We start from the raw sequence: 57,671 nt of genomic DNA, 5'->3' as shown, positions 1-57,671 counted from the left end.
CGAGTTGGCGTTTTCCATACCCGCTACGTTACGCGCGAACTCAATCAGCGCAACCTGCATACCCAGGCAAATGCCCAGATAAGGAATATTGTTTTCACGCGCATAGCGCGCGGTGGCGATCTTGCCTTCAACGCCGCGGTAGCCGAAGCCGCCCGGGATCAGGATAGCGTCTAAATCCTTGAGGATTTCGACGCCGCGCGTTTCCACATCCTGCGAATCGATCAGCTTGATGTTGACGGTAACGCGATTTTTCAGACCGCCGTGTTTCAGCGCTTCAATCACCGACTTGTAGGCATCCGGCAGTTCAATGTACTTACCGACCATACCGATGGTGACTTCGCCTGCCGGATTAGCTTCTTCATAGATTACCTGTTCCCATTCGGCCAGGTTTGCTTCCGGACAAGTTAAGCTGAATCGTTTACAAATATAATCGTCCAGCCCCTGAGATTTCAACAGGCCCGGAATTTTATAAATGGAATCGACGTCTTTCAGAGAAATCACAGCCTTTTCCGGAACGTTACAGAACAAAGCAATTTTGGCTCGTTCGTTGGCCGGAACCGCGCGATCGGAGCGGCAGATCAGAATATCAGGCTGAATACCGATGGAGAGCAGCTCTTTCACGGAGTGCTGGGTCGGCTTGGTTTTGACTTCGCCCGCGGCGGCCATGTACGGCACCAGAGTCAGGTGCATGAACAGGGTATGCTCGCGGCCGATCTCTACCGCCATCTGACGAATCGCTTCGAGGAACGGCAGGGATTCGATATCGCCTACGGTACCGCCGATTTCCACCAGCACGACGTCATGGCCTTCGCCGCCCGCCAGTACGCGCTCTTTGATAGCGTTGGTGATGTGTGGGATAACCTGAACGGTCGCGCCCAGGTAGTCGCCACGGCGCTCTTTGCGCAGCACGTCGGAGTAGATACGGCCGGTGGTGAAGTTATTGCGGCGCGTCATCTTGGTGCGGATAAAACGCTCATAGTGGCCCAGGTCCAGATCGGTTTCTGCGCCGTCTTCAGTAACGAACACTTCCCCATGCTGGATTGGGCTCATGGTGCCCGGATCGACGTTGATATACGGATCCAGTTTCATGATGGTCACGTTGAGACCACGGGCTTCAAGAATGGCTGCCAGGGAGGCTGCGGCAATGCCTTTACCCAGAGAGGATACGACCCCGCCGGTCACAAAAATATAGTTCGTTGTCATGCTGAACCTGAGAAGTTAGGGTAAAACGATGGAATAACCAGGACGGGAAAGTAGTATACCCGAACATGCGTGACGCCACAAACTTTCATTCTTCCCCTCCCCTTCGTTCTTCAAGTTGCACCTGTGTTGCGACTCGAACAACTCGAAGAGGCAGGCTACATGGTGTTTCAACGACATAACGGAAAGAGAAAATAGACGCTTTTGGCGAAATGTTTTTGACGTAAATCAAGCGCTTGTTATTTATAAAATCACACAAATCGCGCTTGATCACGAAAATCCGTTAGAGATCAGTTTCCTGGCGTTTTACTTCCTGCCACACTTCTTCCATGGTATCGAGGTCGACGCCGGTCATTTCCAGGCCTCGGGCGGCGACAATACGCTCGACCTCGCGGAAACGACGCTCAAACTTGAGGTTTGCTTTCTGCAGCGCCACCTCGGCTTTGACGCCCAAATGACGGGATAAATTCACCGTGGCAAACAGCAGATCGCCCACTTCCTCTTCCAGTTTTGCTTCATCCACCACCGCCTGCTGCGCTTCATGCATCACTTCATCAATTTCTTCATGCACTTTGTCGAGCACCGGGCCCAGCGAGGTCCAGTCGAAACCCACTGCCGAGCAGCGGCGCTGGATTTTATGCGCGCGCATCAGCGCCGGCAGGCTATGGGGAATATCGTCCAGTGCCGAATGCTGGGCTTTTTCCGCCCGCTCCGCGCTTTTGATTTGCTCCCAGCGGGCCAGGACTTCCGTGCTATTGCCCGCCGATGCCTCGCCGAAGATATGCGGGTGGCGACGCTCCAGCTTGTCGCTGATGGCGGCGCAGATATCGTCAAAGTTAAAGCGTCCCTCTTCCTGCGCCATTTGCGCATAGAACACCACCTGGAACAGCAGATCGCCCAGCTCACCGCGCAGATCGTCAAAATCTTCCCGCTGGATAGCATCGAGGACCTCGTAGGTCTCCTCAAGGGTGTAAGGGGCGATAGTGGCAAAGGTCTGCTCTTTATCCCATGGGCAGCCGTTTTCCGGGTCGCGCAGGCGGCGCATGATGCCGAGCAAGCGGTCAATTTGAGTCATGTGACAATCCTGGAAATTTAAAAAATAGTCGGCCGGATAAGGCGTTTAGACCTTATCCGACGTTGCGAAATTGCCGGATGGCGGCTTCGCCTTATCCGGCCTACAGACGAATTAACCGCCGTGCAGACGGCGCGCGTCGATCACATCCGGCACCTGGTTGAGCTTACCGAGCACCCGGCCCAGCACCTGCAGGTTGTAAATCTCGATGGTCATATCGATGGTTGCCAGCTGCTGACGGGTATCGCTGCGGCTGGCGACGCCCAGCACGTTCACCTTCTCATTGGCGAGGATGGTAGTGATATCGCGCAGTAAACCGCTGCGATCGTTCGCCTCCACCCTGACCACCAGCGAGTAGCCCGCCGAGTAGCTTTCGCCCCATACCGCATCGACGATGCGCTCCGGGGCATGCGACTGCAGTTCTGCCAGCTGATCGCAGTCCGCGCGATGCACGGAGATCCCGCGCCCCTGGGTGATAAAGCCGACGATCTCGTCGCCCGGGATTGGCTGGCAGCAGCGGGCAATATGGTGCATCAGGTTGCCTACCCCTTCCACCACTACCCGGCCATTGTCCTTGGTGCGATTTTGCGGCGTGTAGGTTTTCTGCTGCAGTTGCTTCAGCGCGGCCGCATCCTGCTCGGCGGCGCTAGGTTTATTGAACTGCGCCTGCAGGAAGTTGACCATCTGGTTGAGACGGATATCGCCACCGCCGATGGCGGCCAGCAGTTCATCGAGCTCGTTGAAGTTATAGCGCGGCAGCAGGTGCTTTTCCGCATCCTTCAGGCTGATGCCCAAATGCTCCAGCTCGTCGTCGAGGATCTGCCGACCGGCGAGAATGTTCTTGTCGCGATCCTGCTTACGGAACCAGGCGTGGATCTTCGAGCGTCCGCGGCTGGTGGTCACATAGCCGAGGTTAGGGTTCAGCCAGTCACGGCTCGGGTTCGGCTGCTTCTGGGTAATAATTTCGATCTGATCGCCCATCTGCAGCTGGTAGGTGAATGGCACGATGCGGCCGCCAATTTTGGCGCCGATGCAGCGATGGCCGACATCGCTGTGAATATGATAGGCAAAGTCGAGCGGCGTCGACCCCGCAGGCAGGTCCACCACGTCGCCTTTCGGCGTAAAGACATACACCCGGTCGTCGAAGACCTGGCTGCGCACTTCATCGAGCATCTCGCCGGAGTCGGCCATCTCTTCCTGCCAGGCAATCAGCTTACGCAGCCAGGCGATACGGTCTTCATAGCCGCGGCCGCCGCTGGTGCCGGCTCCCGCGCCCTCTTTGTACTTCCAGTGCGCGGCCACGCCCAGCTCGGCGTCTTCATGCATCTGCCGGGTGCGGATCTGAATTTCCACCGTCTTGCCGCTCGGCCCCAGCACCACGGTATGGATAGACTGGTAACCGTTGGGTTTCGGGTTGGCCACGTAGTCGTCGAATTCATCCGGCAGATGGCGGTAGTGAGTATGGACGATCCCCAGCGCGGCATAGCAATCCTGCAAACGCTCAGCCACAATACGCACCGCGCGAACGTCAAACAGCTCGTCGAAAGCGAGGTGTTTTTTCTGCATTTTGCGCCAGATACTGTAGATATGCTTCGGCCGGCCATAGACTTCCGCCTTGACGCCTTCGGCTTTCATCTCTGAGCGCAGGTGGCCGACAAACTCTTCGATGTAATGCTCGCGGTCGATACGGCGCTCGTGGAGCAGTTTGGCAATGCGCTTGTATTCCGCCGGGTGCAGATAGCGGAAGCAGTAATCTTCCAGCTCCCACTTCAGCTGGCCGATACCTAAGCGGTTCGCCAGGGGAGCATAGATATTGGTGCACTCTTTCGCCGCAAGAACGCGCTCATCTTCCGGCGCGTCCTTGACCTCGCGCAGATGCGCGATACGCTCAGCAAGTTTGATGACCACGCAGCGGAAATCGTCAACCATCGCCAGCAGCATACGGCGAATGTTATCCACCTGCTCGGAAGAGACCGAGTCGGTATGGGTAGCCTTCAGCTGGCGGATAGCGGCCATGTCCCGCACCCCGTGAATCAGGGTCACGACCGATTTACCTACGCTCTCCTGCATCACCTCTTCGCTGACAACTTCGCCGTCGGCCAGCGGGAACAGCAGCGCCGCGCGCAGCGTATCGATGTCCATACTTAGGGTGGAGAGGATCTCCACCATTTCGACGCCCCGCCACAGCAGCAGGTCCGCCTGCGGGTGTCCTTGCGTTTTTTCGCGACAATAATCCCAGGTTTCGGCTAAGCGCTCACACGACTGCTGGCTGGAAATTCCCAGACTCGCGATCCATTTCTTCGGGTCAAATTCACCAGCTTTATTAAGATGTGCACTTCTTACCGCAACCATTGTCCTCTCCTTAAGGGACCGGCCTGCCGAAGTCGGCAAGCCTCAACTTTCTACATGTCATCCTGCAGGTCGCGTCAGCATTCATGGCCAGGGTGGCTCTTCTGCGACGTTGTGAATGACCTTATGTAAGCCTGCGCTCAAACAACACCATTGATTCCAGATGGCCGGTATGCGGGAACATATCCAGCATCGCCAGGCGTTGAATCTGATATCCAGCCTGCAACAGGGTTTCGCTGTCTCGCGCCAGCGTCGCCGGGTTGCAGGAAACATACACCACCCGCCGCGGTGCCAGTTTTATTATATGCGGCATCACGCCCGGCGCGCCGGCGCGGGCCGGGTCCAGCAGCACTTTATCAAAGCCGTGCTTCGCCCAGGCCTGACGGGTGACGTCTTCTTCCAGATTTTCATGGAAGAAAGTGACATTTGATAAACCATTGCGGGCGGCGTTTTCCCGCCCCTTCTCCACCAGCGCCGGCACCCCTTCCACGCCCACCACATGGGCGGCGCGTGTCGCCAGCGGCAGGGTAAAGTTGCCCATCCCGCAGAACAGATCCAGCACCCGGTCCTCTGGCCGCAGATCCAGCCACTCCAGTGCGGTACGCACCATCTGCTGATTTACGCCGTCGTTGACCTGGATAAAATCCCGCGGGCTGAACACTAAGCGTAGTCCGTCTGAGGTATACCATGGCGCTTCGCCATGAATATGCTCCAGTATCTCGCTTTGTGGCGCGAGGTACAGGGAAAGACCGTGAGTTTGCGAAAAGCGTTCCAGTTTTTCCCTGTCTGTCGCCGGCAGGGCTGCGGTATGGCGCAGCACCATCAGCGGGCCATTGTCCGCCTGCACCAGCTCGACGTGGCCGAGATGGCGTAATGCGCTCAGCGCGCTTAAGCACTCACGCACGGCGGGCAGCAATGCCTCAAGTTGGGGCACCAAAACAGGGCACTGCACCACATCGACGATCGCTTTGGCGTTGGCCTGGCGAAAACCCATCTGCAATTGTTGGGTCTTCGGCTGATAATTCAAGCTCAAGCGTGCGCGACGGCGGTAGCCCCACGGCGCGCCGGCGATGACGTCATCTACCTCGCGCTTCATCAGTCGCCCCAGCGCGGCGCGTTTACTTTGCTGCTGAAGCGGAACGCTGGCATGTTGTTGTTGGCATCCGCCGCAGACGCCAAAATGGGGGCAGCGCGGCGCCTGGCGCTGCGGGCTGTCGGTCAGTCGGCGTTTCACCTCGGCGCGGGCGTACTGTTTTTTATCTTCCACCAGCGCCACCTCGGCCTGCTCGTGGGGCAGCACGCCGCTCACGAACAGCGCCTTCCCCTGGTGGCGGGCAACACCCTGACCAAAGGGATCGAGGTCGTTGACTGTAACGGTTATGATCTGGCGCGTCGTCACACGCCGTTTTGCAGAGTAGAATTGCGCCATCGTAGAGAGTTGTCTCAATCAAATAAAACGAGCTCGTTCAGAGCGGCAGCGCCGCGAGGCGCAGCGAAGCTGCACAGAACGATGATGTCTATATTCTCCCATAATGGAACCGCATGACCAACTACAGCCTGCGTGCTCGCATGATGATTCTGATTCTGGCGCCAACCGTCCTGATAGGACTGTTGCTCAGTATTTTCTTTGTCGCTCATCGTTATAACGACCTGCAACGCCAGCTGGAGGACGCTGGCGCCAGTATTATCGAACCGCTGGCGGTCTCCAGCGAATATGGCATGAACTTGCAAAACCGCGAATCCATCGGCCAGCTGATCAGCGTTCTGCATCGTCGCCACTCGGAGATCGTGCGGGCCATCTCGGTGTACGATTCGCATAACCGCTTATTTGTCACCTCCAATTACCAGCTCAATCCCAGCGAACTGCAGATCCCGAAAGGCGAGGCATTCCCCCGTCACCTCAGCGTCATCCGCGATGGCGACATGATGATCCTGCGCACGCCTATTGTCTCGGAAAGCTATTCTCCGGATGAATCACCCGAATCTGACGCTAAAATGCCGGGCAATATGCTGGGCTACGTCGCCCTGGAGCTGGATCTAAAATCGGTTCGCCTCCAGCAGTACAAAGAGATTTTTATCTCCAGCGTAATGATGCTGTTCTGTATCGGCATCGCGTTAATCTTCGGCTGGAGGCTGATGCGCGACGTCACCGGGCCAATCCGCAATATGGTTAACACTGTCGACCGCATCCGCCGCGGACAGCTGGACAGCCGGGTCGAAGGCTTTATGCTCGGCGAACTGGATATGCTGAAAAACGGCATTAACTCGATGGCCATGTCGCTGGCGGCATACCACGAAGAGATGCAACACAACGTCGACCAGGCGACCTCCGATCTACGGGAAACGCTTGAGCAGATGGAGATCCAGAACGTCGAGCTGGACCTGGCGAAAAAGCGCGCCCAGGAGGCGGCGCGCATTAAGTCTGAGTTCCTGGCCAATATGTCTCACGAGCTGCGCACCCCGCTCAATGGGGTGATCGGCTTTACCCGCCTGACGCTGAAAACCGATCTCAACGCTACGCAGCGCGACCACCTGACCACCATCGAACGTTCGGCCAACAATCTGCTGGCGATCATCAATGACGTGCTCGACTTTTCCAAGCTGGAAGCCGGGAAGCTGATCCTGGAGAGCATTCCGTTCCTGCTGCGCACTTCGCTTGATGAAGTGGTCACCCTGCTGGCGCATTCCGCGCATGATAAAGGGCTGGAGCTGACGCTGAATATTAAGAACAATGTACCGGACAACGTTATCGGCGACCCGCTGCGTCTGCAGCAGATTGTGACCAACCTCGTGGGCAACGCCATCAAATTTACCGAGCACGGCAATATCGACGTACTGGTGGAGCAGCGGGCCATCAGTAATTCCCGGGTACAGATCGAAATTCAGATCCACGATACCGGTATCGGCATCCCCGAGCGCGACCAGTCCCGGCTATTCCAGGCCTTCCGTCAGGCCGATGCCAGTATTTCACGCCGCCACGGCGGCACCGGGCTCGGGCTGGTGATCACTCAGCGTCTGGTCAAAGAGATGGGCGGGGATATTTCGTTCCACAGCCAGCCGAACCGCGGCTCCACCTTCTGGTTCCATATCAGCCTCGATCTCAACCCGAACGCCATTCCGGATACGCTGAACACCGACGGGCTTGTCGGCAAACGTCTGGCCTATGTGGAAGCCAACGCGACGGCGGCGCAGTGTACCCTGGAGATGCTGGCCGCTACGCCGCTGGAGGTTATCTATAGCCCTACCTTCTCCTCGCTGGCGGAAGCGCAGTATGACATTCTGCTGGTCGGTATCCCGGTTTCAATGCGCGATTTGTCGCCGCATCGGGAAAAATTAGCCAAAGCCTGCGCGATGTCCGATAACGTACTGCTGGCCCTGCCGTGCCATGCCCAGGTCAGCGCCGAAGCCCTGAAGCGCGACGGCGTTGCCGCCTGCCTGTTAAAGCCGCTCACCACCACCCGTCTGCTACCGGCGCTGGTGGCTACCAGCCACGCGCTTGCCTCCGCGCCGCTGATGCAGATCGACAGTCATAAGTTGCCAATGACGGTAATGGCCGTCGACGACAACCCGGCTAACCTGAAGCTGATTGGCGCCCTGCTGGATGATCTTGTGCAGCAGGTGATCCTCTGCGACAGCGGCCAGCAGGCGGTGGACAAGGCCAAGCAGCTGCAGATGGATCTGATCCTGATGGATATTCAAATGCCGGATATGGACGGCATCCGCGCCTGTGAGCTTATCCATCACCTGTCCCATCATCAGCAAACCCCGGTTATTGCGGTCACCGCGCACGCCCTGGAGGGCCAGCGTGAGAAATTACTGAGCGCCGGCATGAACGACTATCTGGCGAAGCCAATCGAAGAAGAGAAACTGCACGCACTGCTGTTGCGCTATCAGCCCGGCCTGCACAGCGTCGTTCCGGCGTCGCTACCGCCCGCAGAGCCGATCGTCGATCATAATCAAACGCTCGACTGGCAGCTGGCGCTGCGCCAGGCGGCCATGAAGCCGGACCTGGCGCGGGAGATGCTGCAAATGCTGATCGCCTTTATGCCGGAGGTGCGTAACAAAGTTGAGGAGCAGCTGGTGGGCGAGCAGCCGGAAGGGCTGGTGGATCTGATCCATAAACTGCACGGCAGCTGCAGCTATAGCGGCGTGCCGCGGCTGAAAAAGCTGTGCCATACCCTGGAAAGTCAGCTGCGGGCAGGCACCGCCGCCGAGGATCTGGAGCCGGAGCTGCTTGAGCTGTTAGATGAGATGGATAATGTGGCCCGCGAAGCGTGCCGGATGGGGGTGTAAACCCCGGATAGCGGCGCTACGCGCCTCATCCGGCCTACGCCCTACAGTCCGGTATTCGGTTGGTAGCCCCGGTAAGCGTAAGCGCCACCGGGGATGGTTCCCGGATCGCGGTGCTACGCACCTTATCCGGACTACAAATACCACTGCGCCAGCCGGGTTACCGCCTGTCGCCCATCTGCAAAACCGCGGCTACGTTACGCGCCGTCATTCGCAGGTTGGCGGCGGCATTGGCCAACGCTTCATCAAGGGTACAGATGGTATACAACACGCTGAATACCGCATCCAGCCCGTGCTGATGCACGACGCCAACATCGGCGGTAAGACTGCCGGCAATCCCGATCACCGGGACGTTAAAACGCTTCGCCACCCTCGCCACCCCCACCGGCACTTTGCCGTGGATCGTCTGGCTATCGATACGCCCTTCGCCGGTGATCACTAAATCGGCATCCGCCACCCGCTCAGCCAGCTGTAGCGCATCGGTGACAATCTCAATGCCCGGACGCAACTGAGCACCACAGAACGCATACAGCGCCGCACCCATGCCGCCCGCCGCGCCGCCGCCCTCAAGGCTCAGCACGTCGATATCTAAATCGCGGGCGATAATCCGGGCATAGTGCCGTAGGCCGCTATCGAGCCGGTCGATCATCTGCGCCGTCGCCCCTTTTTGCGGGCCGAACACCGCGCTGGCGCCCTGCGGGCCGGTCAACGGGTTGGTGACGTCGCAGGCAACGTCAATCCGGCAATCTGCCAGACGCGAATCGAGTTCGCTGAGATCGATTCGCGCCAGCGTCTCCAGCGCGCCGCCCCCGGAGGCAATTTGCTGGCCCTCGGCGGTCAGCAGTTTCGCCCCCAGCGCCTGCGCCATCCCGGCGCCGCCGTCATTGGTCGCACTGCCGCCAATACCAATAATGATCTGTCTTACCCCGGCGTCCAGCGCATGGCGGATAAGCTCCCCGGTACCCCAGGAAGTGGTCAGCAGCGGGTTACGCTGCGCCGGCGGGACGCTCTCCAGGCCGCTGGCCGCCGCCATTTCGATAAAGGCGCACTGGCGATCGCCGGACAGCCCGTAAAATGCCTCAACCGGCTCGCCCAGCGGCCCGGTGACCGTCAGCGGAACCAGAAGCCCGCCGGTCGCCGCCACCATGGCTTCCACCGTCCCTTCCCCACCATCGGCAACCGGCAGCTTGACGTACTCGGCGTCAGGATAAATCTCGCGAAAGCCTTGCTCTATCGCACTGGCCACTTCCAGCGCGCTCAGGCTCTCCTTCCAGGAATCCGGTGCGATCACTATTTTCATCTGCTGTCCTTACTCTGAGCCAACCCCTGGCGCTGTCGCGCAATGCCGGCCCCCGCAGAGGCCGGCGGACTTTTAGCGCACCATGCATGGACGCTTGTTGTCAAAGGTCCAGCCCGGGATCAGATACTGCATCGCCATCGCATCGTCGCGGGCGCCAAGACCATGTTTCTTATATAGCTCATTTGCCTGCATCACGCGGTCCATATCCAGCTCAACCCCCAGGCCCGGGGTACTCGGTACCTGCACCATGCCGCCTTTGATTTCAAAAGGTTGTTTGGTCAGACGCTGGTTGCCCTCCTGCCAGATCCAGTGGGTATCGATAGCGGTGATCTTGCCCGGCGCCGCTGCCGCGACGTGGGTGAACATCGCCAGCGACACGTCGAAGTGATTATTAGAGTGCGAACCCCAGGTCAGACCGAACTCATGGCACATCTGCGCTACGCGCACCGACCCCTGCATGGTCCAGAAGTGCGGGTCCGCCAGCGGGATATCCACCGATTGTAGCGACAGCGTATGGCCCATCTGCCGCCAGTCGGTGGCGATCATATTGGTGGCGGTCGGCAGGCCCGTCGCGCGGCGGAACTCGGCCATCACTTCGCGGCCGGAGAAGCCCTGTTCGGCGCCGCACGGATCTTCCGCATAGGCCAGCACACCCTTCAGCTGTTTACCAATCTGAATGGCCTCCTCAAGCAGCCAGGCGCCATTCGGGTCGAGAGTGACGCGAGCATTCGGGAAGCGCTTCGCCAGGGCGCTGATCGCTTCGGCTTCTTCAAAACCGGCCAGCACGCCGCCCTTCAGCTTAAAGTCGTTGAAACCATATTTTTCATACGCCGCTTCCGCCAGGCGGACCACCGCATCCGGCGTCATCGCCTCTTCATGGCGCAGGCGATACCACTCGCACTGCTCATCCGGCTGGCTCTGATAGGCCAGCGGCGTCGCATGGCGATTACCGACAAAGAACAGATAGCCCAGCATTTCGACTTCGCTGCGCTGCTGGCCATCGCCTAGCAGCGAGGCGACGTTGACCCCAAGGTGCTGGCCCAGCAGATCCAGCAACGCCGCTTCGATGCCGGTCACCACGTGAATGGTGGTGCGCAGGTCAAAGGTCTGCAGGCCGCGGCCCCCGGCGTCGCGGTCGGCAAACTGATTGCGCACCGCGCCCAGCACGTTTTTATACTCGCCCAGCGTTTTGCCCACCACCAGCGGAATGGCATCCTCCAGGGTCTGGCGAATTTTTTCACCGCCCGGGATTTCACCGACGCCGGTATGGCCGGCGTTATCTTTGATAATTACGATATTGCGGGTGAAGTACGGGGCGTGCGCGCCGCTCAGGTTCATCAGCATGCTGTCATGGCCGGCAACCGGGATCACCTGCATGGTGGTGACAACGGGCGTTGAAGAGAAAGTCGTCATAGCATCATCCTTTTTAATTAGTGGCGGCCGAAAACGGGACGTTTGCGGTCGAATGTCCAGCCGGGGATCAGGTACTGCATCGGGCCCGCGTCGTTGCGCGCGCCGCCCGGCAGCGCTTTATAGGCCTCATGGGCTCTGCGCACCTGCTCCCAGTCAAGTTCCACGCCGAGTCCCGGCGCGTCTGGCACGGCAATGCTGCCGTTAATAATCTGCAGCGGATTTTTGGTCAGGCGCGCGTCGCCCTCCTGCCAGATCCAGTGGGTATCGATGGCGGTGGGGTTGCCCGGCGCGGCGGCGCCGACGTGGGTAAACATCGCCAGGGAAATATCAAAGTGGTTGTTGGAATGGCAGCCCCAGGTGAGCCCCCAGTCGTCGCACAGCTGCGCCACCCGCACCGCGCCGGAGAGCGTCCAGAAGTGCGGGTCCGCCAGCGGGATATCGACGGCGTTGAGCATCACCGCATGGCCCATTTCGCGCCAGTTAGTGGCTATCATATTGGTGGCGACCGGCAGCCCGGTGGCGCGGCGGAACTCGGCCATCACCTCCCGGCCGGAGAAACCCTGCTCGGCGCCGCACGGATCTTCGGCGTAGGTCAGAACATCCTGCAGCCCTTTACACAGCGCGATGGCCTCATCCAGCAGCCAGGCGCCGTTAGGGTCGACGGTGATGCGCGCATCCGGGAAACGCTTTTTCAGCGCCCGCGCGGTGTCGATCTCCTGCTCGCCGGGCAGCACGCCGCCTTTGAGCTTAAAGTCTTTGAAACCGTAGCGATCCTGGGCGGCTTCCGCCAGACGCACTACCGCCTCGCTGCTCAACGCCTGCTGGTGGCGCAGGCGGTACCATTCGTGATCGCCCGGCGTATGGTCCAGATAACCAAGGTCGGTTTTCTGCCGATCGCCGATATAGAACAGGTAGCCCAGCACGGTGACGGCATCACGCTGCTTACCCGGGCCCAGCAGCTCGCAGACCGGCACATTAAGCACCTGGCCGAGCAGGTCCAGCAGCGCCGCTTCCAGCGCCGCCACCGCGTTAACCTTCAGTTCGAAGGTCCACGCCCCTTTGCCGAAGGTGTCGAAATCCGCCGCCTGATTGCCTTTGTGCACCTGCTGCACCACGCGATTGAGTCGGGCGACCTCCTGGCCCACCACCTGCGGGATCGCCGCCAGCAGCGTCTGGTAGATGACCTCTCCGCCGGGCGCTTCGCCGACGCCGGTATGGCCGGCGTTATCGGTTAACACCACGATATTGCGGGTAAACCAGGCGTTATGCGCTCCGCCGATGTTCAGCAGCATGCTGTCGTGCCCGGCCACCGGAATGACCTTCATCTCTGTGATAATCGGGCTGGATTGAGTAGTCATGATTAACGTCCCGCTACAGGTTTCAGTTCGATACGTTTGATATCGCCCACCAGCACCAGGTAGCTCAGCACTGCCACCAGGGCATGGATACCGACGTAGATCAGCGCGCCGTTGAACGAGCCGGTGGTGCCGACGATATAGCCGATGGCGATCGGGGTGACGATGCCGGAGATATTGCCGAACATATTGAACAGACCGCCGGAGAGACCGCTAATCTCTTTCGGCGCGGTATCCGCCATCACCGCCCAGCCGAGGGCGCCGATCCCTTTGCCGAAGAAGGCCATTGCCATAAAGCCGATCACCATCCACTCCACGTTGACATAGTTACACATCAGCATGGTCATGGAGAGCAGCATCCCCAGCACAATCGGCGTTTTACGCGCAATGTTCAGCGAGCCGGTGCGGCGCATTAACCAGTCGGAGATCACCCCGCCCAGCACCCCGCCGACAAAGCCGCACACCGCCGGAATGGAGGCGACAAAGCCGGCTTTGAGGATCGACATGCCGCGCGCCTGCACCAGATAAACCGGGAACCATGTGATAAAGAAGTAGGTTAAGGCGTTGATGCAGTACTGACCGATATAGATGCCGATCATCATCCGCGAGCCGATCAGTTGCTTGATCTGCCCCATTTTGACGCTAAACGGCACTTTCTGCGCGCTGCTCTTCTGATCCATGTTGATCAGCGCCCCGCCTTCGGCGATATAGTCCAGCTCTTTCTGGTTCACGCCCGGGTGGTTGTTCGGATCGTGGATCACTTTCAGCCACACAAAGCTGATCACAATCCCCAGCCCGCCCATAAAGAAGAACACATGCGACCAACCCACCTCATGCGTCAGCCAGCCCATGATCGGCGCGAAAATAACGGTGGCAAAGTACTGGGCGGAGTTAAAAATCGATACCGCTGTCCCCCTCTCCTGCGCCGGGAACCAGGCGGCGACGATCCGGCTGTTGCCGGGGAATGACGGCGACTCGGCAAGTCCGACGAGGAAGCGCAGGGTAAACAGCGCAACGATAATGCCAAAGCCGCTGAAGATATCGACGAAGCCCTGCAGCAGGGTAAACATCGACCAGATGAAGATCGACCAGAAATAGACGCGCTTCGAGCCGAAGCGGTCGAGCAGCCAGCCGCCCGGGATCTGGCCGATGACATAAGCCCATGAGAAGGCGGAGAACACATACCCCATCCCCACCGGATCAAGGCCGATATCCCTGGCCATTTCCGAACCGGCGATCGACAGCGTCGCCCGGTCGCCATAATTAAAAGAGGTGACGATAAACAGCATCACCACTATCCAGTAGCGGGCGTTGGTGCGCTTTTCAGCCGCCGTCGCCGCCTGACTTAATGAACTCATTGTTGTACTCCTGAATCATAGCGTTTAGCTACGTTCATTCTGAACAGCACAACCTGTAGGGTAATCAGAATGACGTGGTCGTGTTTTGATAGTTGTCGTTATATCTGGCACTGCATTTATCACTGGCTGGAGCAGTATATGAAGAGGCACACCGCGGCTCACCGTGCATCCACACAGCTTTTACGCCGCTATTGCAGGTGGTTTGTGGCGAATGCCTGAAAGAATGGGGGGAAGTTCACGGAAATGAAAAGCCAGCGCCGCTGGCGCCGCATAGCGCAGCAAAAAGGGCCGGAGTGTGAAATACCTCACTTGACCCGGTGAAACTGGCTGGCTTAAGCCATGATATTGTTAAGGATATTGTGGCGTTTGCCTAAAGGCGTGGCGCCTGGAAAGCGCTACTATTTTGACGTCCGCGTATCTGGCCGCGACGTATTGAAAGAGCGCCCTCTGCGTAGGGAGAGGGCAGCGCTTTTATGCGAGCAGGGTGGCCCACTGCTCAACCCACGGATTGGAGACGCTCTCCGGCTCCGGGTCTTCGCTGGCGTCAATCTTCAGCATCTCGCCGATGCGCTTCGCGCCCTGCTCCTGCAGCAGCTGATCGAACTTCAGGCCGCCGCCGCAAAAGTTGGCATAGGTGCTGTCGCCGAGCGCGATAATGCCGTACCGCAGGTGAGGCTGATACATATCTTTGATGCCCTCATACAGCGGGACGATGCTGTCCGGCAGATCGCCCTGCCCGGTGGTGGAGGTGACCACCAGCACATACTTACCCGTGTAGGATTCCCAGTCGTTGACCTGCGGATCCTCATACACGGTAGCCTTGTGTCCCAGTCCGCTGAGGATCGCTTCCGCTTCTTCCGCGACCAGCAGCGAGTTGCCGTACATGGTGCCGACAAAAATTCCGACTTCCGCCATGCTATTATCTCCCTGGATTGACCTTATTCTCTTCATCCTGACCGCTGTCGTCGGCAAACTCAACCCTTTCATTTAGCGGGAGAAGCCCGCGCCAGCCAAACTGCGACAGCGCGCGCATCCAGACGTCGTCAAAACCGGCGCGCAGGGTCAGCGGCTCGCCGGTAAAAGGATGGGTTAACGACAGCTCGCTGGCGTGCAGCATCAAGCGGTGACAGCCGAAATGTTCCGCGGCGCTGCGGTTTTGCCGCAGATCGCCGTGCTTGCTGTCGCCGAGGATCGGATGACGGAGGTGGGCCAGATGACGGCGCAGCTGGTGCTTGCGGCCGGTTTTCGGCTCCAGTTCCACCAGCCCATAGCGCGAGGTGGGATAGCGCCCAGTCGCCACTGGCATCTCCACTGTCGCCAGACCGCGGTAGTGGGTTACCGCTGGCTGCGGCCCTTTATCTTCGCGGGCGAACTTATCGGCGATTCTATCCAGCTCCTCCACCAGCGGGTAATCCAGCAGCGCCTCTTCCATCAGCCAGCCGCGGACGATCGCATGGTAGCGCTTCCGGATCTGGTGCTGCTCGAACTGTTGCGCCAGCAGCCGGCCCGCCTCGCTCGACAATCCCATCAGCAGCACGCCGGAGGTGGGCCGGTCGAGACGATGAGCGGTAAAAACGTGCTGACCAATCTGGTCGCGCACGGTCTGCATCACCACCACTTTCTCGTCGCGATCGAGCCAGCTGCGATGCACCAGCCAGCCCGAGGGTTTGTTGACCGCCACCAGCCAGTCGTCCTGGTAGATAATCTCCAGCATCAGGCCTGCTCACCGGCAAACAGCGCGTCTAACAGCAGAAGTTCCGCCAGCATGGATTCGCGGACCGGGTGGGCCTGATCCAGAGCCATTTCGTAATAAGGCGCAACGGCAAAATTTTGCGGCAGCGGCTGGCCGCTCTCCAGCAGCTGGTGCATACGCGGGATCAGGACCCACTGCAGCCACTCCAGCGGCTCCAGGGTATCCAGGCAAAACGGCTTATCGCTGGCGAAGGCGCTGCTGTCCGGCGCCGTCTCCTGCCAGTGCTCCGTTTCGCGCAGCAGGGCTTCAATGGCGCGCAGGCGATCGCGCACGCTATCGTGAAGAGTCATGGGGAAACCTCGATGAGTAAAAAACCGGGCGCAGGATAGCAAATCCGCAGGAGAAATAAAAAAAGGGAGCACTGTATAAACAGTGCTCCCGGTTCGTTTTGCAGCAGTCCCGCTACATTGGTGCTCCCTGCTCGTCCTTGAAAACTTTTCCTGAGGTCTCCTGACCATGTTCATCCATAAACACGTGCATCCTGCTTTCACACCACCCCGATGCGAAATGACTTATCCATAAGTTTGTCCCGATCTTCCTGATCCACCGTTCATCCTGAGCGGCTCTCGTTCTCCATCCTGGAGGTGTCCATTACGCGATCCTGCGTTATCCTTGCTTCATCCTGAAGCCTGTCCCTGCAACGCCGTCCTGGCGGGTCCTGCAGAAGCGCCATCATCCTGATGTTCGCTTCATTTCGTGACGTCCTGTCGACAGACATAGGATCACTGATTCTGCCCCTTCTTACAACCCTTCTTGAGACAATCTCTTAAGATTAGTCCCCACTCAAAAGGACGAAAAAATTAAGATCTGATTTAATACCCTCAACTTATATAAAAAAGTATGGATTAAATTTACCTTAAATGATGACGATCTCTTACAGGTTTTGTAAGAGATCTCTCACAAACGATCAGGCAGACTGGATTACAGAACTGGCTCAAGGTGGTTGAGGAAACCCGCAAGTGAGGGAGAAAGCGTAATGCGTTTGGCGGTGCCGAGGGTCTCTTTGACTACCTCGCCGCTGAGATTACAGACGGAAATCACATCCAGTTCACTCTCGAGGGTGGCGATAAACAGCGTCGGCGACAGCTTCAACCGCTTCTGCACCACCAGGTGCCCGATTAAATTTTCCTGCACCCGCTGGAAATCCTCTTCACTCCAGGTCTGCAGCAGCGTCAAGGTTTCGCCGGCAAACCGGCCGGACATATCGCCGGCAAACTGAGTGGTATAATAAGAATGAAGCGGCTGTTGTACCACAATGTCGAGGGCGCGTTCAACCGCGCTGATATTTTGCGCCAGCGAAAACGGCTGCGGCTGCCAGAAAACGGCCTCGCCCTGGGTGTCGACAACGCAAGGCGACGGGACGCCGTAAAGCTCTTCACTGCGCGGCAGGCTGTGGCGCTGCTGCTGCCAGACGGCGCAATATCGTTGGGTAAAAGCGCGTAGCGCTTCTGCTGTCTGATGGTCCACCGGTTTCTCTCTTCACGTTAGACAGGATACACTGGAGCAATAGTGTACCCGCTTTACTATGGTGAAACATGTCTTCTTACGATAATCATCAGGCGCTGGCCGGCCTGACGCTCGGTAAATCAACCGATTACCGCGATACCTATGACGCCTCGCTGCTGCAGGGCGTGCCGCGCAGTTTAAACCGCGACCCGCTGGGCCTGCATGCCGATAATCTGCCGTTTCACGGCGCCGATATCTGGACGCTGTACGAACTCTCCTGGCTGAACGGCAAAGGTCTGCCGCAGGTGGCTGTCGGCCACGTCGAGCTGCCCGATACCAGCCTCAATCTGGTGGAGTCGAAAAGCTTTAAGCTCTATCTCAACAGCTTTAACCAGACCCGTTTCGCCAGCTGGCAGGACGTTGCAGAGACCCTGACTCGCGATCTCAGCGCCTGCGCGCAGGGGAAGGTGAAGGTATCGCTCTACCGCCTGGATGAACTGGAAGGCCAGCCGATTGCCCGCCTGCACGGCACCTGCATCGACGATCAGGATATCGAGATCGATAACTATCAGTTCAGCGCCGATTACCTGCAGGGCGCCGCCAGCGGCAAAATCGTGGAGGAGACGCTGGTCAGCCACCTGCTGAAGTCTAATTGCCTTATCACTCATCAGCCGGACTGGGGCTCGGTGCAGATCCAGTATCGGGGGGCGAAAATCGACCGCGAGCAGCTCCTGCGCTATCTGGTTTCGTTCCGCCACCATAACGAATTCCATGAGCAGTGCGTCGAACGTATCTTTAACGATATTCTCCGTTTCTGCCAGCCGGAATCGCTTTCCGTTTACGCCCGCTATACGCGACGCGGCGGTCTGGATATCAACCCCTGGCGCAGCAATGGCGACTTTTCCCCCGCCACCGGCCGCCTCGCCCGTCAATAATAAACAATTTCACAATTTGCGTGCGTTTAGGCGCGCGCAAGGTTGTGGAAACGCCGTTCGCAGGGCTATTGTAATCACAGGAAGACCATAAGCGTCCTGTAAGGAGTTCACTTGATTACACATGTTAGCCCGCTTGGTTCAATGGATATGCTGTCGCAGCTGGAAGTGGATATGCTTAAGCGCACCGCCAGCAGCGACCTGTACCAACTCTTTCGCAACTGCTCGCTTGCTGTGCTCAACTCGGGGAGCCTGACCGATAACAGCAAGGAGCTCCTGTCCCGTTTCGAAAATTTCGAGATTAACGTGCTGCGGCGCGAACGCGGCGTGAAGCTGGAACTGATCAACCCGCCGGAAGACGCCTTCGTTGACGGGCGGATTATCCGCTCCCTGCAGGCCAACCTGTTCGCCGTGCTGCGCGATATCCTGTTCGTTTACGGCCAGATCCACAATACCGTTCGCTTCCCGAACCTCGATCTCGAAAGTTCGGTTCATATCACTAACCTGGTGTTCTCGATCCTGCGCAACGCCCGCGCGCTGCACGTCGGCGAGGCGCCGAACATGATCGTCTGCTGGGGCGGCCACTCCATCAACGAAAACGAATATCTCTACGCCCGCCGCGTCGGTACGCAGCTGGGCCTGCGGGAACTGAATATCTGCACCGGCTGCGGGCCTGGCGCAATGGAGGCGCCGATGAAAGGCGCCGCCGTCGGCCATGCGCAGCAGCGCTACAAAGACAGCCGCTTTATCGGCATGACCGAACCATCCATTATCGCTGCGGAACCACCGAACCCGCTGGTCAATGAACTGATCATCATGCCGGATATCGAAAAGCGTCTGGAGGCCTTCGTACGTATCGCCCACGGGATCATTATTTTCCCGGGCGGCGTCGGCACTGCCGAAGAGCTGCTCTACCTGCTGGGTATTCTGATGCACCCCGACAACAAAGCGCAGGTGCTGCCGCTGATCCTCACCGGGCCGAAGGAGAGCGCCGACTACTTCCGCGTACTGGACGAGTTTATCACCCATACCCTGGGCGAATCGGCCCGTCGCCACTACCGGATCATCATTGACGACCCCGCGGAAGTGGCGCGGCAGATGAAAAAAGCGATGCCGCTGGTGAAAGAGAGCCGTCGCGAGACCGATGACGCCTATAGCTTTAACTGGTCGATTCGCATCTCGCCGGACCTGCAGATGCCGTTTGATCCGACCCACGAGAACATGGCCAACCTCAAACTCTCCCCGGATCAGCCGGTGGAAGTGCTGGCCGCCGATCTGCGTCGCGCCTTCTCCGGGATTGTCGCGGGGAACGTCAAAGAGATGGGCATCCAGGCCATTGAGCAGTACGGTCCTTACAAACTGCACGGCGATCCGGAGATGATGCGCCGTATGGACGATCTGCTGCAGGGCTTCGTCGCCCAGCACCGCATGAAGCTTCCGGGCGGCACCGCCTATATTCCTTGCTACGAAATCATCGCCTGATTTCCCACTCTCCCGCCGGGGCATCGCCTGACGCCTGCCCCCGGCGGGCTCTCTTCCTCTGACTTCCAGAACGCGCTAAAAACCTTTCTGTTACTAATCAATCACCTGAATTATTTCTACATAGCCAAACGTTTGCGTTGGTAAAAACTGCGACAATTATCACTGCAAAAAATGGTTTTAAGCGCAAAAACGTCGACTAGTTCTCTTTTTTACAGTAAATCCCTCGTTATTACGCCGCTCCGCTTTTATCTCATATGCTGCAAATGATAGCCTTCGCGCCACAAATCGCTGGCTGATCCCCAGAAACAGGCTGTTGGACTAAAAATACGCACATTGAAAGTGGATTATTGCATTTGAGATCGCGATCACTGATGCATAAACCATATAAATGTATCTTTCCGGCCCAATTATTACGGAGAAAATTTCTAAAAAAACCGTAATTAAACGAATTTCATGTTACGCAATTGTATTTATTCATTAGATTTTGTTGATTCCTCCAGGAGATACAGATGGAAACCACTCAAACCAGCACCATCGTTTCGGGCGAAACCCGCAGCGGATGGCGTAAAACCGACACCATGTGGATGCTGGGCCTGTACGGTACAGCGATTGGCGCAGGCGTCTTGTTCCTGCCGATCAACGCCGGCGTTGGCGGCATGATCCCCTTGATCATCATGGCGATTCTGGCCTTCCCGATGACTTTCTTCGCCCACCGCGGCATGACCCGCTTCGTGCTCTCCGGGAAAAACCCGGGCGAAGACATCACCGAAGTAGTGGAAGAACACTTCGGCGTAGGCGCAGGTAAGCTGATTACCCTGCTTTATTTCTTCGCTATCTACCCGATCCTGCTGGTTTATAGCGTGGCGATCACTAACACCGTCGAAACCTTCATGGCGCATCAGCTGCACATGACGCCGCCGCCGCGCGCCATTCTGTCGCTGATCCTGATCGTCGGCATGATGACCATCGTGCGTTTCGGCGAGCAGATGATTGTGAAAGCGATGAGCGTGCTGGTGTTCCCATTCGTTATCGCGCTGATGGTGCTGGCTCTGTATCTGATCCCGCAGTGGAACGGCGCGGCGCTGGAGACGCTCTCCCTGAGCGGCGCTTCCGTTACCGGCAACGGCCTGCTGATGACCCTGTGGCTGGCGATCCCGGTGATGGTCTTCTCCTTCAACCACTCGCCGATCATCTCTTCCTTCGCGGTAGCCAAACGTGAAGAGTACGGCGAAGGCGCTGAGAAGAAATGCTCCAGTATCCTCGCGCGCGCCCACATCATGATGGTGCTGACCGTGATGTTCTTCGTCTTCAGCTGCGTTCTGAGCCTCTCTCCGGCAGACCTGGCGGCGGCGAAAGAGCAGAACATCTCGATTCTGTCTTACCTGGCGAACCACTTTAACGCGCCAATCATTGCCTGGATGGCACCGATCATCGCGATGATCGCCATCACCAAATCCTTCCTTGGCCACTATCTGGGCGCTCGCGAAGGCTTTAACGGCATGGTGATTAAATCCCTGCGCAGTAAAGGCAAATCAATTGAAATCAACAAACTGAACAAGCTGACCGCGCTGTTCATGCTGATCACCACCTGGATTGTAGCAACCCTGAACCCGAGCATCCTCGGTATGATCGAGACCCTTGGCGGCCCGATTATCGCGATGATCCTGTTCCTGATGCCGATGTACGCGATTCAGAAAGTCCCGGCGATGCGTAAATACAGCGGCCATATCAGCAACGTCTTCGTGGTGATTATGGGCCTGATTGCCATCTCCGCGATCTTCTACTCACTGTTCAGCTAATTCATTCAACGCCTCCCCCCGCGCCGCTTTACGGCGGCGCGCTTTCCGACAGCACGGGAATACATATGATCAGCGTATTCGATATCTTTAAAATCGGCATTGGCCCTTCCAGCTCCCATACCGTTGGACCGATGAAAGCGGGCAAACAATTCACTGACGACCTGATCGCGCGCGGCCTGCTGGCCGAGGTGAGCAAAGTCGTCGTCGACGTCTACGGCTCCCTCTCCCTGACCGGTAAAGGCCACCATACCGATATCGCGATTATCATGGGACTCGCCGGCAACCTGCCGGACACCGTCGACATCGACGCCATTCCGGGCTTTATTCAGGACGTTAATACCCATGGCCGCCTGATGCTGGCCAACGGTCAGCACGAAGTGGACTTCCCGGTGGATCAGTGCATGAATTTCCATGCCGACAACCTGTCGCTGCATGAGAACGGCATGCGCATCACCGCCCTGGCCGGCGACAAGGTGCTCTACAGCCAGACGTATTACTCTATCGGCGGCGGCTTTATCGTTGATGAGGAGCACTTCGGCCAGACTACCGAGGCGCCGGTTGCCGTTCCTTACCCTTACAAAAACGCCGCCGACCTGCAGCGTCACTGCCGTGAAACCGGGCTGTCGCTCTCCGGCCTGATGATGCAGAACGAACTGGCGCTGCACAGCAAAGAAGCCCTTGAGCAACACTTCGCCGCGGTGTGGGAAGTGATGAGCGCCGGTATCGAGCGCGGCATCACCACCGAAGGCGTCCTGCCGGGCAAACTGCGCGTCCCGCGCCGCGCCGCCGCGCTGCGCCGTATGCTGGTGAGCCAGGACACCACCAACAGCGATCCGATGGCGGTGGTCGACTGGATCAATATGTTCGCCCTGGCGGTGAACGAAGAGAACGCCGCCGGCGGCCGGGTGGTGACCGCGCCAACCAACGGCGCCTGCGGTATCGTGCCGGCGGTGCTGGCCTACTACGACAAGTTTATCCGCAAGGTGAACAGCAACTCCCTGGCCCGCTATATGCTGGTCGCCAGCGCGATTGGTTCGCTGTATAAGATGAACGCCTCCATCTCCGGCGCCGAAGTCGGCTGCCAGGGTGAAGTGGGGGTCGCCTGCTCGATGGCGGCGGCCGGTCTGGCGGAACTGCTGGGCGGCAGCCCGGGTCAGGTGTGCATCGCGGCAGAGATCGCTATGGAGCATAACCTCGGCCTGACCTGCGACCCGGTCGCCGGCCAGGTGCAGGTGCCGTGCATCGAACGCAACGCTATCGCTGCCGTGAAAGCGGTCAACGCCGCGCGAATGGCGCTGCGCCGGACCAGCGAGCCGCGCGTGTGTCTCGATAAAGTGATCGAGACCATGTACGAAACCGGCAAAGACATGAACGCCAAGTACCGGGAAACCTCCCGCGGTGGTCTGGCGATGAAGATTGTTGCCTGCGATTAACCTGCTGGCCCGCCACGCGTCGGCGTGTCGGGCCATCGTCCTGCATAACTCTTTTTGTTATATCAATAAAATTTTAGTTATTTAATGGTTATAAGCGCTGTTTGTTACCTTACGCAAAACCGCTAAGGAGAACAGACAATGTCCAACCGATTCCGCCCCGCCTGGCTGCTGGTCCTCGCCGCCCTCTCTACCTCCGCGCTGGCCAAAGCGCCGGAAACCGTCAACATCGGCTATCAAAAGGCGAATATCTTCGCGCTGCTGAAGTACCGCGGCACGCTGGATGAGAGCCTGAAAAAACAGGGCATTGCCGTACGCTGGGTCGAATTCCCCGCCGGGCCGCAAATGCTGGAGGGGCTGAACGTCGGTAGTATCGATCTGGCCGCGACCGGCGATGCGCCTCCGGCCTTTGCCCAGGCGGCGCAAGCCGATCTGGTCTACCTTGCCCACTCCCCCGCTAACCCGAAAACGGAAGCGATTGTGGTGCCTGAACAGTCGGCAATCCACAGCGTGGCCGACCTGAAGGGCAAGCGCGTGGGGTTGAACAAGGGGTCTGACGTCAACTACCTGCTGGTTGCCGCACTGGAAAAAGCGGGCCTCAGCTATAAAGACATCACCCCGGTCTATCTGCCGCCGGCGGACGCCCGCGCCGCTTTCCAGCGCGGGGCGATTGATGCGTGGGTGATCTGGGATCCGTTCCTCGCAGAAGTGGAAACCAACGCGAAAGCCCGACAGATCCGCAATGCCGAGGGGCTGGTGCCGCACTACACCTTCTATCTCGCCAGCCGCAAGTTTGCAGATACCTACCCGGAGACAGCAAAGCAGGTGGTGGATGAGCTGGGTAAACTCAGCGCGTGGGCGAACAGCCATCAGGACGAGGCCGCCGGGCTGCTGTCGACCTCAACCGGACTGGATAAAGCCATCTGGCTGAAGACCCTGGCCCGCCTGCCCTACGGTGCCGAACGCATGACCCCGGCGGTGTATAACGAACAGCAGGCGCTGGCGGATACCTTTACGCGCATCGGCCTGCTGCCGGTGAAAGTCGACGTGCGCAGCGCCACCTGGTCGCTGGATAAACCTTGATTTTCCTGACGACGGGAAGCACTGCGCCTCCCGTCGCCGACAGGCTTACCCCGCCGTTTTCTCACCATTGCCTATCTGCCAGATAAAGGTGGGCGCTTCACCGTTCACCAGCCAGTTACCGATATTACGTGCCTTATAAATCACCGGATTATGTGAGGCAACCGTCCGCGCATTGCGCCAGTGGCGATCCAGCGCAAGGCGAGTTCGCGTATCCGACGCCCCGAGGGCATTAAACAGCTCCGTCGCCGCCCGCGGGATCCAGTCGCTGGCGATCACCTGCGCCTGCGCCGCTTCCACTTCCGCCAGCTGGTTACGCCGGGCAATCAATGCTTCGTCGTCGCTGACGTGCGCCACATAGGCCTGCTGCAGCGATTCCGCGGCCTGCAGGACCGCGGCCCGGGTCGCCCATGCCCAGCTGCTGATCTGCCCAACGACCTGCAGAACCTGGGCGTCATCGCGCGGCACGGCGGCGTTGCCGTGGCTGTACATCCGGGAGCGATGTTTGACGCCCTGCGCGGCATCCCGCTCAACCGCCAGGCCAATGCCCGCGAGGGTCGCCAGCAGCACATGCTGGTAGAAGGCGGTCTGATAGCGAAAGCGCTGGGCAAAATCATAGACATGTTCGGTTTCCACCCGAGCGCCGGTAAAGCGGGTGGTCCCGCTGCCGGTCAACCGCTGGCCAAAGCCATCCCAGTCATCTTCCCGCACCACGCCGGTCTGCTGGGTGCTGACCAGGGCTATCACATCGCTGGCGGTATCACTGCGCCGGGCAAACACATCGATCCAGTCGGCGTACAGCGCGCCGGTGCTGTAAAACTTCTCGCCGTCGAGTCGCCAGCCGCCCTCTGCCGGCGTCACTCTGGTGTTCACCTCTCCCAGCTTAACCGCGCCGATCTCCGTCCAGCCGCTGCCCACCAGCTCACCGTCGAGGAAGCGACGAAACCAGCGGTCGCGCCCGGCGGAATCCGGCTGATTCAGCTGATCTTCCACAAAGGCAAAGTGCGCGCGCAGGGCCTGCGGCAGGTTAGAGTCCGCTTGCGCCAGCTCGATCAGCAGCGCGCTGAGCTGCGGCAGCGAAGCGCCCCAGCCGCCCTTCTCGCGCGGGATACGCAGCGTGCCGAAGCCCGCTTCTTTCAGCCAGCGGATCGGCTCATCGGGCAGAATGCGCTGCTGTTCGCGCTCCGCAGCGCCCTGGGCGATACGGGTGAATATCGGGCGGAAGGCGGCCGCCAGCGCGTCATAATCGGTGCCAGTAGAGAGCAGGGTCATTGTCAGTTCCTTATTCATGAAGTGCGTCGATATCTTCTCGCGTCGGTTCATGACGGACCGCCAGCAGGAAGAAAATGGGAATAATGGCGGCAAGCGAGACCACCCAGAACATCTGCGTGCCGAGGGAGGCCTGCAGCAGCGGCAGAATAAACAACGCCAGCGCGCTGCCGATCCCGGAGAGTGCCCGGCTGAAACCGACCCCGGTGGCGCGAATGGCAGTAGGATAGGAGAGCGCCGGGTAGATCATCAGCTGCGCCCCCGGGCCAAACCCTTCGGCGAACAGCCACAGCCCCAGCATCGCGATAGCCAGCACGATACCTGCCGTCGCGTGCGGTTGCCCCACCAGCGCCAGCACAATCAGCGCCACAAACTGCAGGGCGAAGCCGGCTATCGCCACATGACGCGAAGGATATTTCCACGCCAGATGCATACCGAGCAGCCCACCGGTAAAAGCAAACAGGGCGTTCAGCCCCAGCGATGCCGAAATAGTTTCGAAGACGCCAGCCCCGAGGAACTGGGCAAGAATTGACGGCAGGAAAAAGGCAATCGCCGTGTACTCGAAGGAGATACAGATATTCATCACCCCGGCGACGATAGTCCGCTCGCGGTAGGGTTTTTCGAACAGCACGCGGAAGCTCACTTTCGGCGCTGGCGCGGGCTTCGCCGCCGGGACCTCATGGGCATGGATCCCCCAGGAGTCGCGTAAAATACGCACTGCAGAGGTCAGATCGCCCTGGTTGGCCGCCCACAGCGGGGATTCATTCATAAATCGACTGCGGACGGCAATAATCAGCAGTGCCGGCACGGCGCCGAACAGCAGGGAGGCGCGCCACAGCCAGTCAAGATGCTCCTGCGGCAGCAGGAAATAGAGGCCGAAGATAATGAGAAAGCAGACGGTTGAGGCGGCGTACCACATCGGGCACCATGCCGCGAGGCGAGCCGCTTTGTTGCCTTTGCCGGCAAAGCGGGAAAACTCGGCCAGATAGGACATCGCTACCGGCAGGTCGATGCCAACGCCGATGCCCATCAGGAAACGGGCGCCAATCAACACCCAGACGTTCGGCGCCAGCCCGGCGGCGATAGCCGAAATCACGAAAAAGAACATATCGGCCATAAAAACCGAATAGCGACCATATTTATCGGTCAACCAGCCGCCGATAATATTGCCGACGATAGTCCCGACCATAATGGACGAAGTCACCAGGCCGGTCAGCAGCGGTGAGAGCTGAAATTCACGTACAACGTCATCAATACCGTAGGAGAGCGTGGTTAAGTCATATGCGTCGAGAAAAACGCCCCCCAGCGCGAGGAAGACAATCATCCGCGCATATTTCGCATGTTCCTTGCCGGAATTAATTAGCCGCGCCACATCCCCGACGCTACTGACCGGTACCGAAGCGATACCGGGATTATCCACTGGTAATGTACTCATTTTTTCACCTTATTATTTTGTGCAGGTCATCAGCGGTTATAGACCGCGCGCGACGAGAATCAAAACAACAAATCATTCTATAAAAATCAATATAATCAATAAGTTAATAAATATCACCAGCACAAAAAGGACGCGCTTTCACGCATCCTCAAGGGAAATAAATAACAACGAAAATAGACGTCGTGCAGGACGCTTATTCCGCGGACACTGGAACTAATACGTCTTTTACCAGCGGGTCATCGGTGGTTTTTAACCACGTCTGGATCCGCGGATCAGAAAAAGCCTGTTTTAATTTGACGATATTTTCCTGCGATAAATACGGTGTACCAATCACTAATTGCGAAGCAAAGGTGCGCGGCGCCGGCGGGAATAATATGCCTTTCTCACGCGGCACTTTCCCGGCGTCAAATTGCGAGACATAGCCGATGGCGGCATCCACCGAATTTAACGCCCGCGGCATGGTCAGCAGATCCAGCTCTTTAAAGACAAACTGATGCGGGTTACCGACAATATTTTTCAGCTTCGCCGTGCGCGGCTCCACCGCCGGGTCGAGCGAGATCAACCCAATGCGCTGGAGCAGCCACAGGGCCTGCCCCTGATTGGCGCCATCGTCAGGCACGACAATGGTCGCGCCGTTGGGCAACGCCTGTACCGACGAGTAGCGGTCGGAATAGATGCCAAACGCCCACTGGAACACCGGCACCGTGGTCGACAGCGCAAAGCCGTTAGCGTCCACCACCTGTTTAAGCCACCACTGATGCTGATAGATCGTCCCGGCATACTGACCTTCCGCTACCGCGCGGTCAGCCTGGACCGGATCCTGCACCCCCACCGCCTCCAGTTTCAGACCGTAATCGGGCGCAATATGCTGATTAATATACTCAATGATCCGCTGCTCGCCGGCCATCGCCGGCTCGTAGTGAATTTTTAACGTGCTGCCGAAGACCACCTGCTGGCTTTGGGTATGTCCCCGCCACCACCAGAAGGCGATGGCGAGCAGGATAATCACCGCCAGCGCCGCCAGCCAGGGCCAGCGCCGCGCTTTACGTAACTCAAATTGCTCTGTTGTCATACAAGGTTCCCCTGCGTGTGGCGTAAACGGTTGACCAGACGGTCACCCAAAAATTGAATCAACTGGATCGTGGCGATCAGGGCAACGATCGTCGCGATCATGATGTGGTTGTCGAAGCGCTGATAGCCGTACACCACGGCCAGGTAGCCGATGCCGCCGGCGCCGATGGTCCCGGCGATAGCCGAATACTCGATCATCGAGACCAGGTTTAGCGTCACCGCCGCCACCAGCGCGGGCATGGCTTCACTGAGCTGCGCGCTGGCAATGATTTGCCAGCGCGACCCGCCGCAGACGACCCCCACCGCGGTGACCTCCGCCGGCAACTCGCGCAGCGCGTTCTCCACCAGACGGCCAAAGAACGGGACGCCGGCGGCGATCATCGGCACGACCGCGGCGGGGATGCCAATCGTGGTGCCGGTCAGCCAGTAAGTGAACGGGATAATGGCGGCCATCAGCACCAGAAACGGCAGCGAACGTCCCATATTGACCACCCAGTTCAGCAGCCGGTACAGCAGTGCGTGCGGAAATAAGCCCCGCGGCGAGGCGTTAAACAACACCACCCCCACCAGTCCTCCCAGCGTGACGACAAACAGCATCACAATGGCCACCATCAGCCAGGTTTCGCCATAGGCGGGGAGCAGCAGCGAAGGGATTTCGCCCCAGGGGGTATCCTGACTGATGACTGTCGGTTTCATACCGCCTCCCTGAGCAACGGCGCACTGTCGAGAATCTCCGCCGTTATGCCGAGCTGCGCCAGCAGGCCCTGCAGTCGCGCGGGCGACAGGCGTTCGCCCTGAAAGCGCACTCCGGCCTGCAGGCGACCGGCCAGCCGACCATTAATCACCTCGACGTGACCGCCAAGGAGATCGATCTGCAGCGCCCACTGCTGGCTCAGGCGGCTGATCCAGTCGGTGGCCACCGGCACATCCCCGCGGTAGCTCAGACGCAGCAGCAGATCGCTGTGGGTAGCTGCCGCCGGCGTCAGCGGCAACAGCTGCTGGCCGAGCAGAGAATCGGGACGCGCCAGCAGATCTTCGATCCGCCCGTACTGGACGATCGTCCCGTCGCGGATCTCCGCCACCGCATCCGCCGCCGTGCGCACCGCGTCCATTTCATGGGTAATCAGGACGATCGCCAGCTGGTACTCATCACGCAGCCGCTTGAGCAGAGCCAGCACCGAGGCCGTGGCCTGAGGATCGAGGCCGGAGGTGGCTTCATCCGCCAGCAGAACGGACGGGCGCAGCGCCAGCGCGCGGGCAATGCCGATCCGCTGGCGCTGGCCGCCTGAGAGCTGGGCCGGCCAGGCATCCGCTTTGTGGCTCAGGCCGACGCTCTCCAGCAGCTCGCCAACCCGCGCCTTGATATCGCGCTCCACCACACCAAGCCACGCCAGCGGCAGGGCGACATTCTCCCAGGCGGTCCTGCGGCTCAACAGCGCCGAAGACTGGAAAACGGTGCCAATCGCCCGCCGTTCCCGGCGCAGCGCCTCGCCGGACAGCGCCGACAGATCCTGGCCATTGATACGAATGCTGCCGCTGTCCGGTTGCTCCAGCAGGCTGATGCAGCGCGCCAGGGTTGATTTACCGGCGCCGCTCGGCCCCACCACCGCGGTGATGGAGCGCTCAGGCACCTGCAGCGACAGCCCTTTCAGCACCGCGCTGAGCCGGCCATCCGTCGTGCGGTAACTTTTATGCAGGTCATCAATAGCGATCATGTCACCTTCTCCTCTACCGATGCCGCCGTGCGCGCATCGCGGCGGTAGCTGGCGCCCGGGTGAGGCGCGGCCAGACGCGGGCCGCCGCCGAACAGTTTTTCGCGCAGGGTCCCCTCGCGGTACTCCTGCTTAAAGACGCCGCGCTTTTGCAGCTCAGGCACCAGCAGCTCGACGACGTCGCGGAAGGTTTCGTGAGTGACGGCATAGGCGAGGTTAAAGCCATCGACGTCCGTCTCTTCGACCCAGGACTGCAGCTCGTCCGCCACGGTTTGCGCGCTGCCAACCACCAGCGGACCGAAGCCGCCGATCCCCGCCCAATCGGCCAGGGCCTGCACCGTCCACTGGCGGTTCGGATCAGCGGTCGAAAAGGCCTCCACCGCCGACTGAATGGCGTTGGTGTGCAGATACTTCAGCACCTGATCCGGCTGATACTGGCCGAAATCGATCCCCGTCCAGCCGGAGAGCAGCGCCAGCGCGCCTTCATAGCTGACGTACTGCTTATATTCCTGCCACTTCGCCTGTGCCTCGCGGTCGGTGTCGCCGACAATTACCGTCTGCAGGTTGAAGATCAGGATGCTGTGCGGATCGCGCCCCGCCTCAGCTGCCCGGCGGCGAATATCCGCCACCGTCTTCTTCAGCAGCACCTTCGACGGCGCTGCGACGAAGACGCATTCGGCATGGCCGGCGGCGAACTGTTTGCCGCGGCTGGACGCCCCCGCCTGATACAGCACCGGCGTGCGCTGCGGGGATGGCTCGCAGAGGTGGATCCCCGGCACGGAAAAGAACTGTCCCTGATGGTTAATGGGATGGATTTTCCGCGGATCGCTGAAGATCTTCCGCTCTCTGTCGCGCAGCACCGCCCCATCCTCCCAGCTTCCCTCCAGCAACTTATAGATCACCTGCAAATACTCATCGGCATAGTCATAGCGGGTGTCATGGTCGGTCTGGGTCTGCTGGCCGATATTGCGCGCCCCGCTCTCCAGATAGGAGGTGACAATATTCCAGCCCACCCGCCCTTTGGTCAGATGATCGAGCGTCGACAGACGACGAGCGAAGGGGTAAGGATGCTCAAACGACAGCGAGGCGGTCAGACCGAAGCCCAGATGCTCCGTCACCAGCGCCATCGGAGTGATCAGGGCCAGCGGATCGTTGACCGGCACCTGCGTCGCCTGGCGGATCGCCGCGTCGCCGCTGCCGTTCAGCACGTCGTAGACGCCAAGCACGTCGGCGATAAACAGCCCGTCGAACTTGCCGCGCTCCAGCAGTCGCGCCAGATCCACCCAGTATTCCAGATCTTTATACTGCCAGGAGCGATCCCGGGGATGCGCCCACAGGCCCGGCGACTGATGGCCGACGCAGTTCATATCGAAAGCGTTAAGACGAATTTCACGTTGTGATGACATAGCAATCTCCATAGCGCGGCCCGTCGCCGGGGCGCACGCGGCAAAATGAATCAGGGAAGGTAAAGGGAGGTATTCAGTACGCTGGACATCGGGAGTCCTGCGGGATCCCGAGCGTGAGTAACGCTTGCGCCGCCACCTCAGCGGCATGGTCGGCTACCTGCGGCAGGCCCATCAGTTCGCCAAAACGCCCGCGGGCGGCCGGACCGGCCACCAGCACCGGCAGCGCCTCAACCTGCGGATCAGCCACTGCCCGGGAACGGCTGTCCACCTCCAGGCCCATGCCGAAGGCATCGGCGCGAATCAGGCCGCAGCGGGCGAGGTCCTGTAAAAATGGCTGGCTGTCGGTTAGGGCACGGTGCGCGGGTCCGGTCGTCAGGATCAGATGATCGACGCTCAGGGTTTGCACGCCGCCGCCGCGCCGCGCCAGCGTCAGACGCAGCGTCTCGCCTTCAGCGCTCATCGACAGTAGCCTGGCCGCCTGCACCTGCAGACTGCCCGTGCGCTGGCGCGCCTCCAGCACCTCGGCGACCTGCGGCGCCACGCGGTAGCGGTGGACATCCCAGTAATGGCGCAGATGGCGCAGAAAACGCTGGCGATCGGCGACGCTGAGCGCCTGCCAGATCCGTTGCCCCTGCTGACGAACCGCATCCAGCACCACCTGCCAGCTCAGGCCCTGCTGCGCCGCATACGCGACGTCGAGGCGGATCTGGCGCAGGCGCTGGCGCAGGCTGCCCTGCTGATAGTCGCCAGGCCAGGTTGCCCCCGCGCCGCTAAGGTTGCCGCGCGACAGCAGGCCGTGGCGCGAAAAGGCGATGATACTGCCGCGGTGGCCCAACCGGTCCAGCGTCGCGACCGTATCGGCCATGGTTAATCCGGTGCCCATCACCGCCACCCGGGCGTGCGGGGTGATGGCGTCGAGCGCGCCAAGCTGCCACGGGTTGGCAATCAGCGCCGGATGGTGACGCCAGGCTTCGGCCTGCGCCGGCAGCGAAGGCGGTGGATGGCTGATCGCCAGCACCAGCAGGTCGGCCTTAAGCTGCAGTCCGCCCTCAGTGCTAACCGTCCCCTGATGAAAAGCGAACGCCCGATCGCGCAGGTGGCGCAGCCGTCCGCCGCTGGCGGCCGCGGCGTCGGAAAAACGCTGTGCCACATAGCGACCAAACTGGCCGCGCTGAGGGTAGACGGAACCGTCCGGGCGCAGCGCCTGCGCATCGGCGGCAAAGGCAGGCTGACGGCGGTACCAGCGATCGAAGGCGCCCTCTTCATCACCGGTCAGTTGCATACGGGCGGCCGGGACGTTAATCCGGTGCGTCGGCTCCGCGGTGGAGTAGGCCACCCCGGCGCCGGGAGTCTGACGCGGCTCCAGCAGCGTCACGCGCACCCCGTTCGGCGCCAGGCGCAGCAGCTCAATCGCCACCGCCGCGCCGCTAAAGCCGCCGCCGATAATCACGATATGCGGTTCTGCACTCATCGCCGCCCTCCTCCGGTATGCTGTCTCATGGTCGCGCTCCTGGCCATCAGCTGGCGCTGGCCTGGCGCACCGGGCGCTTATCGCCGCCGATGGTTTCGCCAAAGGGACCGGTGTTCACGCTGCGCGCCTTCGACGAGGCCGCGTTTTCCAGCGGCAGCAGAGGCATCACCAGCTCAGCGAAGCGGTGTGCCTCTTCCAGATGCGGGTAGCCGGAAAAGATAAAATTGCTGATGCCGAGCGCCTGATATTCGCGGATGCGCTCCGCCACCTGCTGAGGATTACCCACCAGCGCGGTACCCGCGCCGCCGCGCACCAGCCCGACGCCGGCCCACAGATTAGGGGCAATACGCAGATTGTCGCGCGATCCCTGATGCAGGGCGCTCATCCGCGCCTGGCCAGCCGAGTCCATGCGGGCGAAGATCTTTTGCGCCTGAGCGATGGTGTCGTCGTCAAGATGGGCGATCAGCCGGTCGGCGGCGGCCCACGCCTCCTCTTCCGTTTCGCGCACGATGACGTGCAGACGGATGCCATATTGCAGGGTGCGCCCGCGGGCCGCGGCGCGCTCGCGCACCACCGCCAGCTTCTCCGCCACCAGTTCCGGCGGTTCGCCCCACGTTAGATAACTGTCGATCTGTTCGGCCGCCACATCGATAGCCGCCTCAGAAGAGCCGCCGAAGTACAGCGGCGGGCCATTCTCCTGAACCGGCGGAAACAGCACTTCCGCCCCCTCGACATGAATATGCTCCCCGTGATAGTCCACTTTCTCCCCGCGCAGCAGGCGGGAGTAAACGTCGAGAAATTCGCGAGTCACCTGGTAGCGTTCGCTGTGACTGAGAAAGATGCCATCGCCTTTGTTTTCCACCGGGTCGCCACCGGTGACGACATTGATCAGCAGCCGTCCTTCCGATAAACGGTCGAGGGTGGCCGCCATCCGCGCCGCCAGAGTGGGCGGCTGCAGACCCGGTCTGACCGCCACCAGATAGCGCAGACGGCGGGTCAACGGCGCCAGCGCCGAGGCCACCAGCCACGAATCTTCACAGCTTTTACCGGTGGGGATCAGCACGCCGTAATAACCCAGGCTGTCGGCCGCCAGCGCCACCTGCTGCAGATAAGGTAAATCGACCGGACGTCCACCCTCGGTGGTGCCCAGATAGCGGCCATCGCCATGGGTAGGTAAGAACCAGAAGACATTGATCTTGTCGGGAACTTGCTGCGTCATTATCTATTTCCTATATAACCATATCCGATATTTATCGAAGAGAAGTTTTAATTTGGTTATATGAGTGTTAGCGATAATCATGCCAATGGTGAATAAAAAATTACATTTTTAAAATCAAGGAATTGAAAACATCCCACGCGCGTCGTGCTGTTGCAAATCCCGCAGCCGCCGCGCATCCGCTGGCGCATTTGCAACAGCCGTCGGCCTTTCCCCCTCTGGTTTCCGCCGCCGCCGCAGGATAAGTTCAGGAGGTCAACGACCGGAGGCCCGCTATGCTGAACCCAGAATCCCCTTCCACCGCGCCCGCGCTGATCGACCCGGCATCGAAGGCTTTCCAGAGCCTGCTGGACAAGCTCGCGCCGACGGAGGCTACCGTGCTGATCGTGGGCGAAACCGGCACCGGCAAGGAGGTGGTGGCCCGCTATCTCCATCACCACAGTCCCCGCCGCCAGCAGCCGTTTCTGGCCGTTAACTGCGGCGCGCTAACCGAGAGCCTTGCCGAAGCCGAACTGTTCGGCCATGAGAAAGGCGCCTTCACCGGCGCGCAGCAGGGACAGCCCGGCTGGTTTGAAGCCGCGGAAGGGGGGACGCTGCTGCTGGACGAGATCGGCGAATTAAGCCTGCCCCTGCAGGTCAAGCTGTTACGGGTGCTGCAGGAGCGCGAAATTACCCGCGTCGGCTCGCGCAAAGCGATTAAAGTGAATGTCCGGGTGATTGCCGCCACTCACGTCGACCTGGCCCAGGCAATCCGCGAGCGCCGCTTTCGCGAAGATCTCTACTATCGGCTGAATATCGCGGTGGTGCCGCTGCCGCCGCTGCGCCAGCGTCGGCAGGATATCCCGCAGCTGGCTCACCACTTTTTATCGCTCTATGCCCGCCGCCTCGGCCGGCCAACCCTGCGTCTGGCGCCGGAGTCGCTGGCCCGGCTGATGGACTATGCGTGGCCGGGTAATATTCGTGAGCTGGAAAACACCCTGCACAACGCGGTGCTGCTCAGTAAAGAAGAGGAGATCAGTCCTGCCCAGCTGCGCCTGGCGACGCTCAACGACGCCCCGGGGCCGGCGAGCGATCATGAACTGGACGACTTTATTCGCCACCAGCTGGCGCTTCCCGGCGAGCCGCTGTGGCAGCGAGTGACCAGCGCCCTGATTCGCCACGCCATGGCACATTGCGACGATAACCAGAGCCAGGCGGCCGCGCTGTTGGGGATCAGCCGGCATACCTTGCGCACCCAGCTCGCTAACCTCGGGCTGATCAAAAGCCGCCGCCGCCCGCCTGCGCCGCCGCGGGCGTTCGCCAACGCAGCCGGGGCCGATCGCGAACTGCGCATTGGCTACCAGCGCTTCGGCAGCCTCGGGATCCTGAAAGCCCGTCAGAGTCTGGAAACCGCCTTCGCCAGCCTCGGCGTCAACGTGCTGTGGAGTGAGTTTCCTGCCGGACCGCAGCTCCTCCACGCCCTCGCCTGCAACGAGATCGACTTCGGCACCACCGGAGAAGCGCCGCCGGTGTTTGCCCAGGCCAGCAATAGTGAACTGATGTACGTGGCGTGGGAGCCGCCGGCGCCGCGCAGCGTGGCGATGGTCGTCCCGCAGGAGAGCGACATTCGCCAGCTCAGCGATCTGCGCGGTAAACGCATCGCCCTCAATAAAGGGTCGAATGTCCACTGGCTGCTGCTGCAGATCCTCGAGGACGCCGGCCTGGGTCTGAACGATGTGCGGGTGGTCTATACCCCGCCGAAATATCCGCTGACCGCCAGCGACTATCTGGCGGTTGACGCCTGGATGATGTGGGATCCGCTGCTCAGCGACGCCGAACACACCGGCGAGCTGCGGGTGGTCGCCAGCGGCGAAGGCCGGGTCAACAACCATCAGTTTTATCTTTCGCGACGGGACTACCTCGCTCAGCATGGCGATATCATGCGCCGCCTGCTGACGGAGCTGACCCACACCGGGCAGTTTATCGACTCGCATCGCGGCGAAGCGGCCCGCTTACTCTCGGCAGAGCTGGGGATCGACGCCCGGTCGCTGAGCATGGCCCTCGCCCGCCGCAGCCATCGCCCGCGGCCGATGGATCTGTCGGTGATCCGCGCCCAGCAGACCATCGCCGATCGCTTTTACGCCCTCGGGCTTATCGCCAAACCGGTCCCGGTGCGCGAAGCGGTGTGGTACGGCGAACCCGCGCCGGACGTCATCAGACCGCTGATGGCGGTCAGTTAGCGAAATTTGCGCGTTATCTTCCTGATTGTTCAGGCGCAGATAGCCTCGATCTGATGGCGATGTTACCCTAAAGACGCTGAGAATAAGGGGGGTATCTGTGGCTGTTCATCTGTTAATCGTCGACGCGTTAAATCTAATCCGCCGCATTCACGCGGTGCAGGGTTCACCCTGCGTCGATACCTGCCTGCATGCCCTGGAGCAGCTGATCGTCCACAGTCAGCCCACCCATGCGGTGGCGGTGTTCGACGATGAGGATCGCGCCCACGGTTGGCGTCACCAGCGCCTGCCGGAGTACAAAGCCGGCCGCGCGCCGATGCCGGAGACGCTGGTGGCCGAGATGCCGGCGCTGCGGGCCGCTTTCGAACAGCGGGGGATCCGCTGCTGGGCCTCGCCGGGCAGCGAAGCAGACGATCTCGCCGCCACCCTGGCGGTGAAGGTGGCCCAGGCGGGCCATCAGGCCACCATTGTCTCCACCGACAAAGGCTACTGCCAGCTGCTGTCGCCCACCATCCGCATCCGCGACTACTTTCAGAAGCGCTGGCTGGACGCCCCCTTCATCGCCAGCGAGTTCGGCGTCACCCCGGAGCAGCTGGCGGATTACTGGGGGCTGGCGGGGATCAGCAGCTCGAAGGTGCCGGGCGTGGCGGGCATTGGCCCCAAAAGCGCCGCCCAGCTGCTGAACGAGTTTCAGGACCTGGAGGGGCTGTACGCCCGCCTGGCCGAGGTCCCGGAGAAGTGGCGCAAAAAGCTGGCCGCGCATCAGGAGATGGCCTTCACCTGCCGGGAGGTGGCCCGCCTGCAGACCGACCTCCAGCTGGACGGCAATCTGCAGCAGCTGCGGCTGACGCGCTGACCATCGTTAAGAGGTGCGCCGGTGCAGGGTAACGGCCTGCTTTACCCGGGCCAGGCAATCACCAGGCCGCCTGATATAACCCGACGATATCCGCCAGGCTCGCCTCGCGCGGGTTGCCGCCGGTACACACATCCGCCAGCGCCGCCTGGGCCAGCGCCGGAATATCCTCTTTCCTGACGCCCACCTCGCGCAGATGGCCGGGAATACCGACATCGCGGTTAAGCTGGCAGACCGCCTCTACTGCCGCCTCGCGCGCGGCGGTCAGGCTTAACGCTTCCACCCTGACGCCCATCGCCCGGGCGATGTCGCGATATTTTTCCCCGGTCGCCTCAGCATTAAAGCGCATCACGTGCGGCAGCAGGATGGCATTCGCCACGCCGTGCGGCGTGTTGTAAAAAGCGCCGAGCGGATGCGCCATACCGTGCACCAGCCCGAGCCCGACGTTGGAAAATCCCATCCCCGCCACATACTGGCCGAGCGCCATAGCTTCCCCCGCGCCGGCGTCTCCGGCAACCGAGCCGCGCAGCGCGCCGGCGATGATCTCGATGGCCTTGAGGTGCAGAGCATCGGTCAAAGCCCAGGCGCCGCGAGTGAGGTACCCTTCGATAGCATGCGTCAGGGCGTCCACGCCGGTAGCCGCCTTCAGCGCCGGCGGCATAGCGTCCATCATATCGGCATCGATAAAGGCCACCTGCGGAATATCGTGCGGGTCGACACAGACGAATTTGCGCCGCTGTTCTTCATCGGTGATGACATAGTTAATCGTCACCTCCGCCGCGGTACCCGCGGTGGTCGGCACCGCGAAGATCGGCACGCTGGGCTGACGGGTGGGCGACAGCCCCTCGAGGCTACGGACATCGGCGAATTCCGGATTACGCTGAATAATACCGATCGCCTTACAGGTATCCTGCGGCGAACCGCCGCCGATGGCGATCAGGTAATCCGCCCCGCTGCGTTGAAAGGCCTGCAGCCCCTGCTGGACCACGGCGATGGTCGGGTTAGGGATCACGTCGCTGAACATATCCCATGCCAGCCCGGCGGCATCCAGTTTGTCGGTGACTTTCGCCGCCACGCCGCAGCGGGCGAGAGTGCTGTCGGTGACGATCAATGCTTTACGATAGCCGCGCCGCGCCGCTTCATCGGTTAATGCGTTTATCGCCCCCCGGCCAAACCATGCCGTTTCATTGAGGATCATTCTGTTTGCCATCGTGGCTCTCCTGTTAGCGTTGCGGCATCACTCTTCAATGCGTAATCCGTAGGTTTTGAACTTCTCCAGCACGATGGCGATCGCCTCGTCATCCAGCACCGGGACCGGGTCGGTAATCGCCAGCGTACTGAGGTAGAGCTGGGCCAGGACCTCCACTTCATGCGCCAGCCAGAGCGCTTTCTCCAGGCTGGCCTCGCAGGCGATCAGGCCGTGATGCTGCAGCAGCGTGGCTTTGCGGTGCTTCAGCGCCACCGCGACATGCTCAGACAGTTCGCGGGTGCCGAAGGTGGCATAGGGCGCGCAGGGGATCGAATTCCCGCCAGCCGCGGCGATCATATAGTGGATGGCCGGGATGGGCCGGTTGAGGATCGACACCGCCGTACAATGGACAGCGTGATTGTGGACCACCGCCTGGGCATCGGGTCGCGTCTGGTAGGCCGCCTGATGAAAACGCCATTCGCTGGAGGGCAGTTTTCCCTGCTCATGCTGGCCGTCGGCATCAATAAAGACGATCTTGTCTTCCGTCAGCTTTTCATATGGGATACCGGTAGGGGTGATCAGCATTCCTCCCTGATAGCGCACGCTGACATTGCCGGCGGTCCCCTGATTTAACCCCAGGCGGGTCATTTCCAGGCAGGTATCGATAATCTGCCGGGCCAGTCTGTTTCTTTCCATTGCGTTCCTCTTTTGGTGACTCATCATCCATCAACGGCAGGGCAACAGAAATATCGTCGGCTACCGTGGGATAGGGTGAATAATGGTCTTCATCATCAACCTGAATATTCAAAGGGGAATTTTCATGATTATTTTTTGTGAGCCGCGTCAATTATTCCGCCATGAATAAAGCAACCATGCCCATTACGAGAGAGATTAAAATGCCCGTTCTTAATAATATTTCATCAAGCGGGCATTTTATTTCTTTGTAACATTTGCCCGTTTTCCACGATATATATTCATTCGGTCATTAGCGTTGTGGTTTTGTGAATTTATTTTCTCAAACGGTCAGCGTTTTTGAAAAATTAAAGTGACAATAATCACATAAAATGGCCCACAGTACGTTAAGTGTGACCATCATCATATTAACAGGCGGTTTTTATTTGAAAATGAAGCCATGAGTTCCGCCGTGACTTTCATTTCACTCACCGGCGCGTCACCTGAGCTCACTTAATTTTGCGGTCTGCTGCAGCACCAGACTGCGCCCTGAATGCTGTTGTAAATGCTTCTGAACTGATGAGGACGCTATGGGAAACACAACGATACCAACGCAAAGTTACCGCGCCATGGAGAGCGGGCAGAGTAAGAGCTACATTATTCCTTTCGCTCTGCTGTGCTCCCTCTTTTTTCTGTGGGCCGTGGCAAATAATCTGAATGATATTTTATTACCGCAATTTCAACAGGCCTTTACCCTGACTAACTTCCAGGCCGGATTAATTCAATCGGCCTTTTACTTTGGCTATTTTATTATTCCCATCCCCGCCGGGATGTTGATGAAAAAATTCAGCTACAAAGCCGGCATCCTTACGGGGCTGTTTTTATATGCCTGCGGCGCCGCGCTGTTCTGGCCTGCCGCCGAAGTGATGAATTACACCTTATTTCTCATTGGATTATTTATTATCGCTGCCGGGCTTGGCTGTCTGGAAACCGCGGCCAACCCGTTTGTCACCGTCCTCGGTCCGGAAAGCGGCGGTCACTTCCGCCTTAATCTGGCCCAGACCTTTAACTCATTCGGCGCCATTATTGCCGTGGTATTTGGCCAGAGTCTTATTTTGTCTAACGTCCCGCATCAGCCGCAGGAGGTGCTGGATAAAATGACGCCGGAACAGCTCAGCGCCTGGAAGCACAGTCTGGTCCTGTCGGTACAAACCCCCTATATGATTATCGTGGCCATTGTCCTGCTGGTCGCCCTGCTGATCGTCTGCACCCGCTTCCCCTCCCTGCAAAGCGATGACCACAGCGACAGCGCGCAGAGCACTTTTTTCGCCTCGCTGACGCGCCTGATGCGCATCCGCCACTGGCGCTGGGCGGTACTGGCCCAGTTCTGCTACGTCGGCGCGCAAACCGCCTGCTGGAGCTACCTGATTCGCTACGCTATCGAAGAGATCCCGGGCATGACGGCCGGTTTCGCCGCCAACTACCTGACCGCCACCATGGTCTGCTTCTTTATCGGCCGTTTTACCGGCACCTGGCTTATCCGCCGCTTCGCGCCGCACAACGTGCTCGCTATCTATGCGTTTATCGCCATGCTGCTCTGTTTGCTCTCCGCCTTCAGCGGCGGCCACGTCGGTCTGCTGGCCCTGACCCTGTGCAGCGCCTTTATGTCCATTCAGTACCCGACCATCTTCTCGCTGGGGATTAAGCATCTGGGCCAGGACACCAAATATGGCTCGTCATTTATCGTCATGACCATTATCGGCGGCGGGATCGTTACCCCGGTGATGGGCTTTGTCAGCGACGCCGCCGGCAATATCCCGACCGCCGAACTGGTCCCGGCGCTGTGCTTCGCCATCATCTTTATTTTTGCCCGTTTCCGTTCACAAGCGGCGACGAACTAAACCTGTTATCCGCATAACCTGAGGGATCTGTAATGAAAAAAATCAGCTTACCGAAGATCGGTATTCGTCCGGTAATCGATGGTCGTCGCATGGGGGTCCGCGAGTCGCTGGAAGCGCAAACCATGAACATGGCGAAAGCCACCGCCGCGCTTATCAGCGAGAAACTGCGCCACGCCTGCGGCGCCCGGGTGGAGTGCGTGATTGCCGATACCTGCATCGCCGGCATGGCCGAGTCGGCCGCCTGTGAAGAGAAATTCAGCAGCCAGAACGTCGGCGTCACCATCACCGTCACCCCCTGCTGGTGCTACGGCAGCGAAACCATCGACATGGATCCGCTGCGCCCGAAGGCCATCTGGGGCTTTAACGGCACCGAGCGTCCGGGGGCGGTCTATCTGGCCGCGGCGCTGGCGGCCCATAGCCAGAAAGGGATCCCGGCGTTCTCCATCTACGGACATGACGTGCAGGATGCCGATGACACGTCGATCCCAGCGGATGTCGAAGAAAAGCTGTTGCGCTTCGCTCGCGCCGGCCTGGCTGTCGCCAGTATGAAAGGGAAAAGCTATCTGTCGCTGGGCGGCGTCTCAATGGGCATCGCCGGATCTATCGTCGACCACAACTTTTTTGAGTCCTGGCTCGGCATGAAGGTGCAGGCTGTCGACATGACGGAGCTGCGCCGGCGAATCGATCAAAAAATCTATGATGAAACCGAGCTGGAGATGGCGCTGGCGTGGGCGGATAAACACTTCCGCTACGGCGAAGATCAGAACGCTGAGCAGTATAAGCGCAATGAAACGCAGAGCCGCGCGGTGCTGAAAGAGAGCCTGCTGATGGCGATGTGCATCCGCGACATGATGCAGGGCAACCCGAAGCTCGCAGAAAAAGGGCTGGTGGAGGAGTCGCTGGGTTACAACGCCATCGCCGCCGGTTTCCAGGGTCAGCGCCACTGGACCGATCAATACCCCAATGGCGATACCGCCGAAGCGCTGCTCAACAGCTCTTTTGACTGGAACGGGGTGCGCGAACCGTTTGTCGTCGCTACCGAAAACGACAGCCTCAACGGCGTGGCCATGCTGATGGGCCATCAGCTCACCGGCACCGCCCAGGTGTTTGCCGACGTACGCACCTACTGGTCGCCGGATGCCGTTGAACGGGTCACCGGGCAGCCGCTCACCGGGCGGGCGGAGCACGGCATCATTCACCTGATTAACTCCGGCTCTGCGGCGCTGGACGGCTCCTGCCAGCAGCGCGACGCGCAGGGCAATCCGACGATGAAACCCCACTGGGAGATTGAGCAGAGCGAGGCGGATGCCTGCCTCGCGGCGACCGAATGGTGCCCGGCGATCCACGAATACTTCCGCGGCGGCGGCTTCTCTTCCCGCTTCCTGACCGAAGGCGGCGTGCCGTTCACCATGACCCGGGTGAACATCATCAAAGGTCTGGGGCCGGTGCTGCAAATTGCCGAAGGCTGGAGCGTAGCGCTGCCCAAAGCGATGCACGACCAACTCGACGCCCGCACCAACTCCACCTGGCCCACCACCTGGTTTGCCCCGCGCCTGACCGGCAAAGGCCCGTTCAGCGATGTGTACTCGGTCATGGCTAACTGGGGCGCCAACCACGGCGTGCTGACCATCGGCCATGTCGGCGCGGATTTCATTACCCTCGCCGCCATGCTGCGTATTCCGGTCTGCATGCACAACGTGGAAGCGGCGAAAATCTACCGCCCCTCCGCCTGGGCCGCGCACGGCATGGATATCGAGGGCCAGGACTACCGCGCCTGCCAGAACTACGGGCCGCTGTATAAGCGTTAACAGGTTGGTTTCGCCCGGAGGCGCAGGCTTACCTGGCCTACAGACGCGCGCGGTCTGTAGGCCGGATAAGCGCTGCGCCATCCGGCAATGTTGTTTCGGGAGTCACTATGAAGCAAGACGTTATCCTGGTCCTCGACTGCGGCGCCACGAACGTGCGGGCGATGGCCGTGGATCGACAAGGGAACATTATCGCCCGCGCCGCAACGGCGAACGCCAGCGACATCGCGGCGGAAAAAAGCGACTGGCACCAGTGGTCGCTGGAGGCCATTATGCAGCGCTTTGCCGACTGCTGTCGGCAGATCCATGACCAGCTGGCCTCCTGCACGGTGCGCGGCATTACCGTCACGACCTTTGGCGTCGATGGCGCGCTGGTGGATGAGCAGGGCGCCCTGCTGTATCCGATCATCAGCTGGAAATGCCCGCGCACCGCGGCGGTGATGGAGAAAATCAGCCAGTATATGCCCGCGCGCCAGCTACAGCAGATAGCCGGCGTCGGCGCGTTTGCGTTCAACACCCTGTATAAGCTGGTGTGGCTGAAAGAGAACCACCCGCAGCTGCTGGCGCAGGCCCATGCCTGGCTTTTTATTTCATCGCTCATCAACCATCGGCTGACCGGGGAGTTCACCACCGACCTCACCATGGCGGGCACCAGCCAGATGCTCGATCTCCGGCAGCGCGATTTCAGCGCGCCGATCCTGCAGGCGACCGACCTGCCGCGCCGCCTGTTCCCGCGGCTGGTTGAAGCAGGCCTGCCGATCGGCACCCTGCTGCCGGAGGCCGCTGCGCTGCTGGGCCTCCCCGTCGGGATCCCGGTTATCTCGGCCGGGCATGACACCCAGTTCGCTCTGTTTGGCGCCGGCGCCGGGCAGGATGAGCCGGTGCTCTCCTCCGGGACCTGGGAGATCCTGATGGTACGCAGCGCGCAGGTCGACACCTCGCTGCTCTGTGACTACAGCGGCTCCACCTGCGAGCTGGACAGCCAGCCGGGCCGCTATAACCCGGGGATGCAGTGGCTGGCCTCCGGCGTGCTCGAGTGGGTGCGCAAACTGCTGTGGAGCGCTGACACCCCATGGCAGACGCTGATTGACGAAGCGCAGGCGATCCCGCCCGGCGCCCAGGGCGTCAGGATGCAGTGCGACCTGCTCGCCAGCCAGCACGCCGGCTGGCAGGGCGTCACGCTCAACACCACCCGCGGCCATTTTTACCGCGCCGCGCTGGAGGGGTTAAGCGATCAGCTGGCGCAGCATCTGCAAACCCTGGAAAAAATCGGCGGCTTCAGGGCGAAAGAGCTGCTGCTGGTGGGCGGCGGCAGCCGCAACGCGCTATGGAACCAGATCAAGGCCAACCGACTCGGGATACCGATCAAAGTCCTCGACGATGCCGAAACCACCGTGGCCGGCGCGGCGATGTTTGGCTGGTATGGCGTGGGCGAGTTCTCTTCGCCAGAACAGGCCAGAGCGCAGGTCGCGTACCGCTACCGCTATTTCTGGCCGCAAACTGAACCTGAACTGATAGAGGAAGCCTGAGATGCTCAAAACCATTTCCCCGCTGATATCGCCGGAACTACTGAAAGTGCTGGCCGAAATGGGCCATGGGGATGAAATCATTTTTTCCGATGCCCATTTCCCGGCGCACAGCATGGGGCCGCAGGTGATCCGCGCCGATGGCCTGCGAGTCAGCGATCTGCTGCAGGCGATTATCCCGCTGTTCGAATTAGACAGCTATGCGCCGCCGGTGGTGATGATGGCCGCCGTCGAAGGCGATGCGCTCGACCCGACGGTGGAACAGCGCTATCGGCAGGCGCTATCGGCGCAGGCCCCCTGCCCGGATATCGTGCGGATTGACCGCTTTGCCTTCTACGACCGGGCGCAAAAAGCCTTTGCGATCGTTATCACAGGAGAGTGCGCTAAGTACGGAAATATCCTTTTAAAAAAAGGAGTCACGCCGTAATCTCATGCCGGAGCGTCTGCCTGATGCAGACGCTCAATCAATGATGGGATGAGAATAAATGAAAGCAGCCCGCCAGCAGGCGATCGTCGATCTCCTGATCACCCACAGCAGCCTGACCACCGAAACGTTGTCAAAACAGCTCAACGTCAGCAGGGAAACTATTCGCCGCGATCTGAGCGAGCTGCAGGCGCAGGGCAAAGTGCTGCGTAACCACGGCCGGGCCAAAGTGATCCACCAGCGCAGCCAGGACAGCGGCGATCCTTTCCACATGCGCCTGAAAAGCCATTACGCGCATAAAGCCGACATCGCCCGCGAAGCGCTGGCCTGGATTGACGAAGGGATGGTGATCGCCCTCGATGCCAGCTCCACCTGCTGGTATCTCGCCCGCCAGCTGCCGGACCGCCCGCTGCACGTCTTTACCAACAGCCAGCCCATCTGCCAGGAGCTGGCCAAACGCGACCAGATCACGCTCACCTGCTCCGGCGGCACTCTGCAGCGGAAATATGGCTGCTACGTGAACCCGGCGCTGATTTCCCAGCTGAAATCGCTGGAGATCGATCTGTTTATTTTTTCCTGCGAAGGCATCGACCCGCAGGGCGCGCTGTGGGACTCCAATGCGTTCAATGCCGACTTCAAATCGATCCTGCTTAAGCGGGCGGCGCAGTCGCTACTGCTGATCGACAAAAGCAAGTTCAACCGCTCCGGCGAGGCGAGGATTGGTCATCTGGATGACGTGACGCATATTGTGTCGGATGCGCCGCAGCCTTAAGGGGAAGGCCGGAGGACGCGCACGCGTCTCCGGCCTGAGGGGGAAGGATTAACGCTCGTCGCGACGTCCGCCGACGGCGGCCCACAGGCGGCGCACGTGAACGGTCACTTCTTCACGATCGTGATACAGCTGACGCGCCTGGATCTGGGCGTTAACGCCGTGCTCGTCCAGCTGGGCCTGAATATAGGCCAGATTCTGCGACACCTCTTCATAGCGCTTTTTCATCGGCAGCTTGAGGTTGAAGATGGTCTCCCGGCACCAGCCGTTGACCAGCCACTGCGCCATCAGCGCCGCCACCTTCGCCGGTTTCTCCACCATATCGCAGACCATCCACGAGATGTTGTTGCGGTTCGGACGATAGCGGAAACCGTCTTCGCGCAGCCAGGTCACCTGGCCGGTATCCATCAGGCTCTGGGCCATCGGGCCGTTATCGACCGAAGAGACCCACATGTTGCGCTTCACCAGCTGATAGGTCCAGCCGCCCGGGCAGGCGCCGAGATCGACGGCATACATGCCGTTCGCCAGACGCTCGTCCCACTCGTCCGCCGGAATAAAAACGTGGAACGCCTCTTCCAGCTTGAGGGTGGAACGGCTCGGGGCGTCGGACGGAAACTTCAGCCGCGGAATGCCCATATAGAACGGTGAGTTGTTGTTGCTGTATGAGTAGCCGGTATAGCAGCAGCCGGGGGCGATAAAGAACACATGCACCACCGGTCGCTTTGGCGTTTCATAGTTGGTCAGCACGCCCGCCTCGCGCAGCGCCGCGCGTAACGGCACCGTAAACTTGCGGCAGAACTTCATCAGCTCTTTGCTTTCGTTGGTATCCGCCACTTCCACACGCAGCTCGCCCCCCTTCTCCACCACGCCCTGCAGCATGCCGACGATCGGGGTTATGCGATCCTCCGGCGGCAGGTCGCGCAGCAGTTCGCCGACCACAAACATCTGACGGGCGAAAATCAGCGAGCTGAACGGCAGATCGCGCACCAGCTTCTCGCCGTCGTCCTGCTGATAACCTTCAAAAATTACATAGCCAGAGTCTTCTTTGACCCGGGCAAAACCAAACACCTCAAGGCGGGCTGCCTTATCGGTAATTTCTGCTGCGCACTCTTTCTCAAAACCAGGGCGACAATAGAGGACAACCTTATTCATGAACAACGCCCTTACGTTTCAGACGAATTGCACCAATTAACATTAAAACCCAACCGGCGAGGAAGCTTACGCCGCCCACCGGGGTCACGAACGCCCACAGACGTAAATGAGAGAGCGCCAGACAATAGAGGCTGCCGCTGAACAGCACGGTCCCTAACGCCAGAAATACGCTGCTCCAGTAGAACCAGATACTGATCCGACGCTGCATCGCCACCGCCAGACCAAAAATCGCCAGGGTATGGAAGGCCTGATACTCCAGGCCGGTATGGATCCAGGCCATCTCCGCCGCGCCGAGCGATTGACTTAAGACATGCGCGCCAAAGGCGCCCAGAGCCACAAAGATAAAGCCGCTAATCGCGGCGAATATCAGCATAAAACGGCTGGTCATGTTGTTACCCTACAAGTAATTATTGTTCATAACGAAAGCGGAATTTTTCTTGTTCACTTGCCGCTTTCGCTAGGATCCACTGCCGGAAAGCGGCTATTTTACCCAGTTCTGCCTGACTGTCATGGCAAACAAGGTAAAACGCATTCTTACTGACCAGAACATCATTAAACGGACACACCAGACGACCGGCTTCAATTTCGGACTGCGCCATGACGTTGTTGGCCAGCGCCACGCCCTGCCCGTGAATGGCCGCCTGCAGCACCATCGCGCTATGGCTGAAAATCGGCCCCTGCTGCACATTAATATGGCTTAGACCAAGCTGACGGGTATAAGTTTGCCAGTCGCGGCGGGACGCATCGTGAAGCAGGGTATGTTGCGCCAGATCGGCAGGCGTTTTCAATGCTTTGTCGCCGGTGAGCAAGAGCGGGGAACAGACCGGCAGCAGATACTCGGCGTACAATTTTTCCACACGCAGGCCCGGCCAGTTGCCGCGGCCGTAAAAAATCGCCACATCGACATCGTCCGCCAGCTTATCCTCCTGACGGTCCACCGCCTGGATCCTGACGTCGATTCCCGGATAAGCTGAGTTAAAGCTTGTGAGTCTTGGCACCAGCCACTGAATGGCGAAACTTGGCAATAAACTGACCGTTAATGCCCCTTTGGCGCTGCGCGCCTGCAGTTTACGCGTCGCTTCCGTCAGTTGCGAAAAAATCTCTTTAATATCCTGAAAATAGCTCTGCCCTTCTTCCGTTAACAGCAGCGAACGATTGCGCCGACGGAACAGCTTAAGGCCCAGAAAATCCTCGAGAGACTTGATTTGATGGCTGACTGCGGCCTGCGTCACAAAAAGCTCATCGGCTGCCCGAGTGAAGCTGAGATGACGTGCGGCTGCATCAAAAACACGTAATGCATTCAGAGGTGGTAATCGCTTCGACATGGTTATTCTGGCTTAGAAGTTAACTCAATTTAACAAATAGGAAACAATGATTAACCTATTAGTTTTTTTTATCTGAGCCATTATAAATTGTCCGTTGAGGTTCTACCAGCAAATACCTATAGTGGCGGCACTTCCTGAGCCGGAACGAGAAGCTTTTTTTGGAATGCGTGTTCCATCAAGCTTTTGGCTTACGGTTGTGATGTTGTGTTGTTGTGTTTGCAATTGGTCTGTTTTTGCAGACCCTGGTAGCAAAGCTACCCCTTTTCACTTCCTGTACATTTACCCTGTCTGTCCATAGTGATTTAATGTAGCACCGCAACGCGCGGTGCTTTTTTTTGCCTTTTTACTGCCTTACTCGTCCAGTTCACCCAGTTGTTTCACGTCAGAGCGATTGATCTGCTGTTTGTTGCCCCACGCGTCTTTATACGAGATCATGCCAGTGTCATTATCGGTTTGCGGTTTCCCGTCGGTAACGATGGTCCGCCCATCGTTGGTATGCATCACATAGTTAGAGGAACAGGCGCTCAGGCCTAAAGTCAGCATACAGGCAGAGATAATCGCAGCGGCCTTAGTCATTTTCATTCTTCTCTCCTTACGGCTATTTATACTATTCGTAACTCGTTAAGTAATAGGTTAAAACACAAACCCAACACTTTTCAGCATAACCCTCTTTGACCGACGTGGAGTCACATTCGGACAATTCCACAGGACGCAGAGACCTTGTCACGCCCGGCAAATTGCGCGACGATCGCGGTATTGATACGAGGAATTCCATGAACGCATTCAACCCGGCGCACTTTCGCGCGCAGTTTCCGGCTCTGGCCGATGCCGGCGTCTATCTCGACAGCGCGGCGACAGCGCTCAAACCGCTGGCGGTGATCGACGCCAGCGACCAGTTTTATCGCCTGAGCGCCGGCAATGTCCATCGCAGCCAGTTCGCCGCCGCCCAGCGGCTGACCGAGCGCTACGAGGCGGCCCGCGATCGCGTGGCGGCGTGGCTTAACGCCCCGTCCGGCAAAGATATCGTCTGGACGCGGGGGACCACCGAGGCCATCAATATGGTGGCGCAGAGCTACGTCCGGCCGCGCCTGCAGCCTGGCGATGAAATTATCGTTAGCGAAGCCGAGCATCATGCCAACCTCGTGCCCTGGCTGATGGTGGCCGGGCAGACCGGCGCCAGAGTGGTCAAACTGCCGCTTGGCGCCGACCGTCTGCCGGATATCGCCAGCCTCAGCGCGCTGATTACCCCGCGCAGCCGGGTGCTGGCCATCGGTCAGATGTCCAACGTCACCGGCGGCTGCCCGGACCTGGCGCAGGCTATCCGCCTTGCTCACGCCGCCGGGATGGTGGTGATGGTCGATGGCGCCCAGGGGGCGGTGCATTTCCCCGCTGACGTGCAGGCGCTGGATATCGATTTTTACGCCTTTTCCGGCCATAAGCTGTATGGCCCGACCGGGATCGGCGCCCTGTACGGCAAAAGCGAGCTGCTGGCAGCGATGTCGCCCTGGCTCGGCGGCGGGAAAATGATCGCCGAGGTCAGCTTTGACGGCTTTACGCCGCAGCCGGCCCCCTATGGCCTCGAGGCCGGTACGCCGAATGTCGCCGGGGTTATCGGCCTCAGCGCCGCGCTGGAGTGGCTGGCGCAGAGCGATATCGGCCAGGCGGAAAACTGGAGCCGCAGTCTGGCGAGCCTGGCGGAAGAGGAACTGGCGAAACGGCCGGGCTTCCGCTCTTTCCGCTGCCAGCAGTCAAGCCTGCTGGCCTTTGAATTTGAGGGTATTCATCACAGCGATCTGGTGACGCTGCTGGCGGAGTCCGGCATTGCCCTGCGCGCCGGACAACACTGCGCCCAGCCGCTGCTGGCGGCCTTAGGGGTCAGCGGCACCCTGCGGGCCTCTTTCGCCCCCTACAATACCCAAGACGATGTTGCGGCGCTGGTCCACGCGGTGGATCGCGCCCTGGAAATTCTGGTGGATTAATGACAACTCTGCACCCCTTCGGCACAACCATTACCGACGCTACGCTGCGCCAGATCTTCGCCCCGCTGAACCAGTGGGAGGATAAATACCGTCAGCTGATTTTATTGGGCAAAAAGCTGCCGACGCTGACCGACGAGAGCAAAGCGCAGGCCCATGAGATTGCCGGCTGTGAGAACCGCGTCTGGCTGGGCTATGAGGAGGACGCCGAGGGCAGGCTGCACTTCTTTGGCGACAGCGAAGGAAGGATTGTGCGCGGTCTGCTGGCGGTACTTTTAACCGCCGTGGAAGGAAAAACCCGCGCCGGGATCCTGGCGCAGGATCCGCTGGCGCTGTTCGACGAGCTGGGGCTGCGCGGCCAGCTCAGCGCCTCGCGCAGCCAGGGCCTCAGCGCCCTGAGCGAGGCGGTGCTCGCCGCCGCCCGCGAAAGGTAATCTCACGATTTCGCTTTCCCGCCGCCGCGCCCGGTGGGCAAACTACTTTCCGGAAGCCGCAGCGTCACGCTGCGCTTTCGCCAGCATCTTCTTCAGGGCATGCGACACCGCGACGAACCCGAAGGTCGCGGTCACCATCGTCGCCGCGCCAAAGCCGGAAGCGCAGTCCATCCGCTTCGGCCCTTCCGCCGTGCTCTTCATTGCGCAGACGCTGCCGTCCGCCTGCGGGTAGACCAGCGCTTCCGTAGAGAAGACGCAGTCTACACCGAGCTTACCTTTGCTGTTTTTCACCACCCCAAACTGGCTTTTCAGCCGCTCGCGCAGTTTGGCCGCCAGCGGATCCTGGATGGTCTTCGCCAGGTCAGCGACCTGGATCTGCGTTGGGTCAATCTGACCACCCGCCCCGCCGGTAGTCACCAGCGGCACCTTGTAGCGGCGACACCAGGCGATAAGCGCCGCTTTCGGCCGGACGCTATCGATGGCGTCGATAACATAGCTAAAGCCGACGCCAAGATATTCCGCCACGTTTTCCGGGGTCACGAAATCATCCACCACCGTCACCCGACACTCCGGGTTGATCAGGCGAATACGCTCCGCCATCACCTCCGCTTTCGCCAGCCCGACGTTGCCGCTGAGGGCGTGGATCTGACGATTGGTGTTGGTGACGCAGACATCGTCCATATCGATAAGGGTGATCGCCCCGATGCCGGTCCGCGCCAGCGCTTCCGCCGCCCAGGAGCCGACCCCGCCGATCCCGACCACGCAGACGTGGGCGTCGGCAAAACATTGCAGCGCTTTTTCACCATATAAACGTGCCGTACCGCCAAAACGCTGGCGCCAGGCATCGCTGATTACAACAGACATAGAACCTCAGAACAAAATGACAGCGCCCGGAGGCCGCCGTAAACGGCGTCATCCGGGCGCCCTGGTCAACAGGCATGGCCAGGGGAGTTAGCCGCTAAAAACATTCCCCGCGCCCGGGGCGTTTTTCAGCACCCATACGCGGCCGTAGTGGTTATACCAGCCGGCACGGTGGCCCGCGTCAGGCCCAATGCCCTGATAGATGTCGAAATGCTGACCTTTGATGGCCCCGCCGACGTCGAGGGCGACCATCAGGCGCAGTTCGTACTGGCCGTTAAACTTGCCGTTATTATCCAGCAGAGGCACCTCGGCCAGCAAGGTGGTTCCTGGCGGAATAATCGACCGGTCGGAGGCCACCGAGGCGCGGCCGATCAGCGGCACAGCGCTGGCCCCTTTCACCGGCGCGAAAGACTGCGGTTTAAAGAACACGAACGACGGGTTCTGCTCCAGCAGCTCGCGCACTTCCGCTTCGCTGTGCTTTTCACCCCACTCGCGGATCGCCTGCATCGACATATCTTCTTTCTTCACTTCCCCGCGGTCGATTAGCACTTTGCCGATGCTGCGATAGGGCCAGCCGTTTTTCCCGGCATAGCTAAAGAAGTTGAGCGGCGAACCATCGCCAAAGTCGATATAGCCGCTGCCCTGCACGTCCATGATGAAGTTATCCATCAACGAGTTGCTGTACGCCAGCACATAGTTATCGCTCAGCGCGCCGGCATAGATGCTGGCGCGGGAAGGCAGCTTACCGCGCTTTGGCGGCATACGGTAAATGGGGTACTGGAATTCGCCCTGACGGGTGTGGCGCGCCTGCACCACCGGCGTGTAGTAGCCGGTAAACTGGACGTTGCCATAGTTGTCGACGCCCTGCATCTGCCAGGCGTCGATGCCAAACTGGCGCAGCGTACGGGTGTCGCCGCCGGCGCGCAGCCACTCCTGCAGCGCGTTATAGACGTTGCTCTGGCTATTATAGAGGCGTGGCGAGGCGTTACGAATTTGATTAACCTGCTCGGAGAAGTCGCCGGCGTTGATCGGCGCCCCGACGGCATCCGGCTGGTTTACCAGTGAAAACGGCTGGGTGAACTTGCCATCGCTATATTGCTGACCGCGGTCGGTCGGTTTTGAGGAACAGGCGGCGAGCATGGCCAGCATTGCCCCCGTCGCTACATATTTTGCCCAACGTCCTTTCATGGTGTCTCATCTTTTGCTGCGAAGCCTTAGTGCGTGTTGAAGATAACAAAGCGCCGGAGCTATTGAAATGCGCGATCTCATCGATGGCACAGATTTGTGTAAAAAAACACCACAACGTGGCGTTTTATAAGCCAATTCTTACAAAAATGTCGATTTGGTCGAAAAAAGGTTGCATCATCTCGCTAGCGGAGTATAGTGCGCTTCCACGGACGCGGGGTGGAGCAGCCTGGTAGCTCGTCGGGCTCATAACCCGAAGGTCGTCGGTTCAAATCCGGCCCCCGCAACCAATTAAAATTTGATGAAGTAAAGCAGTACGGTGACGCGGGGTGGAGCAGCCTGGTAGCTCGTCGGGCTCATAACCCGAAGGTCGTCGGTTCAAATCCGGCCCCCGCAACCAATCAAATTTGACAAAGTGAAGCAGTACGGTGACGCGGGGTGGAGCAGCCTGGTAGCTCGTCGGGCTCATAACCCGAAGGTCGTCGGTTCAAATCCGGCCCCCGCAACCAACATTACAAACACCCTCAAGGGTGTTTTTTTGTTTCTGCCGCCAGCAAAACCTCTGCCGAAAACGGGAACGGCCATTGCCGCCCCCATCTCCTGCTTACCCCTTCGGTAACACAATATTGCTTGCCGCCAGCATGCCCATGCGATGGTACATCGCGCAGGCCGCCTCGACGATCGGCATCGCCAGCGCCGCGCCGCTGCCTTCTCCCAGACGCATGCCCATATTGAGATACGGTTCGAGACCCAGGTGCGCCAACGCGATACGCGCCCCCTTCTCCGCCGAATAGTGGGACGGGATCAGATACGGTTTCACCTCCGGCGCTATCTGACACGCCGCCAGCGCCGCCGCGTAGGAGAGAAAGCCATCCAGCACCACCGGCAGCCCACAGGACGCCGCCCCCAGCATGACACCGGTCATCCCCAGCAGATCGAAACCACCGACTTTGCTCAGTACGTCGAGGCCATCATTCGGGTCGGGCTGATTGACGGCGATAGCCCGCCGCACCACCTCCACCTTGTTGCCAACCTTCGCCAGCGGCAGATTGGCGCCAATCCCGACCACCTCCTGCGCATCGCTGCCGGTCAAAACGCTGACGATCGCTGCCGCCGGCGTGGTATTGGCCATCCCCAGTTCGCCGACGCCAAACAGGGTAACGCCCTCCTGGGCCAGCGCGCGGGTGTAGCGCATCACCTCCAGCAACAGCTCCTGCCCCTGCTCACGGCTCATCGCCGGACCGCGGGCAATATTGCCGCAGCCCCGCGCCACCCGCATATTCACCACGCCGGGGAGCGGTTCGCTATCGATACCGACATCAATTACATGCACTTTCGCCCCGGCCTGGGCGGCGAGCACGCAGACGCCGGTGGTGCCGCGGGTCATATTTGCCGCCTGGATGGCGGTGACCGCCTTCGGCGAAATCGCCACCCCTTCGTCCCACACTCCATGGTCGGCGCACATCACCAGCAAGGCCTTTTTCGCCACCTGCGGCTGGCCGCCCAGGCCGGGCATTCCCGCCAGCTGCACCGCCAGCGCCTCCAGACGCCCGAAGCTGCCGGGGGGCTTGAGTAAGCCGTCGATGTGTTGCTGTGCCCGCGCCATGGCGTCGGTGTCCGGCGCGGGGATCGCCCGCAGAACCGTGTTTAAATTTTGCATACAGAATCCCTGCCAGGGCTGGCCCGGTCAGCCAGCGATTGAGTTATTTGATTTTGACGCCGATGCCGGAGACCACCAGCCAGACCGCATCCGCCGCGGCCGCCAGGCGCTGATTAACCCGCCCGGCAATATCGCGAAAATGCCGCGCCAGGCGGTTCTCCGGCACAATGCCCATCCCCACCTCGTTGGTCACCAGCACGACGTGCGCCGGACAGCGCTGACAGGCGGCAATCAGCACGCCAATTTCGTCATCAATAGCCCGTTCCATGGCGGCGTAATCCCAGCCGTCGGGGTCGCTGTCGCCGCCGAGCGCGAACAGCAGGTTGGTGACCATGGTGGTGATGCATTCCAGCAAAATCGCCTCCGCTGGGGCGATAGCCGGGGTGATCAGTTCATCAAGCTGCTGCCAGCGCTCGGCGGTGCGCCAGTGGGCGGGCCTGCCGTCGCGATGATGCTGGATCCTTGCGGCCATCTCGTCGTCAAAGATTTGCGAGGTGGCGATATATAACACCTGCGGCGCATCGGCAATCAGCGCCTCGGCATGGCGACTTTTGCCGCTGCGCGCGCCGCCGGTAACCAGAGTCAGCATAGGGGCTCCTGATGTTGGCGCATGATGGCGTAAATTTTATCGATGGCGATATGTTCGCGCATGGCCTCGGCCAGCCGATCAAACTGCCGGGTTTTATAGCGGGCATACTCCAGGGCGCTGTCCAGCGGCGCCAGCCCTTTGCGCTGGCGCAGGCCGTTGAGCAGCGCCCGGGTAAAGGCATCGCTGTCGAACAGGCCATGGAGATAGGTGCCGAACGCCAGGCCGTCGTCGCTTATCGCCCCGTCGTCCACTGCCTGCCCCGCTTTATGCAGCTGCAGCAGCGGCGGGCAGCCTGCCTCGCGGCGCGTCTCGCCCATATGAATTTCATAGCCACTGACGCGCAGCCCCGCCGCGTCGGCTAACCAATCCGGGAGCGCAGACCCCAGGGTCGCCTGCACCTGGGTGGTGGTTTTGTGCTGGGCGAAGTGGGTCACGGTCTTCAGCACCCCCAGCCCGGGCTGGGCGCCAAGGCCAGACTCCACCTCATCGATAATGGTTTCGCCCAGCATCTGATAGCCGCCGCAGATCCCCAGCAGCGGCACCTTGCGCTGCCGGGCCTGCTCGACCGCGTGCGCCATGCCGCTCTCGCGCAGCCAGCACAGATCGCCGAGGGTATTTTTACTGCCCGGAAGAATGACCAGGTCGGCGTCGGCCAGCGCCTGCGGATCGCGGACATAGCGCACCCGGACGTCTGGCTGTGCCGCCAGGGCGTTAAAGTCGGTAAAATTGGCAATATGCGGCAGGTGAACCACGGCGATGTCGATATCGCGCCGGTCGGTGCGATGGTATTTCCCGGCCTGCAGCGCGACGCCGTCCTCATCCTCGAGATCCACGTCAAGCCATGGCATAACGCCCAGCACCGGCACCCCGGTCAACGCCTCGATTTGCTCTATCCCGGAGCGCAGGAGCGCCACATCGCCGCGGAATTTATTGATGATCACCCCTTTCACCCGCGCCCGCTCCTGAGGCTGCAGCAGCGCCAGCGTGCCGTAAATCGCGGCAAACACCCCGCCGCGGTCGATATCGGCCACCAGGATCACCGGGCATTGCGCCATCTCGGCCATGCCCATATTGACGATATCGCGGTCGCGCAGGTTAATCTCCGCCGGACTGCCGGCGCCTTCCAGCACCAGCGCCTCATACTCTCCGGCCAGGCTCTGGTAGACCGCGAGGATCTGCTCGCGCAGGCGCGGCTTGTACTGGTGATAGCTCATCGCATCCATGCTGGTCGCCACCTGCCCCATCAGCACCACCTGCGCCTGACGGTCGCTGGTGGGCTTGAGCAAAATCGGATTCATGCGGACATCTGGCGCAATCCCGGCCGCTTCGGCCTGGAAAATCTGCGCCCGGCCCATCTCTTTGCCATCCGGCGTAATGCCGGAGTTCAGCGCCATATTCTGTGATTTAAACGGCGCGGTACGCAGCCCATCCTGATGAAAAATGCGGCACAGTCCCGCCACCAGCACGCTTTTCCCCACGTCGGAAGCCGTGCCCTGCAACATCACTGCCAGCGTCATGACGCCTCCTTTATCGCGCCTATCGCGTTGTTGTGCATCCGCTGAAAAAACTCCGCCTCGGTTTTACACAGCGGCAGCCCCAGTTCGCTATGAAGTTTCACCAGCCACGGCTGCGTCAATCCCGCCCTGTCCATCGTCTCCGCGCAGGCAAATACCTCGCCGGGATCCCCCGCGGCCAGTACTTCGCCGTGACGCAGCACGTAAACGGCGTCGCTCACCTCATAGATCAGATCGATATCGTGGCTGGAGATCACCACGCGCCGCCCCTGCCCGACAATGCGGCGGATGATGGCGATCATCTGCGCCCGCCCGCGTGGATCGAGGCCCGCGGTGGGCTCGTCAAGCAGCAGGTAGCGCGCCTGCAGCACCAGCGCCCCGGCGATTGCCACCCGTTTTTTCTGCCCATGGCTGAGGCACTGGATCGGCTGCTGGCGAAACCCCTGGGCATCGACGAGGGTCAACGCCTCATCCACCCGGCGGGCGATCTCCTCTTCCGCCACCCCGAGGTTACGCAGACTAAAAGCGATATCGCTGTCGATATCGGTATAGAATATTTGCTGGTCCGGATCCTGAAATACCGTCGCCACCTGCTGGCGCAGCGCCAGCAGACCGCGCTTGCTGTAATTCAGCGCCTCTCCCTGCCACAGCACCGCCCCCTGCTGCGGGCGCAGCAGGCCGCTCAGGTTCATAAACAGCGTCGACTTTCCGCAGCCGTTGGCCCCCACCAGGCCGGTCACCGCATGGCGGGAAAAATCCAGCGTCAGCCCTTTAAGTACCGGCTCATCCTGATAGCGAAACCAGAGATCGGTTGTGGCAAGCATACTTATCCTTAGAGGTGAAAATCACCCTGGTACAATTTGATATCCAGCGCCGTGCTCATCTGCTGATAGCGCAGGAGGACGCGGGTGAACAGCAGTCCCACCAGCATCGCCAGCGAGCGATAGCCCTGCGGCACGCTACCATAGCCAAAACGCAAAGTTTGCGCGCGGTGAATCGCCATCGCCTCGTCTAACAGAATAAAAATGAAGCGCCAGGTCAGCAGGATCTGCTCCGTCAACAGTCGCGGTACGCGACCGCGCTTGAGCAAGATAATCAACTGGGGGAAAGGCAGATTAAGCACCAGCCAGAGCATGGCCGCCATCGCCGCCAGGCTGCGCCAGAAGGTCTCCCCGGCCACGGCCAGCCCCGGGGCGGAAATCCCTATCGAGAAAGCGCCCAGTCGGATGCTGGCTAACAGCATCTGCGGGTCGCGGCTGACGCTGAACACAATGGTCAGCACGCCGACCAGCAAAAAGCCAAAGGGTAGCGCCATCCAGCGGCACCAGCGCCAGAATGAGACCCGCAGCAGCCAGCAGGTCAGCGCGGCGGTCAGCGCCAGCGTCAGCGCCTGGCCCCACGCCGGCAGCGTAAAGGCCAGCGCCATCAGCAGTAGCCAGAGCAGAAACTTACGCTCTGGCGCCACCTGCAACCAGCGGCTCTGGTAGCTGAGTCGGTCAAACCCGGTCATCACGGCGCTGTCTGCCCCTCGCATATCCGAGAATGTAAAAAATCACCGCCGCGCCCAGCGAGCCCTGCAGGGTAAACAGCAGGCTCTCAATCTCGCCGCTCGCCGGTTCATATAGCGGCTGGAACCAGGGTTGATAATCCGGCGCCACCACCTGGATCTGGCTCTCCGCTTCGCCGTCCGAGCCGCCAAACTCGCCGCCGTGGTTAATAAAAAATGGCAGGATCATCAGGGCGGCCACCATCGCCAACAGGATCAGGGTCTTTTTCATATT

General features: G+C 60.1%; 50 protein-coding genes and 3 tRNA genes (2 of these 53 running past the window's edge). 18 read left to right on the top strand and 35 right to left on the bottom strand.

What is annotated here, in order from left to right:
• The 4 genes from pyrG to rlmD form a co-directional block, all read right to left on the bottom strand.
• A protein-coding gene (pyrG, locus tag ACR809_RS05080; protein WP_004142808.1) for a glutamine hydrolyzing CTP synthase crosses the window boundary here: on the bottom strand, positions 1 to 1,203 show its 5' portion. Its footprint begins 435 nt before the window's first position; only the first 1,203 of its 1,638 coding nucleotides appear in the window; the start codon lies at positions 1,201 to 1,203; its stop codon lies beyond the left edge, outside the window.
• A 280-nt stretch (positions 1,204 to 1,483) separates the two neighbouring features.
• Positions 1,484 to 2,275 carry a nucleoside triphosphate pyrophosphohydrolase gene (gene mazG / locus ACR809_RS05075; RefSeq protein WP_002915215.1) on the bottom strand — a complete coding sequence of 264 codons (792 nt, stop codon included), beginning with the start codon at positions 2,273 to 2,275 and terminating at the stop codon, positions 1,484 to 1,486.
• Between the two features lie 111 nt (positions 2,276 to 2,386).
• Positions 2,387 to 4,624, bottom strand: a complete 2,238-nt coding sequence (relA, locus tag ACR809_RS05070) for a GTP diphosphokinase (RefSeq protein ID WP_002915217.1) — start codon at positions 4,622 to 4,624, stop codon at positions 2,387 to 2,389.
• A gap of 121 nt (positions 4,625 to 4,745) precedes the next feature.
• Positions 4,746 to 6,050, bottom strand: coding sequence for a 23S rRNA (uracil(1939)-C(5))-methyltransferase RlmD (rlmD, locus tag ACR809_RS05065; protein WP_002915220.1), 1,305 nt, complete (start codon positions 6,048 to 6,050; stop codon positions 4,746 to 4,748).
• 113 nt (positions 6,051 to 6,163) lie between these two features.
• Here rlmD and barA point away from each other — a divergent pair, with 113 nt between their 5' ends.
• The gene (barA, locus tag ACR809_RS05060; RefSeq protein WP_004151066.1) at positions 6,164 to 8,914 is read left to right on the top strand and encodes a two-component sensor histidine kinase BarA; all 2,751 of its coding nucleotides are present in this window, start codon (positions 6,164 to 6,166) and stop codon (positions 8,912 to 8,914) included.
• Between the two features lie 157 nt (positions 8,915 to 9,071).
• Here the strand turns inward: barA and ACR809_RS05055 are convergent, their stop codons facing one another.
• The 8 genes from ACR809_RS05055 to syd all read right to left on the bottom strand — a co-directional run bounded on the left by ACR809_RS05055 (position 9,072) and on the right by syd (position 17,557).
• Positions 9,072 to 10,211, bottom strand: coding sequence for a glycerate kinase (locus ACR809_RS05055; protein WP_002915222.1), 1,140 nt, complete (start codon positions 10,209 to 10,211; stop codon positions 9,072 to 9,074).
• Positions 10,212 to 10,283: 72 nt separating this feature from the next.
• On the bottom strand, positions 10,284 to 11,624 hold the full coding sequence (gene gudD / locus ACR809_RS05050; protein WP_002915223.1) for a glucarate dehydratase: 1,341 nt from the start codon (positions 11,622 to 11,624) through the stop codon (positions 10,284 to 10,286).
• 17 nt (positions 11,625 to 11,641) lie between these two features.
• Positions 11,642 to 12,982 (bottom strand): enolase C-terminal domain-like protein, encoded by a 1,341-nt coding sequence (locus tag ACR809_RS05045; RefSeq protein WP_004185436.1) that lies wholly within the window; start codon positions 12,980 to 12,982, stop codon positions 11,642 to 11,644.
• Between the two features lie 2 nt (positions 12,983 to 12,984).
• Positions 12,985 to 14,337: an MFS transporter gene (locus ACR809_RS05040; protein WP_002915225.1), complete on the bottom strand. Its 1,353-nt coding sequence runs from the start codon at positions 14,335 to 14,337 to the stop codon at positions 12,985 to 12,987.
• Positions 14,338 to 14,808: 471 nt separating this feature from the next.
• Positions 14,809 to 15,252, bottom strand: a complete 444-nt coding sequence (locus ACR809_RS05035; RefSeq protein WP_002915235.1) for a flavodoxin — start codon at positions 15,250 to 15,252, stop codon at positions 14,809 to 14,811.
• A gap of 4 nt (positions 15,253 to 15,256) precedes the next feature.
• Positions 15,257 to 16,051 (bottom strand): tRNA pseudouridine(65) synthase TruC, encoded by a 795-nt coding sequence (gene truC, locus ACR809_RS05030; protein ID WP_002915236.1) that lies wholly within the window; start codon positions 16,049 to 16,051, stop codon positions 15,257 to 15,259.
• The gene (locus tag ACR809_RS05025) at positions 16,051 to 16,380 is read right to left on the bottom strand and encodes a YqcC family protein (RefSeq protein ID WP_002915249.1); all 330 of its coding nucleotides are present in this window, start codon (positions 16,378 to 16,380) and stop codon (positions 16,051 to 16,053) included. Before ACR809_RS05025 ends, truC begins: the two co-directional genes overlap by 1 nt.
• A gap of 631 nt (positions 16,381 to 17,011) precedes the next feature.
• Entirely contained in the window at positions 17,012 to 17,557 is a 546-nt protein-coding gene (gene syd, locus ACR809_RS05020) for a SecY-interacting protein (RefSeq protein ID WP_002915253.1), read from the bottom strand.
• A 68-nt stretch (positions 17,558 to 17,625) separates the two neighbouring features.
• Here syd and queF point away from each other — a divergent pair, with 68 nt between their 5' ends.
• From queF to ACR809_RS04995, 5 genes are all read left to right on the top strand, one after another.
• Positions 17,626 to 18,471 (top strand): NADPH-dependent 7-cyano-7-deazaguanine reductase QueF, encoded by an 846-nt coding sequence (gene queF / locus ACR809_RS05015; RefSeq protein WP_004174633.1) that lies wholly within the window; start codon positions 17,626 to 17,628, stop codon positions 18,469 to 18,471.
• 111 nt (positions 18,472 to 18,582) lie between these two features.
• On the top strand, positions 18,583 to 19,950 hold the full coding sequence (ppnN, locus tag ACR809_RS05010; protein ID WP_086519754.1) for a nucleotide 5'-monophosphate nucleosidase PpnN: 1,368 nt from the start codon (positions 18,583 to 18,585) through the stop codon (positions 19,948 to 19,950).
• A gap of 509 nt (positions 19,951 to 20,459) precedes the next feature.
• The gene (locus ACR809_RS05005) at positions 20,460 to 21,749 is read left to right on the top strand and encodes an HAAAP family serine/threonine permease (RefSeq protein ID WP_004151070.1); all 1,290 of its coding nucleotides are present in this window, start codon (positions 20,460 to 20,462) and stop codon (positions 21,747 to 21,749) included.
• A 65-nt stretch (positions 21,750 to 21,814) separates the two neighbouring features.
• Positions 21,815 to 23,182 carry an L-serine ammonia-lyase gene (locus tag ACR809_RS05000; protein WP_002915259.1) on the top strand — a complete coding sequence of 456 codons (1,368 nt, stop codon included), beginning with the start codon at positions 21,815 to 21,817 and terminating at the stop codon, positions 23,180 to 23,182.
• Positions 23,183 to 23,320: 138 nt separating this feature from the next.
• Entirely contained in the window at positions 23,321 to 24,262 is a 942-nt protein-coding gene (locus ACR809_RS04995; protein WP_002915261.1) for an aliphatic sulfonate ABC transporter substrate-binding protein, read from the top strand.
• A gap of 45 nt (positions 24,263 to 24,307) precedes the next feature.
• Here the strand turns inward: ACR809_RS04995 and ACR809_RS04990 are convergent, their stop codons facing one another.
• The 8 genes from ACR809_RS04990 to ssuD all read right to left on the bottom strand — a co-directional run bounded on the left by ACR809_RS04990 (position 24,308) and on the right by ssuD (position 33,842).
• Positions 24,308 to 25,531 (bottom strand): acyl-CoA dehydrogenase family protein, encoded by a 1,224-nt coding sequence (locus tag ACR809_RS04990; RefSeq protein WP_004890080.1) that lies wholly within the window; start codon positions 25,529 to 25,531, stop codon positions 24,308 to 24,310.
• A gap of 10 nt (positions 25,532 to 25,541) precedes the next feature.
• Positions 25,542 to 26,963 (bottom strand): MFS transporter, encoded by a 1,422-nt coding sequence (locus ACR809_RS04985; protein WP_004149572.1) that lies wholly within the window; start codon positions 26,961 to 26,963, stop codon positions 25,542 to 25,544.
• Positions 26,964 to 27,156: 193 nt separating this feature from the next.
• The gene (locus tag ACR809_RS04980; protein WP_002915265.1) at positions 27,157 to 28,035 is read right to left on the bottom strand and encodes a MetQ/NlpA family ABC transporter substrate-binding protein; all 879 of its coding nucleotides are present in this window, start codon (positions 28,033 to 28,035) and stop codon (positions 27,157 to 27,159) included.
• Positions 28,032 to 28,730, bottom strand: a complete 699-nt coding sequence (locus tag ACR809_RS04975) for a methionine ABC transporter permease (RefSeq protein WP_002915267.1) — start codon at positions 28,728 to 28,730, stop codon at positions 28,032 to 28,034. Before ACR809_RS04975 ends, ACR809_RS04980 begins: the two co-directional genes overlap by 4 nt.
• Entirely contained in the window at positions 28,727 to 29,749 is a 1,023-nt protein-coding gene (locus tag ACR809_RS04970; RefSeq protein WP_080893681.1) for a methionine ABC transporter ATP-binding protein, read from the bottom strand. The genes ACR809_RS04975 and ACR809_RS04970 overlap by 4 nt, the downstream gene beginning before the upstream one ends.
• Positions 29,746 to 31,152, bottom strand: coding sequence for an LLM class flavin-dependent oxidoreductase (locus ACR809_RS04965; RefSeq protein WP_064152041.1), 1,407 nt, complete (start codon positions 31,150 to 31,152; stop codon positions 29,746 to 29,748). Before ACR809_RS04965 ends, ACR809_RS04970 begins: the two co-directional genes overlap by 4 nt.
• Positions 31,153 to 31,225: 73 nt before the next feature.
• Positions 31,226 to 32,623 (bottom strand): FAD/NAD(P)-binding protein, encoded by a 1,398-nt coding sequence (locus ACR809_RS04960; RefSeq protein ID WP_122051085.1) that lies wholly within the window; start codon positions 32,621 to 32,623, stop codon positions 31,226 to 31,228.
• Between the two features lie 46 nt (positions 32,624 to 32,669).
• Positions 32,670 to 33,842, bottom strand: coding sequence for an FMNH2-dependent alkanesulfonate monooxygenase (gene ssuD, locus ACR809_RS04955; protein ID WP_004205532.1), 1,173 nt, complete (start codon positions 33,840 to 33,842; stop codon positions 32,670 to 32,672).
• A 272-nt stretch (positions 33,843 to 34,114) separates the two neighbouring features.
• Between ssuD and ACR809_RS04950 the strand changes: the two genes are divergently transcribed.
• Together ACR809_RS04950 and xni are read left to right on the top strand one after the other, a co-directional pair.
• Positions 34,115 to 36,058: a sigma-54-dependent Fis family transcriptional regulator gene (locus ACR809_RS04950; protein WP_064152039.1), complete on the top strand. Its 1,944-nt coding sequence runs from the start codon at positions 34,115 to 34,117 to the stop codon at positions 36,056 to 36,058.
• A 97-nt stretch (positions 36,059 to 36,155) separates the two neighbouring features.
• Positions 36,156 to 36,911, top strand: coding sequence for a flap endonuclease Xni (gene xni / locus ACR809_RS04945; protein WP_004142871.1), 756 nt, complete (start codon positions 36,156 to 36,158; stop codon positions 36,909 to 36,911).
• Positions 36,912 to 36,969: 58 nt separating this feature from the next.
• Here the strand turns inward: xni and fucO are convergent, their stop codons facing one another.
• A complete protein-coding gene (gene fucO, locus ACR809_RS04940) occupies positions 36,970 to 38,118 on the bottom strand; it encodes a lactaldehyde reductase (RefSeq protein ID WP_016947549.1) in 1,149 nt (382 codons plus the stop codon).
• A gap of 27 nt (positions 38,119 to 38,145) precedes the next feature.
• Positions 38,146 to 38,793: an L-fuculose-phosphate aldolase gene (gene fucA, locus ACR809_RS04935; RefSeq protein ID WP_002915470.1), complete on the bottom strand. Its 648-nt coding sequence runs from the start codon at positions 38,791 to 38,793 to the stop codon at positions 38,146 to 38,148.
• Between the two features lie 566 nt (positions 38,794 to 39,359).
• Here fucA and fucP point away from each other — a divergent pair.
• From fucP to fucR, 5 genes are all read left to right on the top strand, one after another.
• A complete protein-coding gene (fucP, locus tag ACR809_RS04930; protein ID WP_004151076.1) occupies positions 39,360 to 40,670 on the top strand; it encodes an L-fucose:H+ symporter permease in 1,311 nt (436 codons plus the stop codon).
• Between the two features lie 32 nt (positions 40,671 to 40,702).
• On the top strand, positions 40,703 to 42,478 hold the full coding sequence (gene fucI, locus ACR809_RS04925) for an L-fucose isomerase (RefSeq protein WP_023301522.1): 1,776 nt from the start codon (positions 40,703 to 40,705) through the stop codon (positions 42,476 to 42,478).
• Between the two features lie 107 nt (positions 42,479 to 42,585).
• A complete protein-coding gene (fucK, locus tag ACR809_RS04920) occupies positions 42,586 to 44,004 on the top strand; it encodes an L-fuculokinase (protein WP_032424263.1) in 1,419 nt (472 codons plus the stop codon).
• A 1-nt stretch (position 44,005) separates the two neighbouring features.
• On the top strand, positions 44,006 to 44,428 hold the full coding sequence (fucU, locus tag ACR809_RS04915; RefSeq protein ID WP_002915538.1) for an L-fucose mutarotase: 423 nt from the start codon (positions 44,006 to 44,008) through the stop codon (positions 44,426 to 44,428).
• 58 nt (positions 44,429 to 44,486) lie between these two features.
• On the top strand, positions 44,487 to 45,197 hold the full coding sequence (gene fucR / locus ACR809_RS04910) for an L-fucose operon activator (protein ID WP_004142883.1): 711 nt from the start codon (positions 44,487 to 44,489) through the stop codon (positions 45,195 to 45,197).
• A gap of 48 nt (positions 45,198 to 45,245) precedes the next feature.
• On the opposite strand, the gene rlmM is transcribed toward fucR, so the two are convergent.
• The 4 genes from rlmM to ACR809_RS04890 all read right to left on the bottom strand — a co-directional run bounded on the left by rlmM (position 45,246) and on the right by ACR809_RS04890 (position 48,247).
• Complete coding sequence (gene rlmM / locus ACR809_RS04905) at positions 45,246 to 46,346, bottom strand: 23S rRNA (cytidine(2498)-2'-O)-methyltransferase RlmM (protein WP_002915541.1); 1,101 nt, start codon at positions 46,344 to 46,346, stop codon at positions 45,246 to 45,248.
• Positions 46,339 to 46,734, bottom strand: coding sequence for a DUF423 domain-containing protein (locus ACR809_RS04900; protein WP_002915543.1), 396 nt, complete (start codon positions 46,732 to 46,734; stop codon positions 46,339 to 46,341). Before ACR809_RS04900 ends, rlmM begins: the two co-directional genes overlap by 8 nt.
• Positions 46,735 to 46,753: 19 nt before the next feature.
• On the bottom strand, positions 46,754 to 47,671 hold the full coding sequence (gene gcvA / locus ACR809_RS04895) for a glycine cleavage system transcriptional regulator GcvA (protein WP_002915545.1): 918 nt from the start codon (positions 47,669 to 47,671) through the stop codon (positions 46,754 to 46,756).
• Positions 47,672 to 48,022: 351 nt separating this feature from the next.
• The gene (locus tag ACR809_RS04890; RefSeq protein ID WP_002915549.1) at positions 48,023 to 48,247 is read right to left on the bottom strand and encodes a YgdI/YgdR family lipoprotein; all 225 of its coding nucleotides are present in this window, start codon (positions 48,245 to 48,247) and stop codon (positions 48,023 to 48,025) included.
• Positions 48,248 to 48,444: 197 nt separating this feature from the next.
• Here ACR809_RS04890 and csdA point away from each other — a divergent pair, with 197 nt between their 5' ends.
• Together csdA and csdE are read left to right on the top strand one after the other, a co-directional pair.
• A complete protein-coding gene (gene csdA / locus ACR809_RS04885; RefSeq protein ID WP_004174604.1) occupies positions 48,445 to 49,650 on the top strand; it encodes a cysteine desulfurase CsdA in 1,206 nt (401 codons plus the stop codon).
• Positions 49,650 to 50,081 carry a cysteine desulfurase sulfur acceptor subunit CsdE gene (csdE, locus tag ACR809_RS04880; protein ID WP_122051084.1) on the top strand — a complete coding sequence of 144 codons (432 nt, stop codon included), beginning with the start codon at positions 49,650 to 49,652 and terminating at the stop codon, positions 50,079 to 50,081. The genes csdA and csdE overlap by 1 nt, the downstream gene beginning before the upstream one ends.
• A 42-nt stretch (positions 50,082 to 50,123) precedes the next feature.
• Here csdE and tcdA read toward each other — a convergent pair whose 3' ends face one another.
• Both tcdA and mltA read right to left on the bottom strand, forming a co-directional pair.
• Complete coding sequence (gene tcdA / locus ACR809_RS04875; protein WP_002915577.1) at positions 50,124 to 50,945, bottom strand: tRNA cyclic N6-threonylcarbamoyladenosine(37) synthase TcdA; 822 nt, start codon at positions 50,943 to 50,945, stop codon at positions 50,124 to 50,126.
• Positions 50,946 to 51,032: 87 nt separating this feature from the next.
• Positions 51,033 to 52,130: a murein transglycosylase A gene (gene mltA, locus ACR809_RS04870; protein ID WP_002915579.1), complete on the bottom strand. Its 1,098-nt coding sequence runs from the start codon at positions 52,128 to 52,130 to the stop codon at positions 51,033 to 51,035.
• Positions 52,131 to 52,340: 210 nt separating this feature from the next.
• Here mltA and ACR809_RS04865 point away from each other — a divergent pair.
• From ACR809_RS04865 to ACR809_RS04855, 3 genes are all read left to right on the top strand, one after another.
• Positions 52,341 to 52,417, top strand: a tRNA-Met gene (locus tag ACR809_RS04865).
• Positions 52,418 to 52,450: 33 nt separating this feature from the next.
• Positions 52,451 to 52,527 (top strand) — tRNA-Met (locus tag ACR809_RS04860).
• A gap of 32 nt (positions 52,528 to 52,559) precedes the next feature.
• A tRNA-Met gene (locus ACR809_RS04855) sits at positions 52,560 to 52,636 on the top strand.
• Between the two features lie 95 nt (positions 52,637 to 52,731).
• Here the strand turns inward: ACR809_RS04855 and cobT are convergent.
• The 7 genes in view from cobT to cbiM are tightly spaced (at most 43 nt apart) and all read right to left on the bottom strand, a layout consistent with a single transcriptional unit that may run on beyond the window.
• A complete protein-coding gene (gene cobT / locus ACR809_RS04850) occupies positions 52,732 to 53,787 on the bottom strand; it encodes a nicotinate-nucleotide--dimethylbenzimidazole phosphoribosyltransferase (RefSeq protein ID WP_020802369.1) in 1,056 nt (351 codons plus the stop codon).
• Between the two features lie 43 nt (positions 53,788 to 53,830).
• Positions 53,831 to 54,376 carry a bifunctional adenosylcobinamide kinase/adenosylcobinamide-phosphate guanylyltransferase gene (gene cobU / locus ACR809_RS04845; RefSeq protein WP_002915611.1) on the bottom strand — a complete coding sequence of 182 codons (546 nt, stop codon included), beginning with the start codon at positions 54,374 to 54,376 and terminating at the stop codon, positions 53,831 to 53,833.
• Positions 54,370 to 55,893 carry a cobyric acid synthase gene (locus ACR809_RS04840; RefSeq protein WP_023159325.1) on the bottom strand — a complete coding sequence of 508 codons (1,524 nt, stop codon included), beginning with the start codon at positions 55,891 to 55,893 and terminating at the stop codon, positions 54,370 to 54,372. The genes cobU and ACR809_RS04840 overlap by 7 nt, the downstream gene beginning before the upstream one ends.
• Positions 55,890 to 56,714, bottom strand: coding sequence for an energy-coupling factor ABC transporter ATP-binding protein (locus ACR809_RS04835; RefSeq protein WP_002915614.1), 825 nt, complete (start codon positions 56,712 to 56,714; stop codon positions 55,890 to 55,892). The genes ACR809_RS04840 and ACR809_RS04835 overlap by 4 nt, the downstream gene beginning before the upstream one ends.
• Before the next feature lie 8 nt (positions 56,715 to 56,722).
• Positions 56,723 to 57,400, bottom strand: coding sequence for an energy-coupling factor ABC transporter transmembrane protein (locus ACR809_RS04830; RefSeq protein ID WP_023286832.1), 678 nt, complete (start codon positions 57,398 to 57,400; stop codon positions 56,723 to 56,725).
• Positions 57,387 to 57,668 carry an energy-coupling factor ABC transporter substrate-binding protein gene (locus ACR809_RS04825; RefSeq protein ID WP_002915619.1) on the bottom strand — a complete coding sequence of 94 codons (282 nt, stop codon included), beginning with the start codon at positions 57,666 to 57,668 and terminating at the stop codon, positions 57,387 to 57,389. Before ACR809_RS04825 ends, ACR809_RS04830 begins: the two co-directional genes overlap by 14 nt.
• A 1-nt stretch (position 57,669) precedes the next feature.
• Positions 57,670 to 57,671: a 2-nt sliver of a cobalt ECF transporter S component CbiM gene (cbiM, locus tag ACR809_RS04820; RefSeq protein ID WP_004143926.1), read on the bottom strand. The gene runs 736 nt beyond the window's last position; just 2 of its 738 coding nucleotides fall inside the window; the start codon falls outside the window, past its right edge; the stop codon is cut by the window's right edge — 2 of its three bases fall inside, at positions 57,670 to 57,671.

Source organism: Klebsiella sp. CD33 (assembly GCF_051992865.1).
GTDB classification, from domain to species: domain Bacteria; phylum Pseudomonadota; class Gammaproteobacteria; order Enterobacterales; family Enterobacteriaceae; genus Klebsiella; species Klebsiella pneumoniae.
Note: the sequence above shows the minus strand (reverse complement) of the source record. Positions and strands in the feature narration are given on the sequence as shown.

Coding starts and splice junctions, on each gene's coding strand:
- mazG (WP_002915215.1), bottom strand. CDS start 2,275: ATGACTCAAATTGACCGCTTGCTCGGCATCATGCGCCGCCTGCGCGAC.
- relA (WP_002915217.1), bottom strand. CDS start 4,624: ATGGTTGCGGTAAGAAGTGCACATCTTAATAAAGCTGGTGAATTTGAC.
- rlmD (WP_002915220.1), bottom strand. CDS start 6,050: ATGGCGCAATTCTACTCTGCAAAACGGCGTGTGACGACGCGCCAGATC.
- barA (WP_004151066.1), top strand. CDS start 6,164: ATGACCAACTACAGCCTGCGTGCTCGCATGATGATTCTGATTCTGGCG.
- ACR809_RS05055 (WP_002915222.1), bottom strand. CDS start 10,211: ATGAAAATAGTGATCGCACCGGATTCCTGGAAGGAGAGCCTGAGCGCG.
- gudD (WP_002915223.1), bottom strand. CDS start 11,624: ATGACGACTTTCTCTTCAACGCCCGTTGTCACCACCATGCAGGTGATC.
- ACR809_RS05045 (WP_004185436.1), bottom strand. CDS start 12,982: ATGACTACTCAATCCAGCCCGATTATCACAGAGATGAAGGTCATTCCG.
- ACR809_RS05040 (WP_002915225.1), bottom strand. CDS start 14,337: ATGAGTTCATTAAGTCAGGCGGCGACGGCGGCTGAAAAGCGCACCAAC.
- ACR809_RS05035 (WP_002915235.1), bottom strand. CDS start 15,252: ATGGCGGAAGTCGGAATTTTTGTCGGCACCATGTACGGCAACTCGCTG.
- truC (WP_002915236.1), bottom strand. CDS start 16,051: ATGCTGGAGATTATCTACCAGGACGACTGGCTGGTGGCGGTCAACAAA.
- ACR809_RS05025 (WP_002915249.1), bottom strand. CDS start 16,380: ATGACTCTTCACGATAGCGTGCGCGATCGCCTGCGCGCCATTGAAGCC.
- queF (WP_004174633.1), top strand. CDS start 17,626: ATGTCTTCTTACGATAATCATCAGGCGCTGGCCGGCCTGACGCTCGGT.
- ACR809_RS05005 (WP_004151070.1), top strand. CDS start 20,460: ATGGAAACCACTCAAACCAGCACCATCGTTTCGGGCGAAACCCGCAGC.
- ACR809_RS05000 (WP_002915259.1), top strand. CDS start 21,815: ATGATCAGCGTATTCGATATCTTTAAAATCGGCATTGGCCCTTCCAGC.
- ACR809_RS04995 (WP_002915261.1), top strand. CDS start 23,321: ATGTCCAACCGATTCCGCCCCGCCTGGCTGCTGGTCCTCGCCGCCCTC.
- ACR809_RS04990 (WP_004890080.1), bottom strand. CDS start 25,531: ATGACCCTGCTCTCTACTGGCACCGATTATGACGCGCTGGCGGCCGCC.
- ACR809_RS04985 (WP_004149572.1), bottom strand. CDS start 26,963: ATGAGTACATTACCAGTGGATAATCCCGGTATCGCTTCGGTACCGGTC.
- ACR809_RS04980 (WP_002915265.1), bottom strand. CDS start 28,035: ATGACAACAGAGCAATTTGAGTTACGTAAAGCGCGGCGCTGGCCCTGG.
- ACR809_RS04975 (WP_002915267.1), bottom strand. CDS start 28,730: ATGAAACCGACAGTCATCAGTCAGGATACCCCCTGGGGCGAAATCCCT.
- ACR809_RS04970 (WP_080893681.1), bottom strand. CDS start 29,749: ATGATCGCTATTGATGACCTGCATAAAAGTTACCGCACGACGGATGGC.
- ACR809_RS04965 (WP_064152041.1), bottom strand. CDS start 31,152: ATGTCATCACAACGTGAAATTCGTCTTAACGCTTTCGATATGAACTGC.
- ACR809_RS04960 (WP_122051085.1), bottom strand. CDS start 32,623: ATGAGTGCAGAACCGCATATCGTGATTATCGGCGGCGGCTTTAGCGGC.
- ssuD (WP_004205532.1), bottom strand. CDS start 33,842: ATGACGCAGCAAGTTCCCGACAAGATCAATGTCTTCTGGTTCTTACCT.
- ACR809_RS04950 (WP_064152039.1), top strand. CDS start 34,115: ATGCTGAACCCAGAATCCCCTTCCACCGCGCCCGCGCTGATCGACCCG.
- fucO (WP_016947549.1), bottom strand. CDS start 38,118: ATGGCAAACAGAATGATCCTCAATGAAACGGCATGGTTTGGCCGGGGG.
- fucA (WP_002915470.1), bottom strand. CDS start 38,793: ATGGAAAGAAACAGACTGGCCCGGCAGATTATCGATACCTGCCTGGAA.
- fucP (WP_004151076.1), top strand. CDS start 39,360: ATGGGAAACACAACGATACCAACGCAAAGTTACCGCGCCATGGAGAGC.
- fucI (WP_023301522.1), top strand. CDS start 40,703: ATGAAAAAAATCAGCTTACCGAAGATCGGTATTCGTCCGGTAATCGAT.
- fucK (WP_032424263.1), top strand. CDS start 42,586: ATGAAGCAAGACGTTATCCTGGTCCTCGACTGCGGCGCCACGAACGTG.
- fucU (WP_002915538.1), top strand. CDS start 44,006: ATGCTCAAAACCATTTCCCCGCTGATATCGCCGGAACTACTGAAAGTG.
- fucR (WP_004142883.1), top strand. CDS start 44,487: ATGAAAGCAGCCCGCCAGCAGGCGATCGTCGATCTCCTGATCACCCAC.
- rlmM (WP_002915541.1), bottom strand. CDS start 46,346: ATGAATAAGGTTGTCCTCTATTGTCGCCCTGGTTTTGAGAAAGAGTGC.
- ACR809_RS04900 (WP_002915543.1), bottom strand. CDS start 46,734: ATGACCAGCCGTTTTATGCTGATATTCGCCGCGATTAGCGGCTTTATC.
- gcvA (WP_002915545.1), bottom strand. CDS start 47,671: ATGTCGAAGCGATTACCACCTCTGAATGCATTACGTGTTTTTGATGCA.
- ACR809_RS04890 (WP_002915549.1), bottom strand. CDS start 48,247: ATGACTAAGGCCGCTGCGATTATCTCTGCCTGTATGCTGACTTTAGGC.
- csdA (WP_004174604.1), top strand. CDS start 48,445: ATGAACGCATTCAACCCGGCGCACTTTCGCGCGCAGTTTCCGGCTCTG.
- csdE (WP_122051084.1), top strand. CDS start 49,650: ATGACAACTCTGCACCCCTTCGGCACAACCATTACCGACGCTACGCTG.
- tcdA (WP_002915577.1), bottom strand. CDS start 50,945: ATGTCTGTTGTAATCAGCGATGCCTGGCGCCAGCGTTTTGGCGGTACG.
- mltA (WP_002915579.1), bottom strand. CDS start 52,130: ATGAAAGGACGTTGGGCAAAATATGTAGCGACGGGGGCAATGCTGGCC.
- cobT (WP_020802369.1), bottom strand. CDS start 53,787: ATGCAAAATTTAAACACGGTTCTGCGGGCGATCCCCGCGCCGGACACC.
- cobU (WP_002915611.1), bottom strand. CDS start 54,376: ATGCTGACTCTGGTTACCGGCGGCGCGCGCAGCGGCAAAAGTCGCCAT.
- ACR809_RS04840 (WP_023159325.1), bottom strand. CDS start 55,893: ATGACGCTGGCAGTGATGTTGCAGGGCACGGCTTCCGACGTGGGGAAA.
- ACR809_RS04835 (WP_002915614.1), bottom strand. CDS start 56,714: ATGCTTGCCACAACCGATCTCTGGTTTCGCTATCAGGATGAGCCGGTA.
- ACR809_RS04830 (WP_023286832.1), bottom strand. CDS start 57,400: ATGACCGGGTTTGACCGACTCAGCTACCAGAGCCGCTGGTTGCAGGTG.
- ACR809_RS04825 (WP_002915619.1), bottom strand. CDS start 57,668: ATGAAAAAGACCCTGATCCTGTTGGCGATGGTGGCCGCCCTGATGATC.